Source organism: Pasteurella canis (assembly GCF_900454865.1).
GTDB lineage: Bacteria > Pseudomonadota > Gammaproteobacteria > Enterobacterales > Pasteurellaceae > Pasteurella > Pasteurella canis.
Map to the genome: position 1 here is coordinate 2009043 of NZ_UGTV01000015.1, position 57671 is coordinate 2066713.

Consider the following 57671-nt stretch of genomic DNA (forward strand, 5'->3'; position numbering starts at 1 on the left):
ATAACTTGTATCCTGAGCAAGTGTATCGGATTTTAACAACGAAACATCCATCAGCACAAGCACGGAACTATTTATTAAAAGTCGATCAAGCACAGAAAAGTTATCGTGTGAGAAAATAATACTAAATTATAATCAAACATGCTCATTTATCAGTGATGATTGTGAGCATCTTTTTTATTTATTTTTAATTAAAAAACATAAAAAATGAATGGATTCGTGCTATTTTTATACTTTTCGTTTGTTTAATATGCAACCGATTAAAAAAAAGTGATTTTTTTTAATTTAGGTGTTGACTTAAACCTGAAAAAAACGTTTAATACGCACCACTGATGAGTTGCCTCGATAGCTCAGTCGGTAGAGCAGGGGATTGAAAATCCCCGTGTCGGTGGTTCGATTCCGCCTCGAGGCACCACTATTCCTCCTTAGTTCAGTCGGTAGAACGGCGGACTGTTAATCCGTATGTCGCTGGTTCAAGTCCAGCAGGAGGAGCCAAATTCTTAAGACCCACTATTAAAATAGTGGGTTTTTTCATTTAATACTTTTCATTATTATAAAATATTTCAGTATAGTATTAGATCGTCTGAATAGTCTATTAAACTGAATATTATTCTTGTATTTTTATCTTTTCTCCAAATTAAAATAGTAAAATAAAGTGAAATGATTAGTTAAATATTAGGATCTATATAGATGCTATAGTGGCATAAAAAGATTGCTAATTTTTCATGAATATGCAGTAAACGGCTCTTTTTATTTCGATAAAATAGTTTAATTCTCTTTAAATAGTTAGTCGAATTTTAGTAAGAGTAATAAGAAGAACCGATCCTAAGACTGATGGTTAGGATCGGATGTAAGAGCAGGTTAGTGAATTGAAATATTATGGAGCGGATACAGCATTGATTGCATTTGCTATTTCACGGTCACTGTAAATTGATTTGACAACTTCGTTAAATGTTTCACCTAAGATTTTTTGTATTTCAGGATTTTTCGCGGAGAAAGCGCCAGCATAAGTGCGGTTGGCGTTAATATTTTTACTGAATTGTCCTCTGGCACCTTGTACATGAATGGTTACCTCAACTTTGCTATCAATGTTATAACGTAAATTACCTTGTTCTACATTGGCATAAAATTTACGTACATCTACTGTTACAGCGGCATTTGAGTTTTGAGAAGTGCCAATACGGAAGCCTTTACTGATTAGATCTTGTTGTTCAACTTGTTGAAAAAGTTGTGTCACACTAGGAGTTGCTGATAGCTTAATTAATTTACCATCAGTAACATAGCTAGACACTTCAGTTTGAGGGCGACTATCACGAACAGTGACAAAAACAATTGCACTTTGATTAATCGTCATTGAGGCTGTTGGTGCAGGCGGCGTAAACGTCAGAGTGGATGGTAATGTTTGACAAGCACTTAATAGAATAGCACAGCTAATTAGTGCACTAAGCGATAAAATTTTATGTGATTTCATAATGTCCTCATTCAATGAAAAGGGGCTGGTAGTTTAGACAGCTAAGTATAAAAATTAATGCATATTATTCTTGCAAAGTTAAGTGTGAATGTATAGCCTTTATGCCTTAAATTTATTTATGCAGTGAGGAAGGACAGATGTCAAAACAGCAAGATTTGATAACTCGATTATCACAAGAGTTTGCACCGCACTTTTTACATATTGAAAATGAAAGTCATATGCATAGTTCAGGACGCGGTGGCGACTCACATTTTAAAGTAGTGTTAGTGAGTGATTGCTTTGAAGGGTTAACGAAAGTTGCGCGTCATCGTAAAGTATATCAATTTTTAGCTGAAGACTTGCAAAAAGGTATTCATGCTCTCGCTTTACACTTGTATAACAAAGCAGAATGGCAAGCATTAAATGAGACTTTTCCTAAATCACCTAATTGCCTTGGTGTTGGACAATAGTTGTCATGCAATAAAAACCGCACTTTAAGATGGCTAAAAGTGCGGTTACTTTTTAGAAAATTGCGTTAGATTACTTAGTATTCTTTCGATTTTTCTTTATCAACAACAACAGGATCAACATAATAGAACTCTGGTAGTTCTTGTTTGTTCAATTTTTTCAAAATACTTTCAATAGCGACAGCCACTTGTTTTTTAGGTAGTTGATCAATAGTATTTTGCATTTTTCCTTGTTTTACATAGTCAATCGCAAGTGGAATACCATCATAGCCTGCAACGAGAACTTTTCCTGCTAAGCCTGCATTTTCAATCGCAGTAACCGCGCCAATCGCCATATTATCATTCGCTGCGAAAATACCTTTGATATTTGGATGGGCAGTTAAAATATTCGTTGTCACATTAAGGGCTTGTTCAGTTTCCCAGTTAGCTGATTGCGAAGCAACGACTTTAATATCTTTTGCTTCTGCAAATGCTTTAAGCGCACCTGCTTTGCGCTGTTCACCATTATCCACGCCAGGAATGCCTTCTAAAATAGCGACATCACCCGTATTATTTAACGCTTCTGCCAGATTTTTTGCTGCGAGATAACCACCATGGAAGTTATCGACACCAACATAATTAAATTTGAGTCCTGCTTTCTTAGTCGCCTTTTCATCTAAGCGTACATCTAAATCAATAATTGGGATCCCTGCTTTTTCTGCTTTTTGAAAAGCAGGAATAAATGCAATAGAGTCATTTGGAGTAACAATAATTCCATCTACTTTCTTAGCAATCATGTTTTCTACTAGACCTACAAGCTGTTCAGTAGAGTCCTCTTTTTCAGCGACTTGCACAATAAGATCAATATTGACCTCTTTTGCTTTTTCTTCTGCACCTTGTCGCATAGTGATAAAGTATTCATTACTTAGGGTTTTCATTAGCAACGCGATTTGTGGCTTTTCAGCTGCCAATGCGGAACTTGATAATGCGATGAGTAATGCTGTTGCAGTTATCGTTTTCTTGAAAAGTGTTGACACCATTATCTATCTCCTCTAAGAGTGAATTAGGAAGTTTCAGTATAGACAGATTAAAATTTTCAAACCGTGACTTCTTTCACATTTTTTGTACTCAGTTTAAATTATGCTATCAATTGAAACTGAATAAAGTATGGATTTATTTTATGGAACGTAAAAATTGCATATTGAAGCTAAAAAATATTGATAAAAGTTTTTTTGGTGTGCCTATTCTGAAAGATATAGATATGGATATTTATGCAGGTGAAGTTCATTGCTTAGTGGGAGAAAATGGCGCTGGAAAATCAACGCTATGTAAGATTATTGCAGGTATTTATTCTTTTGAACAAGGAGAAATGTTTTTTGAGGGAAAACCTTATTCTCCACAAAATGTAAAAGAAGCACAAGCGATAGGTATTGGATTCATACATCAAGAATTAATGTTAGTGCCACAATTGTCTGTACTGGAAAATATTTTTTTAGGAAATGAACAGGTGGAATATTGTGGAAAAATGGATTGGTCGGCTATGCGGCAAAAAACGCAACAAATTATTAATGAATTAGAGCTAGACATTGATCCTGATGCTAAGGTTGCCGAATTATCTATTGCTCAGCAGCAAATGGTAGAAATTGCAAAAGCGGTCTTTAGTGAATATAAAGTAATTATTTTTGACGAACCCACCTCCTCAATCTCAAGAAAAAATACTCAAACTCTTTTTAAAATCATCCATCAGTTAAAAGAAAAAAATGTGGCAATGATTTATATCTCTCATCGTCTTGAGGAATTTAAATTTATTGCGGATAAAGTAACTGTTTTAAGAGATGGTCAATTGACTGGCACAATGGCTTATAGTGAAACATCGCCAGATGAAATTGTGAGATTAATGGTTGGGCGTGAAATTAATTTTTCAGCGTATCAACGTAATTATGTGCCAGTGAAAGAAGTGTTGCGTATTAAGAATTTGACTAATCAACATATTAAGAAACCAGCCTCTTTTGTTTTACATGAAGGGGAAATCCTTGGTTTCGCAGGTTTGGTTGGTGCTGGGCGAACAGAGCTATTAAGAGCAATTTTTGGTGCTGATGATGCGCAGGGAAATATTTTCGTTTTTGGAAAACATGTCCAAATTCGCTCTCCTGAAGATGCTGTCCAACATAAAATTGGTTTCATTACAGAGGATCGAAAACAGCAGGGTTTAGTATTAGGACTCAGTATTAGAGAGAATATCACATTGCCAATTTTAAAACGTTTTTGGAATGGGTTTGTTTTAAATAAAGCGTTGGAAAGTAAAGTAGCAGAAGAAAATCGGCAAAAATTACGGATTGCTTCTCAAAATCAAGAGCAAATCACTAAAACACTTTCAGGAGGTAACCAACAAAAAGTGATCATTGCGCGTTGGTTAGAAAGTGGCGTTAAGATTTTGTTTTTCGACGAACCAACACGAGGTATTGATGTTGGTGCAAAATCAGAAATTTATGATTTGATGCGTGAATTCACAAATAAGGGTGGTTCTATTGTTATGGTTTCTTCAGATTTACCTGAGTTGATTACGATGTCTGATAGAGTGATTGTGATGCGACAAGGTGCAATTGTTAAAGAAGTAACTGATAAATCAGAGATTTCAGAAGAAAATTTAATGCGTTTAATGATTGGTGTAGATGAGTAGGTGGGCTATGACAAGTTTAAGAAAAGTCTTTTCAAAATTAGGAATCGGCATCATTTTGCTACTTATGATTATTGGTATGTCGTTTAGTTCAGATGTGTTTCTATCTGCTAATAATATTATGAATATTTTATTACAGGTGTCTATCATTTGCGTGATTTCCGTAGGGATGACTTATGTGATTTTAACAGGGGGGATTGATTTATCCGTCGGTTCTATTGTTGCGTTAAGTGCGGTATGTTTAGGGGTATTTACTCATTGGGGCATGAATTGGCTAGGTGAAGCTCCTTCAAGCTTTGCTGTGTTATGTATCGTGATAGGTGCGGTTTTAGCTGCTATTTTAGTGGGAATACTTTGTGGGTATGTGAATGGATTAGTGATTGTGTATGGTAAAGTCACCCCCTTTATTACTACTTTGGGGATGATGGGGATTGCACGAGGATTAGCTTTAACTATTTCAGATGGAAAAACAATTTATAATTTTCCAGATGCTTTACGTTTTTTAGGAAACGGACGAATTGTATTGACAGAAACATTTGCGATTCCTGTACCCGTCATCATTGCATTAGTTGTTGTATTAGTGAGTTTTTATATTTTGACTCAAACAGTATTTGGACGACAAATTTATGCACTAGGGGGGAATCGTGAGGCTGTACGATTGTCGGGGATTAATATAGAGAAACTTGAAATTAAAGCCTACGTGATTAATGGCGCTTTAGCGGCGATTGGCGCAGTTATTTTAGTTGGGCGTTTGAATGCTGCACAACCTATTGCGGGTAATGGTTATGAGTTAGATGCAATTGCCGCAACAGTAATTGGTGGTACGAGTTTGATGGGAGGTGTCGGTTCTGTCATCAGTACCTCTATTGGGGCATTAATTATGGGGGTGTTACAAAATGGTTTGACCTTGTTAAATGTGACCTCTTATCTACAGCGTTTAATTATTGGGCTTGTCATTATTTTAGCTGTTTTCTTAGATCAACTCCGCCGTGGTGAAGTGTCTACTCAACGTTTAAAACGTATATTCTTTAGAGAATAGTTGCATTTGGTGTATTCTTTTTCTAAATCAGCCTAGTTAATTATTTCAATTTAACTAGGCTATATTTTATTCTTTAGAATATTTAATAAGTAAAGAAGAATAAAATTATCCTTCTTAAGCTAACACTTTATGAGTAATTAGAGTGGTGCTTAAAAGAGTAAAATTTGACATCGTTCAAAAAAATCACTTTTTTTAGTCAAAAATAACGAAAAAAAGGGTGTGAAAGTGGCACCAAAGTTATTATTTGGTTAAAATGAAGCGTTTAATTTTAGCAAAATTTTAACGTTTGTATTTTGAACAGATTGATCAATTTTATTTTGATTCAGAATAGAGGCGAAAACAGAATTTGAGTTTTAATTTACGTGAAATTAAGCCTGTTCTTATCGTGTCATTAACTGGATAGCAGTAAGTAGGCTGAAATCATTACTCAAGACGAGGTTACAGTATATTGACTGTAACTATATTTTTAATCTGACTAAAAGTAGTGCAAACAATATGATTACGATTAAAAAAGGCTTGGATCTTCCTATCGCTGGGAAGCCAGAGCAGGTAATCCGTGATGGCAATGCTATCACCGAAGTTGCTTTGCTTGGTGAAGAGTATGTGGGAATGCGTCCTTCAATGAAGGTACGCGAAGGTGATTTTGTGAAGAAAGGTCAGGTACTTTTTGAAGATAAAAAGAATCCTGGCGTAGTCTTTACTGCACCTGCAAGTGGTACTGTAACTGCGATTAATCGTGGTGCTAAGCGTGTTTTACAATCTGTTGTAATTAAGATTGAAGGTGATGAACAAATCACTTTTACTAAGTATGCTGCAGAGGAGTTAAAACAACTTACTTCAGAGCAAGTTCGTCAAAATTTACAAACTTCAGGATTATGGACCGCACTTCGTACGCGTCCTTTCAGCAAAGTGCCAGCTGTTGATGCAACACCTGTCTCTATCTTTGTGAATGCGATGGACACGAATCCATTAGCTGCTGATCCTCAAGTAATTCTAAAAGAGCATGAGCAAGCATTTTTACAAGGTTTAACAGTATTAAGCCGTTTGCATGAAGGTAAAGTATACCTTTGTAAAGCGCCTGATACTCATATTCCTAGTACAGCTAATATTGATAACCTAGATGTCAAAGAGTTTGCGGGACCACATCCAGCAGGTTTAAGTGGTACGCATATTCATTTTGTTGATCCTGTTAGTGCAACTAAGTCAGTCTGGTACATTAACTATCAAGATGTTATTGCAATTGCTCATTTATTTACAACTGGTGAGCTTGATGTCAACCGTGTTATCGCATTAGCTGGTCCACAAGTGAGAAATCCTCGTTTAGTCCGTACTATTATGGGAGCAAATCTTTCACAGTTAACAGCTAATGAACTAAATGATGGCGAAAACCGCGTTATTTCTGGTTCTGTATTAAGTGGAACTAAAGCTGCTGGTCCAGTTGATTATTTAGGTCGCTATGCATTACAAGTATCAGTTTTAGAGGAAGGACGTGAGAAAGAGTTCTTGGGTTGGATTATGCCTGGCGCAAATAAATATTCAATTTCTCGTACTGTCTTAGGTCATTTCTCGAAGAAATTATTTAATTTTACTACCGCGGTGAATGGTGGTGAGCGTGCAATGGTACCAATCGGTGCTTATGAGCGTGTAATGCCATTGGATATTATTCCAACTTTATTATTACGTGATTTGAGTGCAGGTGATACGGACTCAGCACAGGCTTTAGGTTGTTTAGAGCTAGATGAAGAGGATTTAGCACTTTGTACCTTTGTGTGTCCAGGTAAAAATGAATATGGTCCGCTCTTACGTCAAGCTTTAGATAAGATCGAGAAGGAAGGTTAAAATGGGTTTAAAACATTTTTTAGAGAAAATTGAACCTGCGTTTTTGCCTGGTGGTAAATATGAAAAATGGTATGCATTGTTTGAAGCGACAGCGACTTTTTTATATACCCCTGGAACAGTAACGCATAAAGCTTCTCACATTCGTGACGCGCTAGATTCAAAGCGTATGATGGTACTAGTATGGCTTGCGTTATTCCCAGCTATGTTCTACGGTATGTATAACGTAGGTGCACAAGCAATCTTAGCAACAGATGCATTAGGTACATTAGAACAATCAATTGCAAATAACTGGCAATATGCATTGAGTAATGCGTTAGGCGCTGATTTAACAACATCAGCAGGTGTGTTAAGTAAAATGTTATTAGGTGCAACTTACTTCTTACCGATCTATTTAACAGTGTTTTTAGTAGGTGGTTTTTGGGAAGTATTGTTTGCGATGGTACGTAAGCACGAAATTAATGAAGGTTTCTTTGTTACCTCGATTCTTTTAGCTTTGATTGTGCCACCAACATTACCGCTATGGCAAGCAGCATTAGCGACTACATTTGGTGTTGTTGTTGCAAAAGAAATTTTTGGTGGCGTGGGTAAAAACTTCATGAACCCAGCATTAGCTGCACGTGCATTTCTATTTTTCGCTTATCCTGCACAAATTTCAGGTGATACAGTTTGGGTTGCAGCTGATGGCTTCTCTGGTGCAACTGCACTTTCACAATGGGCAGTTGAAGGTCAAGCTGGTTTGAAACATGTAGTAACTGGTCAACCAATTACTTGGATGGATGCATTCTTAGGCAATATTCCAGGCTCTATTGGTGAGGTTTCAACACTTGCATTATTAATTGGTGCAGCTGTGATTGTTTTTGCCCGTATTGCCTCTTGGCGTATTATTGCTGGTGTGATGATCGGCATGATCGCAGTTTCTACGTTATTTAACTTAATTGGTTCAGATACAAACCCATTATTTGCAATGCCTTGGCATTGGCATTTAGTATTAGGTGGCTTCGCACTAGGTATGTTCTTTATGGCAACAGATCCTGTTTCCGCGGCGTTCACTAATAAAGGAAAATGGTGGTATGGTATTTTAATCGGTGCGATGGCAGTATTAATTCGAGTCGTTAACCCTGCTTACCCAGAAGGGATGATGCTAGCGATTTTATTTGCTAACTTGTTTGCGCCAGTATTTGATTACCTTGTCGTTCAAGCCAATATTAAACGTCGGAGAGCTCGCAATGTTTAAGAATAAAGATAGCGTTGGCGGAACACTTCTCGTCATTGTGTTATTGAGTTTAGCTTGTTCTATTATCGTAGCTGGTTCTGCGGTATTACTTAAACCAACTCAAATTGAACAAAAAGAATTAGATAAGCAAAAGAATATTTTGAGTGTTGCTGGTTTATTAAAAGAAGGCACTAAAAATAGTGAAATCAAAACTATCTATGCGAAAAATATTGAAGCCCGCTTAGTTGATTTAAATACAGGTGATTTTGCACCAGCTCAAGCTGATTTTGATGCAGCCAAAGCAGTTAAAGATCCTGCACAAAGTGTTCAATTATCAGCAGAAGATGATGTTGCAAATATTCGTGTGCGTGCAAACTTTGCTGAAGTGTATTTGGTCAAAGATGATTCAGGTAATGTTACACAAGTCGTTTTACCATTCTATGGTACTGGTTTATGGTCTGTAATGTACGGCTTTATGTCAGTTCAACCAGATGGTAACACTGTAAACGGCATTACTTACTACGATCAAGGGGAAACCCCAGGATTGGGTGGTGAAATCGAAAACCCGAAATGGCAAGCACAATTCCCAGGTAAAAAACTTTACACAGCGGATAATCAAATTGGTTTATTTGTAGGTAAAGGAGCATCAGCAAATACTGAACACGGTATTGATGCAATTTCAGGTTCGACATTAACGAGTAACGGTGTGAATAATTCATTCAAGTTCTGGTTAGGTCAAAAAGGTTTCGGTCCTTTCTTAGCAAAACTTAAAGCAGGAGTGTTGAACAATGGCTGATACTAAAAAGTTAAAAGGCTTGTTGTTATCTCCAATTATGGACAACAACCCAATCGCATTGCAGATTTTAGGTATTTGTTCTGCTTTGGCGGTGACTACAAAGTTAGAAACTGCGGTTGTAATGACCTTAGCTGTAACCTTTGTAACAGCTTTCTCTAACTTATTTATTTCATTGATTCGTAACTATATTCCAAATAGTGTACGTATAATCGTGCAAATGGCGATTATTGCATCATTAGTAATTTTAGTTGACCAAATTTTACGTGCTTATGCATACGGTTTATCAAAACAGCTTTCCGTTTTCGTTGGTTTGATCATTACAAACTGTATCGTAATGGGTCGTGCCGAAGCCTTTGCAATGAAATCAGAACCAGTAGAAAGTTTTGTGGATGGTATTGGTAACGGTTTAGGTTATGGTGCAATCTTAGTTTCTGTTGCATTTATCCGTGAATTAATTGGTTCAGGTAAATTATTTGGTATGACTGTTTTCCAAACTATCCAAGATGGTGGTTGGTATCAAACTAATGGTCTATTCTTACTTGCACCGAGTGCTTTCTTTATTATTGGTTTTATTATTTGGGGTATCCGTACCTTAAAACCAGAGCAGGTGGAGAAATAGTCTATGGAACATTATATTAGTCTTTTCGTTAAATCTGTCTTTATCGAAAATATGGCGCTTTCTTTCTTCTTGGGAATGTGTACTTTCCTTGCCGTATCGAAAAAAGTGTCTACTTCATTCGGTCTAGGGATTGCAGTTATTGTAGTATTAGGTATTGCTGTACCAGTGAACCAATTAGTCTATACCCATATTTTAAAAGACAGCGCATTGGTACAAGGTATCGATTTAAGTTTCTTAAACTTTATTACTTTTATCGGTGTTATTGCTGCATTAGTTCAAATTCTTGAGATGGTACTTGATAAGTATTTCCCAGCACTTTATAACGCGTTAGGGATTTTCTTACCATTAATTACCGTAAACTGTGCGATTTTCGGTGGCGTATCATTTATGGTACAGCGCGATTATAATTTCGCAGAGTCTGTGGTTTATGGTTTAGGTGCAGGGACTGGCTGGATGTTAGCAATTGTTGCACTTGCAGGGATTACTGAAAAAATGAAATATTCTGATGTGCCAGCAGGGTTACGTGGTTTAGGGATTACCTTTATCACTGTAGGTTTAATGGCGCTTGGTTTTATGTCATTCTCAGGTATTCAGTTGTAAGAAAGGGGATACAGAATGGAAATTACTCTTGGTATTGCAATGTTCACCGTTATTGTTTTAGCTTTAGCAGTGATTATTTTATTTGCTAAATCAAAATTAGTGAACTCAGGTGACATTACAATTGAAATTAACGACGATCCTAGCAAAGCAATTCATTTGCCTGCAGGTGGAAAATTATTAGGTGCGTTAGCAAGTAAAGGTATTTTTGTATCTTCAGCTTGTGGTGGTGGTGGCTCTTGTGGTCAATGCCTAGTTAAAGTGACAGAAGGCGGTGGTGACATTCTTCCAACTGAACTTTCACATATTTCAAAACGTGAAGCAAAAGAAGGTTATCGCCTTTCTTGCCAAGTGAATGTGAAAAACAGTATGAAGGTGGAGTTACCAGAAGAAGTATTTGGTGTGAAAAAATGGGAATGTACAGTTATCTCTAACGATAACAAAGCTACCTTCATCAAAGAACTAAAATTAGCAATTCCTGAAGGTGAAGAGGTACCATTCCGTGCAGGTGGCTATATCCAAATCGAAGCTGATCCACATGTAGTTAACTATAAAGATTTTGATATTCCAGAAGAATATCACGAAGATTGGGATAAGTATAACTTATGGCGCTATGTGTCTAAAGTAGATGAGCATATTATCCGTGCATACTCAATGGCTTCATACCCAGAAGAGAAAGGTATTATTATGCTTAATGTGCGTATTGCAACACCTCCACCAAGCAATCCTGATGCCCCTCCTGGTCAAATGTCATCTTACATCTGGTCATTAAAAGCGGGTGATAAAGTAACAATTTCTGGTCCATTTGGTGAATTCTTTGCTAAAGAAACAGATGCAGAAATGGTATTTATCGGTGGTGGTGCTGGTATGGCACCGATGCGTTCACATATTTTTGACCAATTAAAACGTTTGAAATCAAAACGTAAAATGTCGTTCTGGTATGGTGCACGTTCTAGACGTGAGATGTTCTATGTAGAAGATTTCGATACGTTACAAGCAGAAAATGATAATTTCGTATGGCATGTAGCGCTTTCTGATCCATTACCAGATGATAATTGGGACGGTTATACAGGCTTTATTCATAATGTACTTTATGAAAATTACTTAAAAGATCATGAAGCACCTGAAGATTGTGAATATTACATGTGTGGACCTCCAATCATGAATGCATCAGTCATTAAGATGTTAAAAGATCTTGGGGTTGAAGATGAGAATATCTTATTAGATGACTTTGGTGGTTAATCTATATTTACCTTAACTCATTAAAGTGCGGTCAGTTTTACAAAATTTTGTAAAGTTTGACCGCACTTCTATTTAAGAAAATTTGCAATTTTGGTTTTTATTATAACGAAAGTCCAAACTTACAACGTTTTTAAACGAAAGGAATTAATGTGAAATTACAAAAAATGATGACGAGTGCCTTAGTCGCATTTAGTACTTTGCTATTAGTAGCTTGTGAGAAATCGCCAGAGATGGTGACTTTAACTGGCAAAACTATGGGAACAACTTATAGTGTGAAGTATGTTGATAATGGGCAGTTTCAAATTAAGTCAGAAGCTATGCACGCGGGTATAGAAAGTGTATTAAGAGACGTTAATAATAAAATGTCTACTTATATTGCAAGTTCTGAATTAAGTATGTTCAATCAATATACACAAATAGATACACCAATCGAAATTTCTGCCGATCTAGCCACAGTATTGGCAGAATCAATTCGTTTAAATAAAGTGACAGATGGTGCATTAGATGTCACTATTGGTCCGATTGTTAATTTGTGGGGGTTTGGCCCAGAAAAACGAACTACTCCAGAATCAATGGAAGAGCAACTTGAGAAACGACGTGCTTGGGTAGGCATTGAAAAGTTAGTCTTGACTCAGGAAGGTGAAAAATTCTTTTTACAAAAAGCTGTACCACAGTTATACATTGATCTTTCTTCTATTGCAAAAGGCTTTGGTGTAGATAAAGTTGCTGCTTATGTCTCATCGCAGGGCGCTGATAATTATTTAGTTGAGATTGGTGGTGAGATTCGTGCTAAAGGAAAGAATTTAGAGGGGAAAGATTGGCAAATTGCGATTGAAAAACCAAGTTTTGATGGCTCAAGAGCTGTCTCTCAAATTATTGGTTTGAAAAATCTTGCGATGGCAACTTCAGGTAATTATCGTAACTATTTTGAAGAAAATGGGCGGCGTTTTTCTCATGAAATTGATCCTAAAACTGGTTATCCAATAGATCATCGTTTGGCTTCTATTACGGTCCTTGCGGATTCTACAATGACGGCAGATGGTTTATCGACGGGATTATATGTTTTAGGTGAAGAGAAAGCTTTGGAAGTCGCAGAAAAGTATAATTTACTTGTGTATTTGATTACGAAAACAGAAAAAGGGTTTGAGGCTAGAATGTCCTCAGCATTTGAAAAACTACTAAATAGTCAACATTAAAGGTGAGATAATGCAACTTTTCTTAATTACATTTGGTCTTTTTTTATTAATTATTGCTGGTATGGCGATAGGTTACATTGTGAAACGTAAGACCATTGCGGGTAGCTGTGGAGGAATTTCATCTCTAGGCTTGAAAAAAGTGTGTGATTGTGAAGAGCCATGTGATAATTTAAAAGCCAAATTAGATGCTGGCGATGAGCAGGCACAAAAAGAATATGATGAGAAATTTGCTAAAAATCAACCGCACTTTTATGAAGTGAAATGATTTATCGAATGATAAATGTTGAGTGACATTGAATTGGTATAACTCGACATTTCAAATTCATACAAAAGTGCAAACTATACTGAAAGGAATGCACTTTTGTTATGTGTCATATAAAATCCAAAAATAATCATTGTTTACTCATCAGCCTGTTATTGATCGTATTGATCGCATCTGGAAAGTCTTTTATCAGCGAGAAGATAAAAAATGAAATCAAAAACTTATGACGAAACTTTTGCAAAACTGACCGCACTTGAACTTACTGAAAACAGGAAAAAGAAAGTGATCTGTGGTATGTCAGGGGGGGTAGATTCTTCTGTATCAGCTTTTATTCTTCAGCAGCAAGGTTATCAAGTCGAAGGCCTGTTTATGAAGAATTGGGAAGAGGATGATGATACAGATTATTGTACTGCAGCAGCAGATTTAGCAGATGCCCAAGCAGTCTGTGATAAATTAGGTATAAAATTACACAAAATTAATTTTGCTGCAGAATATTGGGATAATGTCTTTGAGCATTTTTTACAAGAATATAAAGCAGGGCGTACACCAAACCCCGATATTTTGTGTAACAAAGAAATTAAATTTAAAGCCTTCTTAGAGTATGCAGCAGAGGATTTAGGGGCAGATTATATCGCCACTGGCCATTATGTGCGTCGAGGCGAAAATGCGGGAAAATATCAATTATTACGTGGTTTAGATAATAATAAAGATCAAAGTTATTTTTTATACACGTTAAGTGAAGAGCAAATCGCACAGAGCTTATTTCCAGTGGGTGAAATTGAAAAGCCAATTGTACGTGCAATAGCCGAGGATTTAGGTTTAGTCACAGCAAAGAAAAAAGATTCTACGGGTATCTGTTTTATTGGTGAACGTAAATTTAAAGATTTTCTTGCACGTTATCTTCCTGCACAACCAGGTGATATCAAAACAATTGATGGGGTAGTTGTAGGACGCCATGATGGGTTGATGTACCATACTCTTGGTCAACGTAAAGGATTAGGTATTGGTGGTATAAAAGGGATGAGCGAAGATCCGTTTTATGTCGTCGAGAAAGACTTAATTAATAATGTGTTAGTAGTTGCTCAAGGACACGACAATTCGGCCTTATTGTCTATTGGGCTAACTGCTAGCCAACTACATTGGGTTGATCGTCAACCTATTCGACAGAATTTACGTTGTACAGTAAAAACCCGTTATCGCCAAGAAGATATTCCTTGTGAGATTCAGCCAATTGATGATAATACGATTCGAGTGATCTTTGATGAAGCACAAATTGCAGTTACGCCTGGGCAATCTGCAGTTTTCTATCAAGGCGAGGTCTGTCTTGGTGGGGGGGTAATTGAATCCCAACTTAAGTAGCTTTTTTTCGCTATGAGAATAAAAGTGCAGTTATAATTTTAGTGATTCCAACTGCACTTTTCGTTTTAGTTTTTTCTCATCTTTAATCCACTTATTGCTCTGCAATGAGAAATATTATGTTCGTCACACGTTGAAAGCGTTCGTAAAAATTGTTCAATCTTTTTGAGTTGTTGAATTTTTTCTTGTACTTGATTTAAATGGTGGCGAATCATTTCATCTACATTTTGACAATCCGCTTTTGGGTTAGTTTGTAATTGGTGTAGCTGTTTGATTTCTTCAATACTAAAACCCAGTGTTCTGCAGATTTTAATAAACTCTAGAAGTTGTACCGTATTATTGTCGTACAAGCGATAGTTATTTTCGCCACGTTGTGGTTTAGGCAGTAAACCAATTTTTTCATAATAACGAATAGTTTCACTATGTAGTGCTGTTTTTTTACTTAATTCATTTATCTTAAAGAAAGCTGTCATAGATAGCTTGACCTTGTAGTAACTACAGACTTTACTATTGTAATTAAAGTAACGAGTAATGAAAAGGAGAGTAGAATGCCATCTTTAAGAAAGCATCATGAACATACGTCTAACCATACTCATATACATACAGCTAATCGCAGAATTCTTTTGCTGAGTTTTATTCTGATTACTAGCTTCATGATTGTTGAGTTTTTAAGTGGTTATTATTTTAATAGTTTAGCATTGATGGCTGATGCAGGACATATGGCGAACGATAGTTTTGCTTTACTAATCGCTTTAATTGCTTTGTACTTGAATTCACAAAATCAACGACGAGCAGCAATGTTGAATGGATTTTCTTTGGTGTTGGTGGCTATTTACATTATTTGGGAGGCAATTGAACGTTGGCAATATCCACAGCAGATTGCTTCGTTGCCGATGTTAATTGTGGCAGTATTAGGTTTGTTAGTGAATGGTGTTGTTGTTCACTTGATGTTAAAAGGTGATCACATCAATCTCAATCTTCGAGCAGCTTATTTGCATGTGTTAGCAGATGTATTAGGTTCAATTGTTGCGATTATTGCGGGTTTAAGCGCATATCTGTTTGATTGGGTATGGGTTGATATTATAGCGAGTTTTATTTTGAGTCTATTTGTTTTAAAAAGTGGTTATGCAATTATAAAAGCTGCGATATTGGGTGAAAACTAGATAAGAGAGCGGTCAAAATTTTGACCGCTTTTCTATATTTGAGGTACTTTATTTATTCAACCATGCCATATATTCAGCCACACCTTGTGCAACTGTTTTAAATGGCTTGTCATAGCCAACAGCACGTAATTTATCTAAGTTAGCTTGTGTATACTCTTGATAACGGCTTTTTAGATGCTCTGGGAATGGGATAGTTTCGATATCTGCTTCACTTTTACCGTGGAATTTGACAACTGCCTTGGCTACTTCTTGGAAAGATTCTGCATTTCCTGTACCCAAATTATAGATACCTGAAATATTGTTTTGCCAACACCAAATATTTACTGCTGCGACATCGCCTACGTATACGAAATCACGACGGAAGTGCTCGCTACCTGCGAATAATTTTGGATTTTCACCTTTTAAAATTTGGTTATTTAAATGGAAAGCGACACTTGCCATAGAACCTTTATGATTTTCACGCGGACCATATACATTGAAATAGCGGAAGCCACAAACAGGAGAGTTTGCTTCTGGTAAAATAGCACGTACATATTGATCGAATAAGAATTTAGAATAACCATAAACATTCAATGGCGCTTCAAATTCGCGCTCTTCACGAAATTCTGTTTTATCTCCATAAGTTGCTGCGGACGAGGCATAAAAGAAAGGGATTTCACGATCTAGGCAATAATGTAAGAGTTCTTTTGAATATTCATAATTATTGTGCATGATGTATTTACCATCCCACTCAGTGGTCGCAGAGCAAGCACCTTCGTGGAAAATAACATCAATATCACCTAAATCATCTCCAGCTATAATAGAAGCAATAAAGTCTTCTTTATCGCAATAATCAGCGATATCTAAATCCACTAAGTTTGCGAATTTTGTCCCATCTTTTAAATTATCTACGACTAAAATATCTGTGCGCCCAAGTTCGTTTAGGGCTTTTACTATGTTACTACCAATAAATCCAGCACCGCCAGTTACGATAATCATAATATTGTCCTCTGTTGGTTAATACTGATATGTATTGTAATGGATTTTATGAGAGATGTGTTTAAGTATTTTATACACAGTATCGGTTTTTCGCCTTTACTTGAAAAGTATCCTTATAATTTTAATCCCTGCTGGACCTATTTTCTATGGAAAATATCTATATAAATAACTAGTTAAGTTAAAAGAAAGCGTAATTGTGAAGACATATGATGAGAATGATTAAGATACAGCTTGTGAATTTCTGGGATTAAGCTTTTTTATTTTTGTGTAAGAATAAAGTAAATATAAATAATGTGTTAGGGACAGAACGCTCAATTGAATATAGAAATAAAAAGTTGTTCTATAAATATATTTTACAAAAACATATGTGATTGCTCTAAGCTTGCTTAATGATATGGAAAAAGTAAAACTATATTAGTTTAAAATGTTATATTTTTCACATAAAAATGTTTTTTTGTTAACTTCGTCACATTTTCTTCTTGATTTTGATGTATAATATATATTAGTCTATTTTATATACAAATTGTCAATGGGGAAGATATATGGGCGCAAAAGAAATTGCACAGTTTATTGATCATACAGCATTAACTGCAGAAAAAACGGAACAAGACATTCTTAAATTATGTGATGAGGCAATTGAGAATAAATTTTGGTCTGTTTGTATTAATTCTGCTTATATTCCTTTAGCAAAAGAAAAACTTGCAGGTACTGATGTTAAAATTTGTACTGTTGTGGGCTTTCCTTTAGGAGCGAATTTAAGTTCAGTTAAAGCATTTGAAGCCAGTCAGGCTATTCAGGTTGGTGCAGATGAAATTGATATGGTTATTAACGTTGGCTTAATTAAATCCAATAAATGGGACGCTGTTCGTGCAGATGTCGCAGAAGTATTAACAGCTTGTGCTAATAAACCTCTAAAAGTGATTTTAGAAACTTGCTTATTAACAAAAGAAGAAATTGTTAAAGCATGTGAAATTTGTAAACAGTTAAATGTAGCGTTTGTGAAAACGTCAACTGGTTTCAGCAGCGGTGGTGCAACTGTGGAAGATGTTGCCTTGATGAAACAGACCGTAGGCGATATTGGAGTTAAAGCGTCTGGCGGTGTGCGTGATACCGCAACAGCAGTAGCAATGATTAATGCTGGTGCGACACGTATCGGTGCAAGTGCAGGGATTGCGATTATTAATGGTTTACAGGATGTAAATAGCACCTATTAATAAATGATTGAGCTTGCTATGGAAAAGATGAATTCTCGCATCCAAAAATTGGAGTTTTTACTGAAGCAAATGGATAAAATTCACTTGCGAGAAGCGGCTGAAATATTAAAAGTCTCTGAAATGACTATTCGGCGAGATCTTAGTTCCAGTGCAAGCTCAATTATTTTATTAGGTGGTTATATTGTCAAAGATCCTAAAAAGCAAAATAACAAGCAGTATCAAATTTTTGAACATCAAGGGAAAAATACGACTGAAAAAGTAAAGCTCGCTAAAGTTGCTGCGAGTTTAATTGAAGAGGGTGATGTTGTTTTCTTTGATTGTGGTTCTACAATTCCTTTTATTGCAGCTGAGATTGAACATCATTTAAAATTTACTGCTGTATGTTGTTCTATCAATGCGTTTATTGCATTGCAGGAAAAGCCTAACTGTGATGTGATTTTATGTGGTGGGCGTTATTCTCGTCATAATGCATTTTTGATGCCAATCCAATCTAGAACAGAATTAGAAATCATTCGTACAAATAAGGCTTTTATTTCTGCCGCGGGTGTTGATTTAAAACAGGGCGTTACTTGTTTCAATTTTGATGAAGCAAAAGTTAAGCAAGTTGCTATGTCAAAGACACAGCAGTCCATTTTAGTTATCGATCATGCAAAGTTCCATCAAATTCAACAAGCTTATATTGCAAATTTAGATGCGTTCGATATCCTAGTTTGTGATAAGTCCGTACCAACAGAATTCGCTGATCAGATTATTACTTGTATAGCTTAGTAGATAGAATTAAATTAAAAAAACTTAGCTAAAAGTAACCGCACTTTCATTCCCCAATAAGTTGTTAAACCTGTTGTTGCAAATTCCATGTCATCTTTATCTAAAATAATAATAGTAGGAGTCACGCTGACTTGCCATTGTTGACTTAATGTACCTTGTGGGTCATTGATAGTAGTGAAGTGGTAATCATGTTTAGTTAAATAACGTTGTACTGTTTCATTATCACCAGAATTTAATGCAACAGAGACAACAGGATAACCTTCCTCTGCTAAAGAATGTATGATAGGTGAAGTATATTGGCAATATCCACACCAGCTCCCCCAAAAATATAAAATAGTTGGTTGTGTTTGACTAAGTTGAGCAAGGAAAAAAGACTGATTCTGTAAACCAGTTAGTTTAGTGGTAGTTGCATTAATAGGAGCAGTAGGTTTACGTATAAAATCGAATACAGTACTTACTACAATTAATGTTAGTACAACTGAAACGAAGGATTTTAAAAGATGATAAATTTTGCGTATCATTGTGTAATGAAATTACTCAATTTCTTTTAGATTGATCTGTTCTGCCCCCTTGGCGAGCATTCGTAATTGTAAAATAACATGTTGTTTAAGTTGTTCACGCTCTGTTTTTCCCATATCTAATGCATTTGCGCCAGCTGTAAAGACGATAGTTACCATCCCTTCAGCTTGAACTTGAGATATATATTGTGAAGAATGATTACGATATACAATATATTCAGTGAGCTCATCAACAAAGTGTTTAATTTCGCGTGCTGTTGCAGTTCTAAATGCTTGCGACGTACCAGAGCTTTCGCGTAATAATAAACGAAACATATTAGGATTGTTCGTAATAAATTCAAAGAAGGTATCGACTGAAATAGCAATAACACTGCCGCCTTTCTCCAAGCGCTTACGAGCTTGACGCATTAGCTGGCGTAATACTAATCCAGCTTCATCAACCATAGTTAATCCAAGCTCATCCATATCTTTAAAGTGGCGGTAAAATGATGTAGGTGCAATACCCGCTTCTCGTGATACCTCACGTAAACTTAAATTTGAAAAGCTTTGTTCTGCAGTCAGTTGATTAAAGGCCGCGCTAATGAGTGCGCGTCTCGTTTTTTCTTTCTGTAATGCTCTTACACCTGCCATTTTCCCTCCTTATTTTTAAGATAGAATAGTATTAACTGTATGGCTGATTGTTTGAGCAATTCTTTCATAACGGCTTCGTAGTGGTGAACCTGGACGATAAACTAAATTGACACTACGAGATGGTTCGGGTGCAGTACAAGCAATGTATTTTACACCTGTACGCTTACCTTCATTAATGACAGCAAGTTGAGGCATAAAAGTAATACCAGCATTAGCGGCAACCATATTACGCAACGTTTCTAGACTTGTGGCTTGAAAATGTGCATTTTCTTTTGCACCAGCGCTAAAACAATACCCCATGGTTTGCTCACGTAAACAATGTCCGTCATCTAACATTAACATTTCACAACCATTTAGTTTACTCATTTCAATTGTCTTTTCATTTGACCAAGGATGAGAATCACTTACAGCAAGTAGCATTTTTTCTTTGAAAATTGGGACTTCAATAAAAGCTTCTGCTTCACGTACTGAGGCGATAATTGCGCAGTCTAAGTGACCAGTTTCTAGCTGTTCTAAAAGTTGGCTAGTTTGTGCTTCGTAGAGAAAAAGTTCTAAATCAGGAAAGCCCTCTTTAAGTACTGGAATAATATAAGGTAATAAATAAGGACCTATAGTAGGAATAACACCAATGTGGATTGGACCAGTCATTTCTTTACCTTGATTACTCGCCATTTCCTTGAGTAACTTCACTTCTCTTAATACTGCTCTTGCTTGATCAACTAATAATAAGCCAGATTGAGTGAAAAGGACTTTACGGCTTGTTCTCTCTAACAATATTATACCTAATTCGTCTTCTAATTTACGAATTTGACCACTTAATGTAGGTTGGCTTACATGGCATGAATCTGCCGCACGGCGAAAATGTTTATGCTCTGCAAGTGCCACGAAATATTCTAAATCGCGGATATTCATTTTTACCTCATCATTGAAATAAGCAATTAAAAAGATCGGACCAATTGTTTTAAACTATATCATAAATTTGACTATAATTCATAAAGGAGTAAGATTCATATGGTTATTTATTACTTAATATAGAGGAGAACATTTATGACAACAATGGAAGGAAACAAAGTTCCACAAGTTACATTTCATACTCGTCAAGGCGATCAATGGGTTGATGTAACCAGCGCAGATTTGTTTGACAATAAAACAGTTGTACTTTTCTCATTGCCAGGCGCATTTACACCAACTTGCTCATCAACGCATTTACCACGTTATAATGAACTTGCTTGTGAATTTAAAGCATTAGGTGTTGATAGCATTATTTGTATGTCTGTTAATGATACTTTCGTGATGAATGCTTGGAAAGCTGATCAAGAGTCTGAAAATGTTATTGTAATTCCAGATGGAAATGGTGAATTTACTGAAGGCATGGGAATGTTAGTTGGCAAAGAAGACTTAGGTTTTGGTAAACGTTCTTGGCGTTATTCGATGCTAGTGCGTAATGGTGTTGTTGAAAAAATGTTTATTGAACCACAAGAGCCAGGCGATCCATTTAAAGTTTCTGATGCAGATACGATGATGAAATATCTCAAACCTGATTGGCAGCCTAAGCCATCAGTTTCTGTGATTACTAAACCAGGTTGTCCATTCTGCGCAAAAGCAAAAGCCTTGTTAAAAGAAAAAGGCTATACTTTTGAGGAGATTGTGCTAGGTCGTGATGCAAGTACAATTTCAGTACGTGCAATCACAGGAAAAACAAGTGTGCCTCAAGTATTTATTGGTGGTCAATATATTGGTGGCAGTGAAGATCTAGAAAAATATTTTGCTTAATTAAGTATTAAATAATATAAAAGTGCGGTTAGATTTCCGCACTTTTTATTTATCAATAATGTGGCGGTGGTGTTTCTTCGGCTTGACTTGCAATATTAGATGGTTGTATATCTTTTAACTTATTGACTAAATAACGTAATTGTATTTGCATTTTGTCTAGCGCAAATTGTTGTTCTATCAGCGACTGGTTTAATTCATCTAATAAGTTTTCTTGGAATGTAGTTTTCATTTCTAATTCCGCAATACGCTGCTCTAATTTTTCTTGAATTTGCATAAATAAACTCCAAATAAAGGTTGTGAATTTGTTAATTCCGTTTTAACCTATCCCAATTCATTTTTTCATTATAAAGGATTAGACATTATGTTTAAAATTCAAAAATTTTCTGTGCTTAGTTTAATGGTCGGGGCCATCATTTCAAGTTCAGTGCTTGCCAATGTAGATGAGAAAAAATTTAATGATGATGCTTCTTATGCAGTTGGTGTGCTATTAGGTTCAAACATTAAAGATATTATCGATACCCAAAAAGAGATTATTGAATATGACAATGCTCGTTTATTAGCAGGTGTAGAGGATGTTTTAGATGGAAAAACTCATCTTGGCTCAAATACAGAAGTCGTAAATACATTACAATTAGTCCAAGATAAAATACAACAAGCACAAGAAAAAGAGTTGGCTAAAGTTGCTAAACAGGCAAAAGAAGAAGGTGATAAATATCGTGCCGAATTTGAGAAAAAGGCTGGCGTGAAGAAAACAAAATCGGGGCTTTTATATCGTATAGAAAAATCGGGACAAGGTACTAAGATTGGTGCAACAGATTTAGTAACAGTTAATTACACTGGAAAATTACCAAATAGCCAAGTTTTTGATAGCTCTAATGGCAAACCAATTTCATTTAAATTAAATCAAGTCGTGCCAGGTTGGACAGAAGGCTTACAGCTTATTAAGAAAGGTGGTAAAATTGAACTAGTGTTACCACCAGAGCTTGCATATGGTTCTCAAGGTGCAGGTATGATTCCACCTGATACGACTTTATATTTTGATGTCGAAGTAGTAGATGTGAAATCTGAAGAGAAAAAATAATTAAAAAAAAACCGCACTTTTATGTTCAGTGAAAAGTGCGGTTATTTATTTTAACTTATTGAGAATAAAGTAAATGTTAACGGATAAACGACCTTTTACAGACGAAGATAAAGCAATTTTGAATTCTTACAAAGCAGTAGTAGATGGCGTCAGTGCCCTTATCGGTCGTCATTGTGAAATCGTGCTTCATTCTTTAGAAGATTTAGAACATTCAACTATTTGTATTGCTAATGGACATAATACGAATCGCCAAATTGGTTCCCCCATCACAGATCTCGCCTTAAAGTCGCTACATAATATGCAAACTGAAAGTGTATCTAAGCCTTATTTTACTCGAGCAAAAAGTAAAGGTTTGATGAAGTCGGTGACTATCGCTATCCGTAATAAAAGTCAGCGTATTATTGGATTATTATGCATTAATATTAATTTAGATGTGCCTGTATCTGAGTTTATGCAAGCATTTATACCAACGGAAGAGCAGCAAGAAACCTCGAGTGTGAATTTTGCAAGCTCAGTAGAGGAGTTAGTTGCACAAACTGTCGAGAAAACGATTGAAGAAGTAACCGCAGATCGTATGGTGTCAAATAATAATAAAAATCGTCAAATTGTTATTTCACTCTATGAAAAAGGGATATTTGATATTAAAGATGCAATTAACTTAGTTGCAGATCGGTTAGATATTTCTCGTCATACAGTTTATTTGTATATTCGCCAAGTGAAGCAAGATTCGGATGAGCAAAAATAATGCGTTATGTACTTTGTATAAAACAGCCTATTTATGGTGCCCAAGGTGGCTACTTAGCTTATCAAATTGCGCAAGCTTTAGTCGAGCAAGGTCATCAAATTAGCCAGATTTTCTTTTTTCAACAAGGTACGACAACAGGTAATGCTTTTGTTTATCCTGCTAACGATGAATTTAATTTACAAAAAGCATGGCAAAATTTCTCACAGCAATATGATGTTCCACTTCATTTATGTATTGCAGCAGCACAACGTCGTGGTATAGTCGATACACAAAGTGCAAAAACAGTAGGACAGACTAATTTAGCTTCACATTTTGTTTTAGCAGGGCTAGGCGAATTTAGCCAAGCTTTATTAGAGTCGGATAGGGTTCTAACATTATGATCAAAATTGCTTTTGTTTTTCGTTCAGCACCGCATGGGTCTTCAGCAAGTCGTGAAGGACTCGACGCATTATTGGCTGCGACGGCTTTCTGTAATGAAGAAGACATTGCTGTTTTTTTTATTGATGATGGTGTATTGAATTTATTGATACAACAACAGCCAGAATTGATTTTACAAAAAGATTTTGTCAGCGGACTAAAGCTATTAGATTTATATGATATTAAACAACGTTATGTTTGTGCTGATTCATTAACACAATTTGGCTTGAGTGAAAAACAGCACATTATTTTTTGTGAAAAAATTGACCGCACTTTATTAGTTGAAAAACTCCAACAAGCAGAAAAAATATTGACTTTTTAAGAGGTTATATGCTCTATACATTTTCACAAGCTAACTATGATATCAATGAGCTTGCTCGGCATTTAGAACATATCACTGAGAAAGACGCAATTGTATTATGGCAAGATGGTGTTTTATTAGCACTTAAGTTTCCGATGTTATTATCAAATACAAATACGGTGTGTTTCATATTAGAAACTGATCTTAAGGCTCGCAATTTGCAAAAAGCGATTCGTTTAAATCACAAAATAAAAATTATCTCTTTGTCTCAGTTAGTTCAATTAACTGAGCAATATTACCCTCAACTTGCGCTTTAAGTAAATATTACTTTCTTCTATTGTCAGAACTATTGCTTCTTGCTCATTTCTTTAATTTCCCAAGAGTTTCTGCTTATTTCTTGACATTACTGCTCTTGAAGATTAAAATTCAGCGTCTATTCTTGTATGGAATAGATTTTGAATATAAACATTCTTTTATGAATAATTGTTAATACTGGAGCTTTTTTAATGGCAACTATCAACCAGCTAGTACGCAAACCGCGTGTGAAAAAGGTTGTAAAAAGTAACGTTCCTGCATTAGAGGCTTGCCCGCAGAAACGTGGTGTATGCACACGTGTATACACAACTACACCTAAAAAACCGAACTCAGCATTACGTAAAGTATGCCGTATTCGTTTGACTAACGGTTACGAAGTAACTTCTTATATCGGCGGTGAAGGTCATAACCTTCAGGAGCACAGTGTTGTGCTTATCCGTGGCGGTCGTGTTAAAGACTTACCAGGTGTGCGTTATCACACTGTACGCGGTGCATTAGACTGTGCTGGCGTTAAAGATCGTAAACAAGGTCGTTCTAAGTACGGCGTTAAGCGTCCTAAATCTTAATGGTTCTCCGTTAAGTAAGGCCAAACGTCTAAATTAGTAAAACTATTTAAACCATAAACTCCAGTCAATAAGTGATAGATATCACATAAAGATGAGTTTTGGATATCCTGAATTTTTAATACGGAGAAATTACAATGCCACGTCGTCGTGTTGTAGGTCAACGCAAGATCCTTCCAGATCCAAAGTTCGGATCAGAATTGCTTGCAAAATTTATTAATGTTTTAATGGTAGATGGTAAAAAATCTATCGCAGAAAAAATCGTTTATAGTGCATTAGATACGTTAGCACAACGTACTGGTAAAGAAGCGTTAGAGGCTTTTGAAGCTGCACTTGAAAACGTACGCCCAACTGTTGAAGTTAAGTCTCGTCGTGTGGGTGGTTCTACTTATCAAGTTCCAGTTGAAGTGCGTCCAGTACGTCGTAACGCATTAGGTATGCGTTGGATTGTTGATGCTGCACGTAAACGCGGTGATAAATCAATGGCTTTGCGTTTAGCTAATGAATTATCTGATGCATCGGAAAATAAAGGTGCAGCAGTGAAAAAACGTGAAGACGTTCACCGTATGGCTGAAGCTAATAAAGCGTTTGCTCATTACCGTTGGTAATAGGTTTAAGCAACTACGTTTTTCAGGCTTCATCTCATTTAATTATGTGGTGAAGCCTTATACATATTTAAAATTTAATATTTAATATTGAATTCCAGCAAGGAAATAATAATGGCACGTACAACCCCTATTGAAAGATACCGTAATATTGGTATCAGTGCTCACATTGACGCAGGTAAAACAACAACTTCCGAGCGTATCCTTTTCTATACAGGTGTGAGTCACAAACTTGGTGAGGTGCACGATGGTGCAGCTACTATGGACTGGATGGAGCAAGAGCAAGAGCGTGGTATCACGATCACTTCTGCTGCAACAACAGCATTCTGGTCTGGTATGTCTAAACAATATCCACAGCACCGTATTAACGTAATTGATACTCCAGGACACGTTGACTTTACTATCGAAGTAGAACGTTCAATGCGTGTTCTAGATGGTGCTGTAATGGTGTATTGTGCGGTAGGAGGTGTTCAACCTCAATCTGAAACCGTATGGCGTCAAGCAAATAAATACCAAGTTCCTCGTGTTGCTTTCGTAAACAAAATGGACCGTACAGGTGCTAACTTCTTACGTGTTGTTGAACAGATCAAAACTCGTTTGGGTGGTAATTCAGTGCCTTTGCAGCTTCCAATTGGTTCAGAAGATAATTTCAAAGGTGTTGTTGACCTTATTAAGATGAAGGCGATTAACTGGAATGAAGCTGATCAAGGTATGACATTTACCTATGAAGATATTCCAGCTGATATGTTAGATGCTTGTGAAGAATGGCGTCAAAACCTCGTTGAATCAGCAGCTGAAGCATCAGAAGAGTTGATGGAAAAATATCTAGGTGGCGAAGAGTTAACTGAAGAAGAAATTAAAACTGGTTTACGCCAACGCGTATTATCAGGTGAAATTATTCCAGTTTGCTGTGGTTCAGCTTTTAAAAATAAAGGTGTTCAAGCAATGCTTGATGCAGTAATTGACTACTTACCTGCACCAACAGATATTCCTGCAATTAAAGGTATCAACCCAGATGAAACTGAAGGTGAGCGTCACGCAAGTGATGAAGAGCCATTTGCGGCACTTGCATTTAAAATAGCGACTGACCCATTCGTTGGTAACTTAACTTTCTTCCGTGTTTACTCAGGTGTAATTAACTCTGGTGACACAGTATTGAACTCTGTAAAAGATAAACGTGAACGTTTTGGTCGTATCGTGCAGATGCATGCGAACAAACGTGATGAGATCAAAGAAGTTCGTGCTGGTGATATTGCAGCAGCAATTGGTTTGAAAGATGTGGGCACTGGTGATACATTATGTGCACAAGATGCACCAATTATTCTTGAGCGCATGGAATTCCCAGAGCCAGTAATTTCTGTTGCAGTTGAACCGAAAACTAAAGCGGACCAAGAAAAAATGGGTATCGCATTAGGTCGTCTTGCACAAGAAGACCCTTCATTCCGTGTTCATACTGATGAAGAGTCAGGTGAAACTATTATCTCTGGTATGGGTGAGTTACACTTAGATATTATCGTTGACCGTATGCGCCGTGAGTTTAAAGTTGAAGCGAATATCGGTAAACCACAAGTGTCTTATCGTGAAACAATCCGTACTCGTGTTAATGACGTTGAGGGTAAACACGCAAAACAATCTGGTGGTCGCGGTCAATACGGTCATGTTGTTATTGACTTATACCCATTAGAGCCAGAAGGTCCAGGCTATGAATTCGTGAATGAAATCAAAGGTGGTGTGATTCCAGGTGAATATATTCCGGCAGTTGATAAGGGTATTCAGGAGCAACTTAAATCTGGTCCATTAGCAGGATATCCAGTAGTAGATTTAGGTGTACGTTTACACTTCGGTTCATACCATGATGTTGACTCATCTGAGCTTGCATTTAAATTAGCTGCATCTTTAGCATTTAAAGCAGCCTTTAATAAAGCAAACCCAGTGCTACTTGAGCCAATCATGAAAGTTGAAGTTGAAACACCACCTGACTATGTTGGTGATGTAATTGGTGACTTAAGCCGTCGTCGTGCGATGGTTAACGGTCAAGAAGCAAATGAATTTGTTGTGAAGATCAATGCAGAAGTACCACTTTCAGAGATGTTTGGTTATGCAACTGACCTTCGTTCACAAACTCAAGGTCGTGCTTCATACTCAATGGAACCATTGAAGTATGCAGAAGCGCCGAAAAACGTTGCTGATGCAATCATTGAAGCTCGCAAAAAATAATTTTGTTTAACAAACCACGAGCCATAATGGCTCGTGGTATCTACTGAGGAAACTTAATCGTGTCTAAAGAAAAATTTGAACGTACAAAACCGCACGTAAACGTGGGTACAATCGGCCACGTTGACCATGGTAAAACAACTTTAACAGCAGCAATCACTACAGTATTATCAAAACACTTTGGTGGAGCAGCTCGTGCATTTGACCAAATTGATAATGCGCCAGAAGAAAAAGCGCGTGGTATTACTATCAACACATCACACGTAGAATACGATACAGCAACACGTCACTACGCACACGTTGACTGTCCAGGACACGCAGACTATGTAAAAAACATGATTACAGGTGCTGCACAAATGGATGGTGCTATTTTAGTAGTAGCAGCGACTGATGGTCCTATGCCACAAACTCGTGAGCACATTCTTTTAGGTCGTCAAGTAGGTGTACCTTACATCATCGTATTCTTAAACAAATGTGACATGGTAGACGATGAAGAGTTATTAGAATTAGTTGAAATGGAAGTACGTGAACTTCTATCTCAATATGATTTCCCAGGTGATGATACACCAATCGTACGTGGTTCAGCGTTACAAGCATTAAACGGTGTACCAGAGTGGGAAGAGAAAATTCTTGAATTAGCGGGTCACTTAGACACTTACATTCCAGAGCCAGAGCGTGCAATCGACCAACCATTCTTATTACCAATTGAAGACGTATTCTCAATTTCAGGTCGTGGTACAGTAGTAACAGGTCGTGTAGAGCGTGGAATTATCCGTACTGGTGAAGAGGTTGAAATTGTTGGTATTAAAGAAACCACAAAAACAACAGTAACGGGTGTTGAGATGTTCCGTAAACTATTAGACGAAGGTCGTGCGGGTGAGAACGTTGGTGCTTTATTACGTGGTACTAAACGTGAAGAAATCGAACGTGGTCAAGTATTAGCGAAGCCAGGCTCAATCACACCACACACAGACTTTGAATCAGAAGTTTACGTGTTATCAAAAGAAGAAGGTGGTCGTCATACTCCATTCTTCAAAGGTTACCGTCCACAGTTCTATTTCCGTACAACTGATGTAACGGGAACAATTGAATTACCAGAAGGTGTTGAGATGGTAATGCCAGGTGATAACATCAAGATGACTGTAAGTTTAATTCACCCGATTGCGATGGACCAAGGTTTACGCTTTGCGATTCGTGAGGGTGGTCGTACAGTGGGTGCTGGTGTTGTAGCTAAGATTATTAAATAATTAGGCTTAAAGAGCAAAACAGAAAGAAGGCGTATTTTATTACGCCTTTTTTTATGGTTGAACATTGTACTAAGGAAGTCTAAATATGATTATTTAGAGAGTAATACTTGTTACCTAGATTGATTTAAAAAGTGATTTTTCTGCTGTAATTTTAATATGCAAGTTTAAAATAAAGTGCTACAATCACGCGTTCAGAAGTGAATCCCTATTTTTTATATTAAGTAATGGATTAATAAATTATGGCGTTAGAAATTGAGAAAAAGAAAAATACGCTCGAAGATGATGGCTTAAAGTCAAAAGGCTTAAATGGCTTTTTATGGTTTTTAGTCTTAGTTCTCATCGTGGGAGCAGCATTAGGTAATATTTATCTTGAAGAACAACTTTCTACTCCAATTCGTGTTGTTGGTGTAGTTGTTTTATTGCTTGTCGCATTAGGAATTGCAGCATTTACAAATCAAGGTGTAAATGCACGTCATTTTTTCAGTGAGTCAAAAATTGAATTAAGAAAAATTGTATGGCCTTCACGTCAAGAAGCAACACAGACGACTTTTATCGTCGCAGGTGTCACAATCCTTGTTTCATTAATTTTATGGGGATTAGATTCAGTTATCGTTGCATTAATTACGTTCTTAACAGATTTGAGGTTCTAATATGACAGATTCAGCACCAAAAAAACGTTGGTATGTGTTACAGGCCTTTTCAGGTTTTGAGGGGCGTGTAGCAGCAACTTTACGTGAGTACATTAAATTACATCAAATGGAAGAGCAATTTGGTGAGGTTCTCGTTCCAACAGAAGAGGTTGTTGAAAATGTAGCAGGAAAAAGACGTAAAAGTGAACGTAAATTTTTCCCAGGCTATGTGTTAGTACAAATGGAAATGAACGATGAAACTTGGCACCTTGTTCGTAGTGTTCCACGTGTAATGGGATTTATTGGTGGTACAGCGGATAAACCTGCGCCAATTTCACAGCGTGAAGCAGATAGAATTTTAAATCGCTTACAAGAAAGCTCTGAAAAACCTCGTCACAGAAAAGAGTTCCAACCTGGTGAAGAAGTCCGCGTTACAGAAGGTCCATTTGCAGACTTTAATGGCACTGTAGAAGAAGTAGACTATGAAAAAGGTCGATTAAAAGTGTCTGTATCTATTTTTGGGCGTGCGACACCAGTTGAGCTTGAATTCAGTCAAGTTGAGAAAACAAATTAATTTTTAACCTTGCTTATTGATCAATTCTGATAGATAAGTGCGGTGTGATTTTAAGTAATTTTTACTTGAAGTTTGGACTGTGTTTAATTAGAATACAGCCTTTCATAAACAGGGGAGCTAGTAATAGCGTGATTACCCATTCTAGAGGAAGCTAAAAATGGCAAAAAAAGTACAAGCCTATGTTAAGTTGCAAGTTGCAGCTGGTATGGCTAACCCTTCACCACCAGTTGGTCCTGCATTAGGTCAACAAGGTGTGAACATTATGGAATTCTGTAAAGCATTCAATGCTCGTACTGAGAGCTTAGAAAAAGGTTTACCGATTCCAGTTGTTATCACTGTGTATGCAGACCGTTCATTCACTTTCATCACAAAGACACCTCCAGCAGCAGTATTATTGAAAAAAGCAGCGGGTATCAAATCTGGCTCTGGTAAGCCAAACAAAGATAAAGTGGGTAAAGTATCCTTAGATCAAATCCGTCAAATTGCTGAAACTAAAGCAGCTGATATGACAGGTGCATCTATCGAAACTAAGATGAAATCAATCGCTGGTACAGCTCGCTCAATGGGCTTAGTGGTGGAGGAATAATACGATGGCTAAATTGACTAAAAAAATGAAAGCAATCAAAGCTGGCGTAGATTCTACTAAAGCTTATGAAATCAATGAAGCAATTGCAGTATTAAAACAATTCGCAACAGCTAAATTCGTTGAGAGTGTTGATGTTGCTGTTAACTTAGGTATCGACCCTCGTAAATCTGATCAAAACGTGCGTGGTGCAACTGTATTACCACATGGTACTGGTCGTTCTGTACGTGTTGCTGTGTTTACTCAAGGTGCTAACGCAGAAGCAGCTAAAGAAGCTGGTGCGGATTTAGTTGGTATGGACGATTTAGCAGAGTTAGTGAAAAAAGGCGAAATGAACTTCGACGTAGTTATTGCTTCTCCAGATGCAATGCGTGTTGTTGGTCAATTAGGTCAAATTTTAGGTCCACGTGGTTTAATGCCTAACCCTAAAGTTGGTACTGTCACACCGAATGTTGCAGAGGCTGTAAAAAATGCAAAATCTGGTCAGGTTCGTTACCGTAATGATAAGAACGGTATTATCCACACGACAATCGGTAAAGTTAACTTTAGCGAAGAACAACTAAAAGAAAACTTACAAGCGTTATTAGCTGCTTTAGCTAAAGCGAAGCCGACTACATCTAAAGGTGTATTCATCAAGAAAGTAAGTATTTCGACAACAATGGGTGCTGGTGTAGCTGTTGATCAGTCTTCACTATAACTTATAAAAGCTAATTCAAAAAAGACCGCATTTTTATATCTATAAAGTGCGGTCTTTTTCATAAATAATGAGTTATTGCTTGAATACAGTTAGTTGACAAAGTCTTGCAATATTTTGTGCTGTAGAAATTAGGTTTTCTTTACCTTTTTTTAAAGTTATATCTAAATTTTCAACTTGATGTAGTATCGGAAAAACGGCATCAATTCCAATATCATATACCACTTCATAGTCTTCTTTTAAGCTCCCAACAATTGCAATAACAGGTTTATTAAAGTATTTTGCGACTTTAGCGACCCCAGCTGGTGTTTTACCTTGCACTGTTTGACTATCCATTCTCCCTTCTCCAGTAATAATTAAATCAGCATTTTCCACTTGTTTAATGAGATTAACTGCATTGATAATAATTTCTACACCAGATTGTAGTCGAACATTAGGTAGTAATAATAAACCTGCGCCCATACCACCCGCAGCGCCACTTCCCGACTGTTCTCGAATGTTGAGATGATATTGTTGTTCTACGATAGTAGAAAAGTGGTGTAAAGCATGATCCAGCTGTTGCACCATTTCTGCTGTAGCGCCTTTTTGTGGTCCAAAAATAGCAGAGGCACCATTTGGACCACACAAAGGATTAGTCACATCACAAGCAACTTGAATTTCAATTTCTTTCAAACGGGGATCGAGATGAGTAAGATCAATCTTAGAGAGTGTTTGCAATGACTCCCCTCCTAATTGGATCTCTCTTTGATCTTTATCTAAGAACCTACCGCCTAGTGCTTGTAGCATACCAACTCCACCATCATTAGTGGCGCTACCACCAATCCCTAGTATGATTTTTTTTATGCCGCATTCAAGTGCTGCTTTTATGAGTTGTCCTGTCCCAAAACTGGTTGTTTTTAATGGATTTCTCTGTTCAAGTGGTACTAAGTGTAGCCCTGAGGAAGCTGCCATTTCTATGAAAGCTGTATCTTTATTTCCTGATAGTCCCCATGTTGCCGAAACAGTATTGCCAAGTGGCGCTATGACGGCTGTTGAAATCAAATTCCCTTGTGTTGCATCGATAAGAGATCGCACAGTACCTTCACCCCCATCAGCCATAGGCACTTTAATGTATTGGGCGTGAGGAAAGACTTTCTTAAAACCTGTTTCAATAGCACTAGCGACTTCAAGTGAAGTTAAACTTTCTTTAAAAGAATCAGGTGCAATCACAATTTTCATATTAAGATCCTATTAAACTAGCATTAAGTATAGCTGATAATTTTGTGAGTTTGTTTGTTAATCTTCATTACGATACCAAAACTAATAGACTCTACATAATCGTTTATTTTTTATAAATTATATTTACAAAACAAGAAACTCCGATTATAATCTTGCACCTAAGTTTTGCCATATAAAATTGTGGTGAAAGATTGATGGTGCTTGACCAATTTCAAGCCCCATCCAAGACCGTAGGGGAAATCAAGTATTTCTTAATTATCCTACGTAGATGGTGAACAGAATAAGAATTTTTCTTGCTTCTGTGCACCGAAGTCGTCCTTATATTGTTTTTTGATATGAGGTAATTTAAGTCCGAGAAATCGGAGTGTATTCAGGAGCTAAAAGCCAATGGCATTAAATCTTCAAGACAAACAAGCAATTGTTGCTGAAGTAAACGAAGCAGCCAAAGGTGCCCTATCAGCTGTTATCGCGGATTCTCGTGGTGTGACAGTAGATAAAATGACTGAGTTACGTAAAGCAGCTCGTGAAAATGGCGTTTCAATGCGTGTTGTGCGTAATACCTTATTACGTCGCGCAGTTGAAGGTACAGATTTTGAGTGCTTAAAAGATACGTTTGTAGGTCCAACACTTATCGCATTTTCTACTGAACATCCAGGTGCAGCAGCACGTTTGTTCAAGGATTTTGCAAAAGCAAACGATAAGTTTGAAATTAAAGGTGCAGCCTTTGAAGGTAAGATCCAAGATGTTGAATTCTTAGCAACATTACCGACTTACGACGAAGCAATTGCACGTTTAATGGGTACAATGAAAGAAGCTGCGGCAGGCAAACTTGTTCGTACTCTTGCAGCATTACGCGACAAATTACAAGAAGCAGCTTAATTCAGCGGTTTCTTTACTCGTTTAACTTTTTTACTTTAGGAATTGATTGTTATGTCATTAACTAACGAACAAATTATTGAAGCGATTGCTTCTAAATCTGTAACTGAAATCGTAGAATTAATCACTGCGATGGAAGAAAAATTTGGTGTTTCTGCAGCAGCAGCGGCAGTAGCAGTAGCAGCAGGTCCAGCAGAAGCTGCTGAAGAGAAAACTGAATTTGACGTAGTGCTTGCAGGTGCAGGTGCTAACAAAGTAGCAGTTATCAAAGCTGTACGTGGTGCAACTGGTTTAGGCTTAAAAGAAGCTAAAGACTTAGTAGAGTCTGCTCCAGCAGTGTTGAAAGAAGGCATCTCTAAAGCTGAAGCTGATGCACTTAAGAAAGAATTAGAAGAAGCTGGCGCACAAGTAGAAATCAAATAATTTTGATTGACTTGTTAGCCCTTCAAGGCTCGATGGCTGGTGGTTTTTCCATCAGCCATTTTGTGCTATCAAAACAGGAATAAATTTCTCCGTTTGGTTTTTTCTGTTTTTCTCAAATTAATTAAGTTGACATAATTTGGGGTATCCGCTCATCAGAAGTAAGGTTCAGAGTGCGGTCATCTAGAAACGGTATCTTAATAACATACATCGCATACATAGTGTTTGTTTAGACAACATTATGTGTTTGGTTCACTGAAACACAGCAGAGGAACCCTATGGTTTACTCATATACCGAGAAAAAACGTATTCGTAAAGACTTTGGCAAACGCCCACAAGTTTTAAATGTACCTTATTTATTAACAATTCAACTAGACTCTTTTGATAAATTTATTCAAAGAGACCCAGAAGGTTTGCAAGGCTTAGAAGCTGCATTCCGTTCTGTCTTCCCAATCGTCAGCAATAATGGCAATACTGAACTACAATATGTGAGCTATCAATTGGGGGAGCCAGTATTTGATGTAAGAGAATGTCAAATTCGTGGCACCACTTATGCTGCACCATTGCGTGTTAAATTACGTTTAGTCAGCTATGACAAAGATGCTGCGCCAGGCACAATCAAAGATATTAAAGAACAAGAAGTCTATATGGGTGAAATTCCATTAATGACTGATAACGGTACTTTTGTTATTAATGGTACTGAACGTGTTATTGTGTCGCAATTGCATCGTAGTCCGGGTGTATTCTTTGATTCTGACAAAGGTAAAACACATTCTTCAGGTAAAGTTTTATATAATGCACGTATTATTCCTTATCGTGGTTCTTGGTTAGATTTTGAATTTGATCCAAAAGATAACTTATATGCACGTATTGACCGCCGTCGTAAATTACCCGCAACGATTATTTTACGCGCATTAAACTACACTACAGAACAAATCCTCGATCTTTTCTTTGATAAAGTTGTATTTGAAATTAAAGACAACAAGTTGCTTATGACATTAGTGCCAGAAAGATTACGTGGTGAAACAGCAACATTTGATATTGAAGCAAATGGCAAGGTTTATATTGAGCGAGGTCGTCGCATTACAGCACGTCATATTCGTGCATTAGAAAAAGATAATGTCACTCAAGTTGAAGTTCCAACAGAATATATTGTTGGTAAAATCGCCGCTAAAGATTATGTTGATTTAGATAGTGGTGAAGTAATTTGCCCTGCTAATATGGAAGTTTCGTTAGAAATGTTAGCGAAATTATCTCAAGCGGGTTATAAAACAATTGAAACCTTATTTACCAATGATTTAGATCATGGACCTTATATTTCTGAAACATTGCGTGTTGATCCTTCTAGCGACCGTTTAAGTGCATTGGTTGAAATTTATCGCATGATGCGCCCAGGTGAGCCACCAACAAAAGAAGCTGCAGAAAGTTTATTTGATAATCTATTCTTCTCTTCAGATCGTTATGATTTATCTGCAGTAGGACGTATGAAATTTAACCGTTCTTTAGGTATTGATGAAGAGATTGGCAGTGGTATTTTAAGCAACGATGATATCATCGGTGTAATGAAGAAACTAATTGAGATTCGTAATGGTCGTGGTGAAGTTGATGATATCGATCATTTAGGTAATCGTCGTATTCGCTCAGTTGGTGAAATGGCAGAGAATCAATTCCGTATCGGTTTAGTAAGAGTTGAAAGAGCGGTAAAAGAACGCCTATCTCTGGGAGATCTAGATGCTGTTACGCCACAAGATTTGATCAATGCAAAACCCATTTCTGCTGCAGTGAAAGAGTTTTTTGGTTCTTCACAACTTTCACAATTCATGGATCAAAACAACCCGTTGTCAGAAGTCACGCATAAACGTCGTATTTCTGCATTAGGTCCAGGTGGTTTGACTCGTGAGCGCGCGGGCTTTGAAGTGCGAGATGTTCACGCAACTCACTATGGTCGTGTGTGTCCAATTGAAACGCCTGAAGGTCCAAACATTGGTTTGATCAACTCACTTTCAGTTTACGCCCGTACTAACGATTATGGTTTCTTAGAAACGCCATACCGTAAAGTAGTAAATGGTCAAGTCACAGAAGAAATTGAATATTTATCTGCGATTGAAGAAGGTAAATATGTGATTGCACAGGCGAACTCTAATTTAGATGAGGATTTACGTTTTACTGATGCATTTGTTACATGCCGTGGAGAACATGGTGAATCTGGCTTATATCGTCCAGATGAAATCCATTATATGGACGTTTCAACTCAACAAGTGGTTTCTGTTGCAGCAGCATTAATTCCATTCTTGGAGCATGATGATGCGAACCGTGCCTTGATGGGGGCAAACATGCAACGTCAGGCAGTTCCAACATTACGTGCGGATAAACCATTAGTCGGCACAGGTATTGAGAAAGCTGTTGCAGTGGACTCTGGTGTAACAGTAATTGCAAAACGTGGTGGTACAATTCAATATGTTGATGCTTCTCGTATCGTAGTAAAAGTCAATGAAGATGAAACGATCCCAGGTGAGGCAGGTATTGATATTTATAACCTTGTAAAATATACCCGTTCAAACCAAAATACTTGTATCAACCAAGTGCCTTGTGTGTCATTAGGTGAACCTATTGGGCGTGGTGAAGTGTTAGCTGATGGTCCTTCAACAGATTTAGGTGAGTTAGCACTTGGTCAAAATATGCGTGTTGCGTTCATGCCTTGGAATGGTTATAACTTTGAAGACTCAATGTTAGTTTCTGAACGCGTTGTACAAGAAGATCGTTTCACCACAATTCATATCCAAGAACTTTCTTGTGTGGCACGTGATACCAAATTAGGTTCAGAAGAAATCACAGCGGATATTCCAAACGTAGGTGAAGCAGCATTAAGTAAACTTGATGAATCTGGTATTGTTTACATTGGTGCGGAAGTAAAAGGTGGCGATATTCTTGTAGGTAAAGTGACTCCAAAAGGCGAGACACAATTAACTCCTGAAGAAAAATTACTACGTGCAATCTTTGGTGAAAAGGCATCTGATGTAAAAGATTCTTCATTACGTGTACCAAATAGCGTATCGGGTACCGTTATTGACGTTCAAGTCTTCACTCGCGATGGTGTAGAAAAAGACAAACGTGCGCTTGAAATTGAAGAAATGCAATTAAAACAAGCGAAAAAAGACCTTGTGGAAGAATTAGAAATCCTTGAAGCAGGTTTGTTTACACGTGTTCGTAGCCTTCTCATCGCGGGTGGTTTCGATGCTAAAAACTTAGATAAATTAGACCGCACTAAATGGTTAGAGCAGTCATTAAATGATGAGTCGCAACAAAATCAGTTAGAACAGCTTGCTGAACAATATGAAGAATTACGCAAAGAGTTTGAACGTAAGTTAGAAATCCAACGTGGTAAAATCATTCAAGGTGATGATTTAGCACCTGGCGTATTGAAAGTAGTGAAAGTGTATCTTGCGGTGAAACGTCAGATTCAACCAGGTGATAAAATGGCGGGGCGTCATGGTAACAAAGGGGTTATCTCAAAAATTAACCCTGTAGAAGACATGCCGTATGATGAAAACGGCCAGCCTGTTGATATTGTGTTGAATCCACTGGGTGTTCCATCACGGATGAACATCGGCCAGATCTTAGAAACTCACTTAGGTTTAGCGGCGAAAGGTATTGGTGACAAGATCAATGCAATGATCAAACAACAACAAGAAGTGGCAAAATTGCGTGAATATATGCAAAAAGCATACGACTTGGGTCACGGCTCTCAAAAAGTCGATTTAAGTACTTTTACTGATGAAGAAGTCATGCGTTTAGCACAAAACTTACGTAAAGGTTTACCGCTTGCTACTCCAGTATTTGATGGTGCACATGAAAGCGAAATCAAAGGCTTATTAGAGTTAGGTGGTTTACCAACCTCAGGTCAAATTACTTTATTTGATGGCCGTACTGGTGAGAAATTTGAGCGTCCAGTAACAGTAGGTTACATGTATATGCTCAAGTTGAACCACTTAGTTGACGACAAAATGCATGCTCGTTCAACAGGTTCTTATAGCTTGGTAACACAACAACCATTGGGTGGTAAAGCACAATTCGGTGGTCAGCGTTTCGGTGAAATGGAGGTGTGGGCACTTGAAGCATATGGTGCAGCTTATACCTTACAAGAGATGTTGACAGTGAAATCCGATGATGTGAATGGTCGTACGAAGATGTACAAAAACATCGTGGGTGGCACGCATCAAATGGATCCAGGCACACCAGAATCTTTCAACGTCATTATGAAAGAAATTCGCTCGCTTGGTATCAACATTGATTTAGATGAAGATTAATCTGAAATCATAACCCAAGCTTGGTGTAAAGCAATGTACGCTCAAGTGCGGTGAAAATTTTCAACATTTCAACCGCACTTGAATAAGTTTAACTCCGACAGGAGCAAATCTGTGAAAGACTTAGTTAAGTTTTTAAAAGCACAATCAAAAACGAGTGAAGATTTTGATGTGATCAAAATTGGTTTAGCATCACCTGACATGATCCGTTCTTGGTCATTCGGTGAGGTTAAAAAGCCTGAAACCATTAACTACCGCACATTCAAACCAGAACGTGATGGCCTTTTCTGTGCCCGTATCTTTGGTCCAGTAAAAGATTATGAATGTTTATGTGGTAAATATAAACGTTTAAAACATCGTGGAGTGATTTGTGAAAAATGTGGTGTTGAAGTAACACAAACTAAAGTGCGTCGTGAGCGTATGGGGCATATTGAGCTTGCTTCACCTGTTGCACATATTTGGTTTTTAAAATCACTGCCATCCCGTATTGGTTTATTACTTGATATGCCATTACGTGATATTGAACGTGTTTTATATTTCGAATCATATATTGTGATTGAGCCAGGAATGACTGATTTAGAGAAAGGGCAGTTATTGACTGAAGAGCAATATTTAGATGCAGAAGATCGCTGGGGTGATGAGTTTGAAGCAAAAATGGGTGCAGAGGCAATTCAAGCTTTATTGCGCGATATGGACCTGCCTCAGGAGTGTGAAAACTTACGTGAAGAATTACAAGAAACTAACTCAGAAACGAAACGTAAGAAAATCACGAAACGTTTAAAACTTTTAGAAGCATTTATTCAATCTGGCAACAAACCAGAGTGGATGGTGATGACTGTATTACCCGTATTACCACCAGATTTACGCCCATTAGTACCACTTGATGGTGGTCGTTTTGCAACGTCAGATCTGAACGACTTATACCGTCGTGTAATTAACCGTAACAACCGTTTAAAACGTCTTTTAGACTTAATCGCACCAGACATTATCGTGCGTAACGAGAAACGTATGTTACAAGAATCTGTCGATGCGTTATTAGATAATGGTCGTCGTGGTCGTGCAATTACGGGTTCTAATCGTCGCCCATTAAAATCACTTGCGGATATGATCAAGGGCAAACAAGGTCGTTTCCGTCAAAACTTATTAGGTAAACGTGTTGACTACTCAGGTCGTTCTGTAATCACAGTAGGTCCATACTTACACCTACATCAATGTGGTTTACCGAAGAAAATGGCGTTGGAATTGTTCCGTCCATTTATCTATGCAAAATTAGAGAGTCGTGGTTTTGCTTCAACGATTAAAGCTGCGAAGAAAATGGTTGAACGCGAAGATGCGATCGTATGGGATATTTTAGCGGATGTTATTCGTGAACACCCAATTTTGTTAAACCGTGCACCAACATTGCACCGTTTAGGTATTCAAGCATTTGAACCATTATTGATCGAAGGTAAAGCGATCCAGTTACACCCACTAGTTTGTGCGGCGTTCAACGCAGACTTCGATGGCGACCAAATGGCGGTTCACGTACCACTGACATTAGAAGCACAGTTAGAAGCACGTGCGTTAATGATGTCAACCAATAACATTTTATCACCAGCAAACGGTGAACCTATTATTGTTCCATCACAAGACGTTGTATTAGGTCTTTACTATATGACGCGTGACAAAGTGAACGGTAAAGGCGAAGGAATGTTGTTGCAAGACCCTCGTGAAGCGGAGAAAGCGTATCGTACAGGTCAAGCTGAATTACATTCTCGCGTAAAAGTACGTATCACAGAATATGTGAAAAACGCAGCAGGCGAGTTTGAGTCTCAAACTCACTTAGTAGATACTACGATTGGTCGTGCGATTCTTTGGATGATTGCACCAAAAGGTATGCCATTTAGCTTGTTTAACCAAACATTAGGTAAAAAGGCAATTTCCAAGTTAATCAACGAGAGCTACCGTCGCTTAGGTATGAAGCCAAGTGTGCTTTTCGCTGACCAAATTATGTATACAGGTTTTGCGTATGCAGCTCGTTCTGGTTCATCTGTCGGTATTGATGACATGGTGATACCTGCGAAGAAATACGAAATTATCTCTGCAGCAGAAGAAGAGGTAGCAGAAATTCAAGAGCAGTTCCAATCAGGTTTAGTTACTGCTGGTGAGCGTTATAACAAAGTGATCGATATTTGGGCTGCTGCAAACGAACGTGTTGCTAAAGCGATGATGGAAAACTTGTCTACAGAAGAAGTAATTAACCGTGAAGGCAATCCAGAGAAGCAGGCATCCTTTAATAGCATCTTCATGATGGCGGACTCTGGTGCTCGTGGTTCTGCGGCACAGATTCGTCAGTTAGCAGGTATGCGTGGTCTAATGGCTCGTCCAGATGGTTCGATCATCGAAACGCCAATTACGGCAAACTTCCGTGAAGGTCTAAACGTATTACAGTACTTTATTTCAACCCATGGTGCACGTAAAGGTCTTGCGGATACTGCATTAAAAACAGCAAACTCAGGTTACTTAACTCGTCGTTTAGTTGATGTTGCACAAGACTTAGTAATTGTTGAAGATGATTGTGGTACACACGAAGGTATCATCATGACACCATTAATTGAAGGTGGTGATGTTAAAGAAGCATTACGTGATCGCGTATTAGGTCGTGTGGTTGCAGAAGACGTATTAAAACCTGGTACTGAAGATGTATTAATTCCACGTAATACTTTATTAGATGAGAAATTATGTGACGTGATCGATGAAAACTCGGTCGACAGTATTAAAGTACGTTCAGTTGTAACTTGTAATACAGATTTCGGCGTATGTGCGAAATGTTATGGTCGTGATTTGGCCCGTGGTCACTTGATTAACCAAGGTGAGGCTGTAGGGGTTATTGCAGCACAGTCAATCGGTGAGCCAGGTACACAGTTAACAATGCGTACGTTCCATATCGGTGGTGCAGCATCTGCAGCAGCAAAAGAATCTAGTGTTCAAGTAAAAAATGCAGGTACGTTACGTTTAGCAAATGTGAAATTCGTTACTAACAATGAAGGTAAGCTAGTATTAACTTCACGTAATACTGAGTTGACGATTATTGATGCATTTGGTCGTACGAAAGAGCATTATAAAGTCCCTTATGGTGCGATTTTAAGCAAAGCGGATGGTCAGGAAGTTAGTGCAGGTGAAACTGTTGCGAACTGGGATCCACATACTATGCCAGTTGTTTCTGAGGTAAGTGGTTTCGTTAAATTTGTAGATATTATCGATGGTTTAACAGTCACACGTCAAACAGATGAATTAACAGGATTGTCATCAATCGTTGTGCAGGATGTAGGTGAACGTGCTACTGCAGGTAAAGATTTACGCCCAGCAATTAAGCTTGTTGATGCAAAAGGTAATGATATTTTGATCCCAGGCACAGATGTAGTTGCACAGTATTTCTTGCCAGGTAAAGCTATCGTAACTTTAGATGATAGTGCTGAAGTACATATCGGTGATCCATTAGCACGTATTCCACAAGAATCTGTAGGAACGAAAGATATTACTGGTGGTCTTCCTCGCGTTGCAGATTTATTTGAAGCACGTAAACCGAAAGAACCTGCAATTTTGGCAGAAATTTCAGGTATTGTGTCATTCGGTAAAGAAACGAAAGGTAAACGTCGTTTATTAATTACACCAGTAGAAGGCGAAACTTACGAAGAAATGATTCCTAAATGGCGTCAGCTCAACGTATTTGAAGGCGAGATGGTTGAGCGTGGTGACTTGATTTCTGATGGTGCAGAAACGCCACATGATATCTTACGTTTACGTGGTGTTCATGCAGTAACTGATTATATCGTTAATGAAGTACAAGAAGTTTACCGCTTGCAAGGGGTAAAAATTAACGATAAACACATCGAAGTTATTGTGCGTCAGATGTTACGTAAAGCAATCATCACTAAAGCTTATGACTCTGAATTCTTAGAGGGTGAGCAAGTTGAGGTTGCACGTATTAAGATCGTGAATCGTAAGCGTGAAGCAGAAGGTAAACCATTAGTTGAATTTGAACGTGAATTGCTTGGTATTACCAAAGCATCTCTTGCAACTGAGTCATTTATCTCAGCAGCATCATTCCAAGAAACAACTCGAGTATTAACGGAAGCTGCAGTTGCGGGTAAACGTGATGAATTACGTGGCTTGAAAGAGAATGTCATTGTTGGTCGTTTAATCCCAGCGGGTACAGGTTTTGCTTACCATCAAAATCGTCAGAAAAAAGTTGTGATGTCTGATGATATACCTGTTAAGCTATCAGCAGCAGATGAAGAAGAAATTGCAGCCGAGTTTGTGATGACTTCAGAAGATGCAAGTGCAAGTTTAGCTGAAATGTTAAATATGGTCGAAACTGACGAAGCATAAACAATCAGCGTTATTAACTAAAAAACCCCGAGCGGATGTTCGGGGTTTTTTGTTCGCTAAATCATAAAATTCCTTTTATAATGGTTATACTTTATTCAATTAAAATCGCTAAAGTGCGGTCAGTTTTTCAAAATTTTATGAGTTTATATGAAATTAATTCAACCAGATGACACTGGTTTTTGGCTATTAACACAAGGTTCGTCTTTGCACTTTATCAATGGCCAATTACCAAAAGGAAGAGCAATTGACTTGGGGTTACAAGGATTAAAAGCAAGAGTAATAGGTGAGTTAGAGCAGCATCCCGTTTATTTGGTTGAGGAAAGATTATCTGATTCAAGAGAGTATTTTTCTTTACGTGACCTACTTTTTTTACCAGAAGATGTGTTTAATTTATTAAGTCGTGGAGTTGAGCTTAATTACTTTTTAAATACACACAAATTTTGTGGCAAATGTGGTTCTCTAACACAAATTTCGCCTAGTGAATGGGCAGTAGAGTGTCAAAATAATCATTGTAAATATTGTATTTATCCTGTAATTCATCCTTGTATTATTGTAGCTATACGCCGCGGCAGTGAGATTTTATTGGCCAATCATTTACGCCATAAAGGTGGTATTTATACTACACTTGCTGGATTTGTCGAAGTGGGTGAAACTTTTGAGCAAGCCGTACATCGAGAAGTGTTTGAAGAAACAGGGATTACAATTAATAATCTACGTTATTTTGGTAGTCAGCCTTGGGCATTTCCAAATTCAGCAATGATTGGCTTTTTAGCTGATTACGAAAGTGGAGAAATTTGTTTGCAAGAAGCAGAGATTTGTGATGCAAAATGGTTTCGTTATGATTCTAATTTACCAGAGCTTCCTCCAAGAGGAACAATTGCATTGAAATTAATTGAGCATACATTAGCATTGTGTGCAGAAGAAGAAAGGAAAATAAAATGACAGCATTGAAAAATGATCGTTATTTGCGTGCATTATTACGAGAGCCTGTGGATATGACACCAGTTTGGATGATGCGGCAAGCTGGACGTTATTTGCCTGAGTATAAAGAAACACGTGCAATAGCTGGTGATTTTATGTCTTTATGCCGTAATGCAGATCTGGCTTGTGAGGTGACTTTACAACCGTTGCGTCGTTATCAACTTGATGCGGCTATTTTATTTTCTGATATTTTAACTATTCCTGATGCGATGGGATTGGGGTTAAGTTTTGGTGTCGGGGAGGGACCTAAATTTGCTTATCCAATTGACAGTAAAAGCGCGGTGCTAAATTTGCCAATTCCTGATCCTGAAGGTGAATTGCAATATGTCATGAACGCTGTACGTACTATTCGCCGTGAATTAAAAGGGGAAGTACCTTTGATTGGTTTTTCGGGTAGTCCTTGGACACTTGCTACTTATATGGTTGAAGGTGGTAGTAGTAAAGCCTTTACTAAAATTAAGAAAATGATGTATACCGACCCACAATTATTACATCAATTACTTAATAAGCTAGCGGATGCCGTTATGTTATATCTCAATGCACAAATCAAAGCTGGTGCACAGTCTGTGATGATTTTCGATACTTGGGGTGGGGTGTTAGGTCATCGTGAATACTTAGACTGCTCATTACAGTATATGCACAAGATTGTTGATGGCTTAATACGGGAAAATGAAGGACGTAAAGTGCCTGTAACATTATTTACTAAAGGTGGTGGTTTGTGGCTAGAAGCAATGGCAGAAACGGGATGTGATGCAGTTGGTTTAGATTGGACAGTGAGTCTTGTACAAGCTAGAGAGCGAATTGGACACAAAGTAGCATTACAAGGTAATATGGATCCATCAGTATTATATGCTTCTCCAGCACGTATTGAACAAGAGGTGCGGTCGATTTTAGCTGATTTTGGACAAGGTAGTGGTCATGTATTTAATTTAGGTCATGGTATTCATCAAGACGTCCCAGAGAATAGCCCTAAAGTTTTTGTTGATGCAATTCATCAATATTCGAAGCAATATCATAAATAATAAAGAGCAGTAAACTCATGAGAAATCCAATTCACAAACGTTTAGAAAACCTCGAAGTTTGGCAACATGTCACTTTTATGGCTTGCCTATGTGAGCGTATGTTACCTAATTTTCAATTGTTTTGCCAAATGACTCAACAAGATGATAAGGCTAAAACTTATCAGAATATTCTTAATTTAGTATGGGAATATTTAACTGTTAAAGGAGCAAAAATTAACTTTGAAAATCAATTGGAAAAGTTAGAACAAATTATTCCCGATGTAAATGATTACACCTTTTATGGAGTGTTGCCTGCAATTGATGCTTGTGAAGGGTTATCAGAGTTATTACACGCTATTATTGCTGGCGCAACGTTAGAGCAAGCAATTAAATTAAGTCAGCTTTCTTTGCAGACAGTTTCTACGTTATTAGAAACAAAAAATGATCGCGAATTGACTGAAAATGAGTTAAAAGAAAGTGAGGATATACAACAGGAATTAGATGTACAATGGCAGATATATCGTAGTTTAAAAGAATATGATGAGCGTGATATATCTCTGATATTAAGCTTAAAAAGTGAGCTGAGAGAGAGTGGAATCTCCAATATTGGTATAAAAAACGAGCAATAATGTGATGTTTATTACAATTTTTAAAAATCTTGCTTTGTTTTATTACCAACTTAGATTAAGCTTGATATTGCTGTAGTCACAGTGATGATAGTTATTGGAAACACACCGTGTTTTTCCTTAAAATTTGAATAAAGTAGAAGGTATTTATTTATGAATAAAACGGACTTAATCGATGCAATTGCAAGTGCAGCTGATTTAAATAAGAAACAAGCTAAAGCAGCATTAGAAGCTACTTTAGAAGCAATTTCTGGTAGTTTAAAAGCAGGTGAACCAGTGCAATTAATCGGCTTTGGTACATTCAAAGTAAACGCACGTAAAGCACGTACAGGTCGTAATCCACAAACTGGTGCAGAGATTAAAATTGCTGCATCTAAAGTGCCAGCATTCGTTGCAGGTAAAGCATTGAAAGACGCTGTAAAATAATTAAGTCATCCTTTTTACACCTTGAAAACTCTGTGATAATTCACAGAGTTTTTTTATTGTTCTTATTGCTCCAAATGATTAAATTAATTTGCATTTTATCAGCAAGGCTATAATATACGACACTTTGTGATTAAGTTTTTAACTGAATACATATAGTCATTTAATTTATTTAAATTTAATAAGTTAGATTTAATTTTTTTAAGAGGAAAACGTAATGTGTGGTATTGTCGGTGCTGTATCGCAGCGTGATATAACGAGTATTTTAGTAAATGGATTACATCGTTTGGAGTATAGAGGCTATGACTCCGCTGGAATTGCCGTTGTTAATGAACGACAGCAGCTGCAACGTTTACGCTGTTTAGGCAAAGTAAATGCGTTAGAACAGGCGATTATGATGCATCCATTACGTGGTGGAACAGGGATCGCACATACTCGTTGGGCTACACATGGCAGACCTTCTGAAGATAATGCCCATCCTCATGTGTCTGAAAACTTTGCTGTTGTGCATAATGGGATCATTGAAAACTATCAGACTCTTCGTATTATGTTGCAAGATAAAGGTTATTTTTTTCAATCGCAAACTGATACTGAAGTGATTGCACATCTAGTTGCATGGGAAATGCGTACTGCAATGTCGTTATTACAAGCTGTACAAGCGGTAGTAAAGCAACTTAAGGGCACTTATGCTATTGTGGTTATGGATTGTGAAAATCCACGTCACCTCATTGCGACATGTTCAGATAGCCCGTTAGTCATTGGTTTAGGGCATAATGAAAATTTTTTTGCTTCAGATCAAATTGCATTAGTCGACGTAGCAAAGCGTTTTATCTTTTTGCAAGAAGGCGATATGGCAGAAATTACATCAGATTCTGTACAAATTTATGATTTGGAAGGAAAAAGTGTTGAGCGTGAGCAACAGCATATTATTTTTACTAGTGAAGCTGTTGAAAAAGGCGAGTTTCGTCATTTCATGCAAAAGGAAATTTTTGAACAACCTACCGCACTAATTAACACAATGGTTGGTCGAATAAGTCACGATCATATTTTATTAGACAGTATTGGGCATAATATAACCGCTTTGTTAGAAAAAGTTGAACATATTCAAATTGTTGCTTGTGGTACGTCTTATCATGCTGGAATGGTAGCTCGCTATTGGTGTGAAGAATTAGCTGGCGTGAGCTGTGATGTTGAAATTGCTTCTGAGTTTCGTTATCGCCAATCCATCACTCGCCATAACAGCTTATTTATTACATTATCACAATCAGGTGAAACAGCAGATACGCTTGCAGCATTACGTTTAGCTAAAACGAAGGACTATTTAGGCGCTATAACGATTTGTAATGTTGCAGGATCTACATTAGTAAGAGAATCTGATTTTGCTTTTATGACACATGCTGGTGTTGAAATTGGCGTAGCATCAACAAAAGCTTTTACTACTCAATTAGTGAACTTGCTAACATTAGTGAGTGCAGTTGGTAAAGCCAAGGGATCACTTTTAACTCAACAAGAACAGGATATTGTGCAAGCGTTAAAGTTATTACCAACAGAAATTGAGAATGTATTAGCACTTGCACCTGAAATTGAAAACTTAGCACAAGATTTCGTTGAAAAACAACATGTCTTATTTTTAGGACGTGGCGAGTACTATCCTATTATGTTAGAGGCGGCTTTAAAACTAAAAGAAATTTCTTATATTCATGCTGAGGCGTATGCTGCGGGTGAATTAAAACATGGACCATTAGCTTTAGTTGATAAAAATATGCCAGTGATTATTATTGCACCGAGTAATGAACTATTGGAAAAAGTGAAATCAAATATTGAAGAAGTTCGTGCTCGTGGAGGACAACTTTATATTTTTACAGATGACCAAGCAGGTTTTTCAGCAGGCGAAGGAATGAAAATTATGAGTATGCCAAAAGTGAATGCGTTAATAGCCCCTATTTTTTATATTGTTCCTCTGCAACTGTTAGCTTATTATGTCGCATTGATAAAAGGGGCAGATGTAGACCAACCAAGAAATTTAGCTAAAGCAGTAACAGTTGAGTAGTGCTCACTATAGTATATAAATTGGGTTGTATCTTACTACGTTTTTAGCTCTCAGTAGTGTGGGGAGTGGATAGGCCATAGTATTTCGCTACAGATTACAACTTATCTGCGTGATGAATCATAACGAAGCGTTCCCACAGTTGTTCGTTGCTTTCAATGTGCTCTGGATCTGTAGTAATGCAGTTATTGATTGGGCAAACTTTTTGGCAAGTGGGGATATCATAGTGCCCAACACATTCTGTACATAAGGTAGGATCTATAATATAAATTTCTTCACCCATTGAAATAGCCTGATTTGGACATTCTGGCTCACACATGTCGCAATTTGTACATTTGTCTGTGATTAAAAGTGCCATTATCTTTGTCCTTTGCTATTGCTATGTTAAAGTGAAGGCGTCAGATTATAATGAATACAATCTAAAAGTGAAGTAGGAATTTTATGAACGAGAAAAAAACACTACAGCTTTCTATCTTTGTCGTTTGTTTTTTTATATTTTTATTATCAGGTTGGTATTATTTTTCTAAACAAAAACAAGCTGTTGGAATTATTGTTGATCGCAATTATGACTATGTCATGAAAAATGATCCTATAGGGCAAAATGCGAATGCGCCTACAGATTACTATACTTTTGTACTTTCTTGGTCTCCTGCTTTCTGTGACAAACAGCGTCAACGTTATGGTGAGAACTTACCTAATTCTTTACAATATCAATGTGGTCTGACACAACAATTTGGTTGGGTAATTCATGGACTTTGGCCGCAAAATGAACGTGCTAGACGAGTTTCTGATCAACCTCGTTTTTGTCAAGGTGATTTGCCTATTGTACCACAAGAGATCATTGAGCAATATTTACCTGAATCACCAAGTGCAAACTTATTACAAGGTGAATGGGAAAAGCATGGTGCTTGTGCCTTTACGCATGCAAAAGATTATTTTGAAAAACAACGTGAATTGTACCGCACTTTAAAGTTGCCGAATTATGCACTCAGCCGTAATGAATTATTTCAATGGTTACGTAAAAATAACCAGCAATTAAAAAATGCATATTTAGGCGCAAGTCGCAATGAATTATTTATTTGTTATGATTTGAATTGGAAAGTAATTGATTGTCCAAGAAGCCGGACAGGATATTAATTTTTATTTATTAAATAATGAAAAATGTTTGATCTAACGCAGTTACACTCTAGTTATAAAGGGGTATACTATTAGTAGTTTTTTCAAAATTTTAATTTAACTAATAAAGAGGATAAGATATGTCAGTAATCAAAATGACAGACTTAGATTTAGCAGGTAAACGTGTGTTTATTCGTGCTGATCTAAATGTGCCAGTAAAAGATGGTAAAGTGACTTCTGATGCACGTATTCGAGCAACTATTCCAACTTTAAAACTTGCTTTAGAAAAAGGTGCTAAAGTGATGGTCACTTCGCATTTGGGTCGTCCGACAGAAGGTGAGTTTGACGAAGCAAATTCTTTGAAACCTGTTGTTGATTACTTGAATGCACATTTAGACGTGCCAGTTCGTTTAGTACGTGATTATTTAGATGGTGTTGATGTCAAAGAAGGTGAAATTGTTGTATTAGAAAACGTTCGCATTAATAAAGGTGAGAAGAAAAATGATCCTGAATTAGGTAAAAAATATGCAGCCCTTTGTGATGTGTTTGTGATGGATGCATTTGGTACAGCGCACCGAGCTCAAGCATCAACTTATGGTGTCGCAGAGTATGCGCCAGTCGCTTGCGCAGGTCCATTACTTGCAGCAGAATTAGATGCATTAGGTAAAGCATTAAAAGAGCCTGCTCGCCCAATGGTAGCAATCGTTGGTGGCTCAAAAGTATCGACTAAATTAGAAGTATTAAATTCGTTATCAAAAATTGCAGACCAAATCATTGTAGGCGGTGGTATTGCGAATACTTTCATTGCGGCAGCAGGTCATAATGTAGGTAAATCACTTTATGAAGAAGATTTAATTCCTGTGGCAAAAAATTTAGCAGCAAGTACAGATATTCCTGTTCCAGTTGATGTACGTGTTGGTACTGAATTTTCTGAAACAGCCTCCGCAGTAGAAAAAGCTGTTACAGAAGTACAAGATAACGAGTCTATTTTTGATATTGGTGATAAATCAGCAGAACAGCTCGCTGAAATTATTAAAAATGCAAAAACTATTCTTTGGAATGGTCCAGTAGGTGTATTTGAGTTCCCTAATTTCCGTAAAGGAACCGAAATTATTTCTCACGCCATTGCAAATAGTGAAGGATTCTCTATTGCAGGTGGTGGCGATACTTTAGCAGCAATTGATTTATTTGGTATCAAAGATAAAATCTCTTATATTTCGACTGGTGGTGGTGCATTCTTAGAGTTTGTAGAAGGTAAAGTGTTACCTGCGGTTGAGATTTTAGAAAAACGTGCAAAAAGTTAATTCAGGCTATAATTGAAGATATTATGATGATGTGAAAAAACACATCATCATAAAATAATGATTATAAAATGGTGAGCTAAACACTTTATAACAACATAAAAAGGAAGCAGAAAAATGGCTAAACTATTAGATCTTGTAAAACCAGGTGTGGTGACTGGTGATGATGTACAAAAAATCTTTGCTTATGCAAAAGAAAATAATTTTGCAATCCCGGCAGTAAACTGCGTTGGTTCTGATTCAGTAAATGCAGTATTAGAAACAGCTGCTCGTGTTAAAGCGCCTGTTATTATTCAGTTTTCAAATGGTGGTGCTCAGTTCTATGCAGGTAAAGGTTTAAAACCGACAAGTGGGGCGCGTACAGATGTATTAGGCGCTATTGCTGGTGCAAAACATGTCCATCAATTAGCTGAAGAATATGGTATTCCTGTTATCCTTCATACTGACCATGCAGCAAAAAAATTATTACCTTGGATTGATGGTTTGCTTGATGCAGGTGAGAAGCATTTTGCTGAAACAGGTAAACCGTTATTCTCATCTCATATGATCGATCTTTCTGAAGAGCCAATGGAAGAAAATATGGCTATTTGCCGTGAGTATCTAGCTCGTATGGATAAGATGGGGATGACACTTGAGATTGAAATTGGTATTACTGGTGGTGAAGAAGATGGTGTAGATAATTCAGATGTTGATGAATCTAAACTTTATACACAACCTGAAGATGTGTTGTTTGTTTATGATCAATTAAATCCAGTTAGCCCACGTTTCACAATCGCAGCAGCATTTGGTAATGTACACGGTGTTTATAAACCAGGTAATGTGAAATTGAAACCATCTATTTTAGGTGCTTCACAAGAGTTTGTTTCTAAAGAACGTAATTTACCTGCTAAATCATTAGATTTTGTGTTCCATGGTGGTTCAGGCTCAAGCCGCGAAGAAATTCGTGAAGCGATTAGCTATGGTGCAATCAAAATGAATATTGACACTGATACACAATGGGCATCTTGGGAAGGTATCTTAAAATTCTATAATGCTAATAAAGATTATTTACAAGGTCAGTTGGGTAATCCAGAAGGACCAGATTCACCAAATAAAAAATACTATGACCCACGTGTTTGGTTACGTAAAATGGAAGAGTCAATGTCCAAGCGTTTAGAGCAATCTTTTGAAGATTTAAATTGTGTTGATGTATTATAAGATCTAATAAAAAATATAACCGCACTTTTAATGTGCGGTTTTTTTTAACTATTTATTCAATAAGTTAATATGGAGTAGTAATGATATTAACAAAAAAGAAAACTATATTGTTATTTGTTAATTTTGGTGTAAGCCTATTTTTTCTATTTATCTTAAGTGTTAAAGGCGGACATAATATTGCCCCTACCTTTTTCATTATTATAGGGCTTATTTATTTCATTACTTTTTTCCTTAGAAAAAAGATATGGGTTATTTCCGCATCAGATAAAGCACTGATGTTAAGCTATATAGTTTATTTTAGTTTATTTTTACTTTCTTTTATTGTACATGATGGTAGATTGAAGGAACTTGATAACCCTGTTCGTGTACTGCTTTTTTTACCTTTATTACTTTTATTTAGTCATTACCCAGTTAATTTTAAGACAATTATACTCAGTATTCCTGCTGGTGCTGCTATCGCAGGTCTTGTTGCATTTTATGATAGTTTTATTCTAAAGAGTGCTGCTGCATATTCACCTAGATTGTTACAAATTCAAGGGGGTGATATTGCAATGAGTTTAAGTATGTTTTCTTTAGTAACGAGTTTATATTTTTGGGCGCATAAAAAATATTTTGTCATGCTTTTATCCCTTTTTGCCATGTTAGCGGCTATTTTGGGCAGCTTTTTATCCACAGCAAGAGGTGGCTGGATTGGCTTACCTATTGTAATACCATTAATCCTATATTGTTTTAGGCAGAGTTTATCAACAAAATTTATAGTAAGTTTTATTGCTACAGTACTCATCGCAATAGTGAGTGTTGCGATGCTGCCTCAGTTAAAAGTAATGCAGAGAGTATATGAGGCTGAAGAGGAAATTACGGCCTATTTTGTCGAAAATAATAGTAGTACATCCGTTGGGGCACGTTTTGACATGTGGAAAAGTGCCTTATTGATGGCAAAAGAAAAACCAATATTAGGTTGGGGGAGTGAAGGAACGAATACAGAAAGAAAAAAGCAAGTGGAGTTGGGGGTTATTAGCTCATTTGCTGGACAGTTCGAGCATGCTCATAATCAATATTTGGATGATTTATCAAAACGAGGAAGCTTAGGACTATTATCTCTGTTGTGTATATTTCTTGTGCCGCTCTATCATTTTATGCAACACTTAAAGACAGCTTTCTTAGAACAGAAAACGATAGCTTTGCTTGGTATAGTTCATATCATCTCAACAATGTTTTATTGTATTAGCCAAAGCTTTTTCACTCATAATTCTGGCAATGTATTTTATTTTTTCCTGATTCTGATCTTTTATGGTGCATTAAAAGCATTTGAAGTAAAAAAAATAGAAAAATAAGGTGTTTTTGAACACCTTATTTTTTATAATTCTTGTTTATTTTGTTTAATAAATTAATACGGCAGCCCAAACAACTAATACATTCATCATTGCAATGAACACCGCAGCAGAACCAAAATCTTTTGCTCTACCTGACAATTCATGATGTTCTAGCCCAACTCGATCAACTACTGATTCGATAGCACTATTGACTAATTCAAACGCGAGTACTAATAGTAATGAACCGAGCATGATTGCGATTTCAATGCCATTTTCGGCTAACCAAAATGCAAGTGGCACAAGAAATAAAGCCGCAAAAAGCTCATGGCGAAAAGCTGTTTCAAATTTGACCGCACTTTTTAATCCCTTAAGTGAGTAGCCCGTAGCTTTGATTAAATGAGTAAGACCTGTTGTTTTATACATTTTCATTATCCTCAGGTTGACGCATTAGAGGCGTTTAGCTTCAATGACATCTTCTAATTTTGCTAATCGAGTCAGAATTTTACTTAAAATTTGTACATTATTCAGCTCAATTTCCATATCAATTGTTGCTACTTGTTTTTTAGTATCTGTCCGACTAGATACACCAAGTACGCTAATTTTATCGTTTGCTAATACTGTTGTAATATCACGTAAAAGTCCATTACGATCGCTGGCTACAACTCGAATACTAATTTTAAAGCCACTTGCATAATTTTCTCCCCAAACAGATTCTACTACACGTTCGGGATGAGCATTTTGTAGTTCAAGGAATTGCTCACAATCACTACGGTGGATTGAAATACCTCTTCCCATCGTAATATAGCCCATGATGTGATCGCCAGGAATAGGTTGACAACAGCGTGCAATATGATGCATCAAGTTACCTACACCCTCAACAATCACGTAACCTTTTGGTTTCTCTTTTTGTTGATTATTTGCCGCACTTTTACTTGTGACATGGCGTAATATTTCTTCATCAACTTCTTGTGCAGTTGTTTTAATCAGTTTATTTTGCAAGAAATTCATTAAGTGGTTAAGGCGAATATCTCCACCACCTAAACCTGCATATAAATCCTCTAAATTTTTTAGGTTATAGCGTGGTAATGCATGTTGCTCTATTTGTTTTAGAGTAATGTTTAAACGCGCGATTTCGTTATCCAACATATCTTTACCTGCTGGAATATTTTTATCTCGATCTTGCTTTTTAAACCAAGCATGAATTTTGGCTCTTGCTTTTGCAGTATGTGTGAAACCAAGATTTGGATTCAGCCAATCTCGACTAGGGTTAGGATTTTTTTGTGTAATGATATCAATTTGATCTCCCATTTGAAGCTGGTAGGTGAACGGTACAATTCTTCCTCCTACTTTAGCGCCAATACAACGGTGACCAATTTCGCTATGAATACTATAAGCAAAATCTAACGGTGTTGAGCCTGTTGGGAGGTCAACAACTTCTCCTTTAGGAGTAAAGACATAAACACGATCATCAAACACCTGACTACGCATTTCTGCCATAATTTCACCTGAATCGGTAATATCATCTTGCCATGCAAGTAATTTGCGTAACCAAGCAATTTTTTCTTCATAACCAGAGCGTCCACCTACAGCACCTTCTTTATATTTCCAATGTGCAGCGACACCAAGTTCTGCATCATCATGCATTTGCTGTGTGCGGATTTGGACTTCAATAGGCTTTCCACCTTGTCCTAATACAACAGTATGGATAGATTGATAGCCATTTGGTTTTGGATTTGCAACATAATCATCGAATTCTTTAGGGATGTGTTTGAAATGAGTATGGACAATACCGAGAGCAGAATAGCAGTCTTGTAATTTTTGTACAATAATACGTACAGCACGAACATCATATAAATCACTGAACTCTAAGTGTTTTTTTTGCATTTTTCGCCAAATACTATAGATGTGTTTTGGTCGTCCATAGACTTCTACATTGTCAATATTGTGTTTTAAATAACTACTTAATTCAGCAACAAAATCTGCAATATATTGTTCGCGATCTAATCGACGTTCTTGTAATAGTTTTGCAATACTACGATATTGCTCAGGATGTAGATAACGGAAACAGTAGTCCTCAAGCTCCCACTTAAGTTGTCCAATACCTAATCTATTTGCTAGTGGTGCATAAATATTAGCACATTCTTTTGCCGCCAGTACTTTATCTTCTTCAGAACAATTTTGTTCAGCATCACGTAGAAAAGTAATACGTTCAGCCAGTTTTATAATGACACAACGGAAGTCATCTACCATTGCTAATAGCATACGGCGTACATTATCAACTTGTGAGTTATTTGCAGATTGGCTCGCATTGAGTTGGCGAATATTATCCATCTCAATTACGCCTTTTGCTAATTTACCAATATTAGTACCAAATTCTTCACTAATTTGAGTAAGTTCAACGAGCCTATGCTGAATGATAGGGTACAACATAGCTGTTAGTAAGCTATCTGCATCCATATTTAAACTATATAGAATTTCGACCATCTCAACACCAGAATTTAGGGAACAAATGGACTGTTCATTAACTTGGGCTGAAATTTGTTGTGAATAATGCCATGCGCGAATAAGGCTTTCTTTGACTGGTTGTGCTAATTCTAATTGGCCACACCATGTTTCAATCCTAAAATCTTTTGGATTGACTAAATGAGAACTTCGTACTGCAACCATAATCTACCCTTATTCTTTTTCAAATAAACTGACGGATTCTAAGTGTCCTGTATTAGGAAACATATCAATCATTGCGACTTTTTTAAGTCGATAGCCAAATTGTTGTAAAATTTCAGTATCTCGTATTAACGTCGCTGGGTTACAAGATACATATAAGATTTTTTCTGCATTTAGTTCGCATAATGCCTTGAGTGCGAAGGCCGCACCACTGCGAGGTGGATCGAGTAAGATTTTATTAAATTGTTGTGTAGCCCAGCTCTGATCTGCAAAAGATTTATCTAAATCTGCTTGGTAAAATTGGACATTCTTACGTTGGTTTTGTTCCGCATTTTTTTGGGCTTTATGCACCATTTCCTCTACACCTTCGATACCAACAACATGTTGAGCTCGATAGCTTAAGGGAATTGTAAAGTTACCCATGCCACAGAATAAATCTAACACATGATCTGTTTCTTTCAGTTCCAACCAGTCTAATGCCATATTGACCATTTTACTATTTAACAATGGATTTACTTGAATAAAATCACGCACATCAAAATGTAATTGGAGTTTATCAAGCTGATAATAAGGTAACTGACCATAGACGTGTTGTAGTTGATGGTCATCTTGTAAAAATAGCATTAACTGTTGTTTTTCAGCAAATTCCAACAATAAAGAGCGGTCTGTTTTACTCAAATTTCCGCTGTGACGTAATAACATAGCAATACCATTATCCGCTTTTACAAGTTCGATATGCCCTAAGTTGTTTGGAGTAGACCACATTGCAAACAGATTATGTAATTTAGGTATTAGTTGACTTAATACGTTTTCTAATACATCACATTGCTGAACGTGAATAATTTGCTGTGAGTTTTTTTGCCGAAATCCAATGTCGAGTTGGTTTTTGCTTTGATTGTATTTCATGCTTAGCTTAACTCTGCGTCGATAATGCCATTGTTCTCCTGTTAGCATAGGCATCAACATAGCTTGTGGCTGCAGTTTCGTCAAACGTTGGAATAATGCTTTTTGTTTAGTCTCTCGTTGCAGCTCTAGTGGAATATGTTGGCTTTGACAACCACCACATTTGCCATAATATGGGCATTTAGGTTGTTGTCTTTTAGGATTAGTCTGTAAGATTTTAGATGCACTGCCTTGTCCATATTGACGTTTTTCCTCAATGATACGGACTTCCACTTTTTCTCCAGGTAATGCATTTTCAATAAACCACGTTTTGCCTTGTACTTTTGCAACACCGACACCTTGATAATCTAAATCAAGAATGTATGTAATAAATGTTTTCTTGTTTTTGGGTGGCTGTTTATGAGTGTAAAGTAAAACCATAGTCTATTTCTGATATAACATATATTGAGTAAATAACTCTCGGCTTTTCAATGGTTTATTCCCTAAATAAGGTTTCAGTGCAATCCGAGTAAAACGCTTCGCTGCTTGTAGAGTCGCAGCGTTATTAAATTGACGAGCTTCAAATGCAAGTAGCTCACGTCCATAAAAAGTTAAATTATCTTTAATTAATGAAGCAATGAATCCTTTTTCCTCACGGTAACGATAGGTCATATTTTCATCCACCACTTCACCAGAGCCTGCACAATGGCAAAAATCTACTCCATAGCCTAAAGTTTGCAGGAGTTGAAACTCAAAATAACGTAAGCTAGGTTCGACTTGTTGTGGCGCTCTTGCTAATTCAGTTAAACAATGGAGATAATCTTGAAAAAGTTGAGGATAGGCAGTCTCAGGCTCAAGTACACGACTAATTAATTCATTAATATAAAATCCACTATATAATGCGACATGTTGTAATGGTAACGCAATTGCTGCGGGTTCAACTTTAGTTAATGTTTTTAATTCAGCACGACCTGTCCAACGTAATAATAATGGCGTGAAAGGCTGTAATACGCCTTTTAGCGAAGAGCGTTTTGAACGAGCGCCTTTCGCAAGTACAGTTACACGTCCAGTTTCTTCAGTGAATAAATCAACTAATAAGCTGGTTTCGCTATAAGCTCTGCGATGTAATACAAAGCCACGTTGCCAGTTTTCGATAATATGCCTCATTTCTGCTAAATTAAGTCTCGCGT

Annotated in this window: 57 protein-coding genes and 2 tRNA genes (1 of these 59 only partly in view); 45 read left to right on the top strand and 14 right to left on the bottom strand. The window is 37.1% G+C overall.

Going from position 1 to position 57671, the window contains the following annotated elements; genetic code table 11:
• From mltC to DYE19_RS10085, 3 genes are all read left to right on the top strand, one after another.
• On the top strand, positions 1-119 hold the 3' portion of the coding sequence (mltC, locus tag DYE19_RS10075) for a membrane-bound lytic murein transglycosylase MltC (protein ID WP_115323449.1). 958 nt of this gene lie to the left of the window's left edge; only the last 119 of its 1077 coding nucleotides appear in the window; its start codon lies off the left edge, out of view; its stop codon occupies positions 117-119.
• A gap of 217 nt (positions 120-336) precedes the next feature.
• Positions 337-412, top strand: a tRNA-Phe gene (locus DYE19_RS10080).
• Positions 413-416: 4 nt separating this feature from the next.
• A tRNA-Asn gene (locus DYE19_RS10085) sits at positions 417-492 on the top strand.
• A gap of 382 nt (positions 493-874) precedes the next feature.
• Here DYE19_RS10085 and DYE19_RS10090 read toward each other — a convergent pair.
• Entirely contained in the window at positions 875-1468 is a 594-nt protein-coding gene (locus DYE19_RS10090) for a YajG family lipoprotein (RefSeq protein WP_115323450.1), read from the bottom strand.
• 137 nt (positions 1469-1605) lie between these two features.
• Here DYE19_RS10090 and DYE19_RS10095 point away from each other — a divergent pair, with 137 nt between their 5' ends.
• The gene (locus DYE19_RS10095) at positions 1606-1917 is read left to right on the top strand and encodes a BolA family protein (RefSeq protein WP_049214737.1); all 312 of its coding nucleotides are present in this window, start codon (positions 1606-1608) and stop codon (positions 1915-1917) included.
• A gap of 74 nt (positions 1918-1991) precedes the next feature.
• On the opposite strand, the gene DYE19_RS10100 is transcribed toward DYE19_RS10095, so the two are convergent.
• Positions 1992-2933 (bottom strand): sugar ABC transporter substrate-binding protein, encoded by a 942-nt coding sequence (locus tag DYE19_RS10100; protein WP_005763566.1) that lies wholly within the window; start codon positions 2931-2933, stop codon positions 1992-1994.
• Between the two features lie 140 nt (positions 2934-3073).
• Between DYE19_RS10100 and DYE19_RS10105 the strand changes: the two genes are divergently transcribed.
• The 11 genes from DYE19_RS10105 to mnmA all read left to right on the top strand — a co-directional run bounded on the left by DYE19_RS10105 (position 3074) and on the right by mnmA (position 14732).
• Positions 3074-4573 (top strand): sugar ABC transporter ATP-binding protein, encoded by a 1500-nt coding sequence (locus DYE19_RS10105; RefSeq protein ID WP_115323451.1) that lies wholly within the window; start codon positions 3074-3076, stop codon positions 4571-4573.
• A 7-nt stretch (positions 4574-4580) separates the two neighbouring features.
• Positions 4581-5609, top strand: coding sequence for an ABC transporter permease (locus DYE19_RS10110; protein WP_115323452.1), 1029 nt, complete (start codon positions 4581-4583; stop codon positions 5607-5609).
• Between the two features lie 495 nt (positions 5610-6104).
• The gene (locus DYE19_RS10115; protein ID WP_115323453.1) at positions 6105-7448 is read left to right on the top strand and encodes a Na(+)-translocating NADH-quinone reductase subunit A; all 1344 of its coding nucleotides are present in this window, start codon (positions 6105-6107) and stop codon (positions 7446-7448) included.
• Position 7449: 1 nt separating this feature from the next.
• Positions 7450-8682, top strand: coding sequence for an NADH:ubiquinone reductase (Na(+)-transporting) subunit B (locus DYE19_RS10120; protein ID WP_049214741.1), 1233 nt, complete (start codon positions 7450-7452; stop codon positions 8680-8682).
• The gene (locus DYE19_RS10125) at positions 8675-9457 is read left to right on the top strand and encodes a Na(+)-translocating NADH-quinone reductase subunit C (protein WP_115323454.1); all 783 of its coding nucleotides are present in this window, start codon (positions 8675-8677) and stop codon (positions 9455-9457) included. Before DYE19_RS10120 ends, DYE19_RS10125 begins: the two co-directional genes overlap by 8 nt.
• Positions 9450-10076: an NADH:ubiquinone reductase (Na(+)-transporting) subunit D gene (locus tag DYE19_RS10130; protein WP_049214743.1), complete on the top strand. Its 627-nt coding sequence runs from the start codon at positions 9450-9452 to the stop codon at positions 10074-10076. The genes DYE19_RS10125 and DYE19_RS10130 overlap by 8 nt, the downstream gene beginning before the upstream one ends.
• A 3-nt stretch (positions 10077-10079) precedes the next feature.
• A complete protein-coding gene (nqrE, locus tag DYE19_RS10135) occupies positions 10080-10676 on the top strand; it encodes an NADH:ubiquinone reductase (Na(+)-transporting) subunit E (RefSeq protein WP_049214744.1) in 597 nt (198 codons plus the stop codon).
• 15 nt (positions 10677-10691) lie between these two features.
• Positions 10692-11915: an NADH:ubiquinone reductase (Na(+)-transporting) subunit F gene (gene nqrF / locus DYE19_RS10140; RefSeq protein ID WP_115323455.1), complete on the top strand. Its 1224-nt coding sequence runs from the start codon at positions 10692-10694 to the stop codon at positions 11913-11915.
• 164 nt (positions 11916-12079) lie between these two features.
• Positions 12080-13111, top strand: coding sequence for an FAD:protein FMN transferase (locus DYE19_RS10145; RefSeq protein WP_167409479.1), 1032 nt, complete (start codon positions 12080-12082; stop codon positions 13109-13111).
• A 10-nt stretch (positions 13112-13121) separates the two neighbouring features.
• Complete coding sequence (nqrM, locus tag DYE19_RS10150; protein ID WP_115323456.1) at positions 13122-13376, top strand: (Na+)-NQR maturation NqrM; 255 nt, start codon at positions 13122-13124, stop codon at positions 13374-13376.
• Between the two features lie 204 nt (positions 13377-13580).
• Positions 13581-14732, top strand: a complete 1152-nt coding sequence (gene mnmA, locus DYE19_RS10155) for a tRNA 2-thiouridine(34) synthase MnmA (protein WP_115323457.1) — start codon at positions 13581-13583, stop codon at positions 14730-14732.
• A 65-nt stretch (positions 14733-14797) separates the two neighbouring features.
• Here mnmA and DYE19_RS10160 read toward each other — a convergent pair whose 3' ends face one another.
• A complete protein-coding gene (locus tag DYE19_RS10160) occupies positions 14798-15202 on the bottom strand; it encodes a MerR family transcriptional regulator (protein ID WP_115323458.1) in 405 nt (134 codons plus the stop codon).
• Between the two features lie 75 nt (positions 15203-15277).
• On the opposite strand from DYE19_RS10160, the gene DYE19_RS10165 reads away from it, so the two are divergent.
• Positions 15278-15892 (top strand): cation diffusion facilitator family transporter, encoded by a 615-nt coding sequence (locus tag DYE19_RS10165; protein ID WP_049214758.1) that lies wholly within the window; start codon positions 15278-15280, stop codon positions 15890-15892.
• A 48-nt stretch (positions 15893-15940) separates the two neighbouring features.
• Here the strand turns inward: DYE19_RS10165 and rfaD are convergent, their stop codons facing one another.
• Positions 15941-16870, bottom strand: coding sequence for an ADP-glyceromanno-heptose 6-epimerase (rfaD, locus tag DYE19_RS10170; RefSeq protein ID WP_115323459.1), 930 nt, complete (start codon positions 16868-16870; stop codon positions 15941-15943).
• Positions 16871-17412: 542 nt separating this feature from the next.
• Between rfaD and deoC the strand changes: the two genes are divergently transcribed.
• On the top strand, positions 17413-18084 hold the full coding sequence (gene deoC, locus DYE19_RS10175) for a deoxyribose-phosphate aldolase (protein ID WP_115323460.1): 672 nt from the start codon (positions 17413-17415) through the stop codon (positions 18082-18084).
• Positions 18085-18102: 18 nt separating this feature from the next.
• On the top strand, positions 18103-18852 hold the full coding sequence (gene deoR / locus DYE19_RS10180) for a DNA-binding transcriptional repressor DeoR (protein WP_115323610.1): 750 nt from the start codon (positions 18103-18105) through the stop codon (positions 18850-18852).
• A 14-nt stretch (positions 18853-18866) separates the two neighbouring features.
• Here the strand turns inward: deoR and DYE19_RS10185 are convergent, their stop codons facing one another.
• The 3 genes from DYE19_RS10185 to oxyR are packed head-to-tail and all read right to left on the bottom strand — an operon-like array spanning position 18867 to position 20912.
• Positions 18867-19373 carry a protein disulfide oxidoreductase gene (locus tag DYE19_RS10185; RefSeq protein WP_115323461.1) on the bottom strand — a complete coding sequence of 169 codons (507 nt, stop codon included), beginning with the start codon at positions 19371-19373 and terminating at the stop codon, positions 18867-18869.
• 12 nt (positions 19374-19385) lie between these two features.
• Entirely contained in the window at positions 19386-20000 is a 615-nt protein-coding gene (fabR, locus tag DYE19_RS10190; protein ID WP_115323462.1) for an HTH-type transcriptional repressor FabR, read from the bottom strand.
• A 15-nt stretch (positions 20001-20015) separates the two neighbouring features.
• Positions 20016-20912 (bottom strand): DNA-binding transcriptional regulator OxyR, encoded by an 897-nt coding sequence (gene oxyR / locus DYE19_RS10195; RefSeq protein WP_049214763.1) that lies wholly within the window; start codon positions 20910-20912, stop codon positions 20016-20018.
• 135 nt (positions 20913-21047) lie between these two features.
• Here oxyR and DYE19_RS10200 point away from each other — a divergent pair, with 135 nt between their 5' ends.
• The gene (locus DYE19_RS10200) at positions 21048-21773 is read left to right on the top strand and encodes a glutathione peroxidase (RefSeq protein WP_049214764.1); all 726 of its coding nucleotides are present in this window, start codon (positions 21048-21050) and stop codon (positions 21771-21773) included.
• Positions 21774-21825: 52 nt separating this feature from the next.
• On the opposite strand, the gene DYE19_RS10205 is transcribed toward DYE19_RS10200, so the two are convergent.
• A complete protein-coding gene (locus DYE19_RS10205; RefSeq protein ID WP_049214765.1) occupies positions 21826-22047 on the bottom strand; it encodes a SlyX family protein in 222 nt (73 codons plus the stop codon).
• Positions 22048-22134: 87 nt separating this feature from the next.
• On the opposite strand from DYE19_RS10205, the gene DYE19_RS10210 reads away from it, so the two are divergent.
• The 13 genes from DYE19_RS10210 (at position 22135) to rplA (ending at position 31744) form a co-directional block, all read left to right on the top strand.
• Positions 22135-22854: an FKBP-type peptidyl-prolyl cis-trans isomerase gene (locus DYE19_RS10210; RefSeq protein ID WP_115323463.1), complete on the top strand. Its 720-nt coding sequence runs from the start codon at positions 22135-22137 to the stop codon at positions 22852-22854.
• A 73-nt stretch (positions 22855-22927) separates the two neighbouring features.
• Positions 22928-23599: a helix-turn-helix transcriptional regulator gene (locus DYE19_RS10215; protein WP_115323464.1), complete on the top strand. Its 672-nt coding sequence runs from the start codon at positions 22928-22930 to the stop codon at positions 23597-23599.
• A complete protein-coding gene (tusD, locus tag DYE19_RS10220) occupies positions 23599-23979 on the top strand; it encodes a sulfurtransferase complex subunit TusD (protein WP_049214768.1) in 381 nt (126 codons plus the stop codon). The genes DYE19_RS10215 and tusD overlap by 1 nt, the downstream gene beginning before the upstream one ends.
• Positions 23979-24338, top strand: coding sequence for a sulfurtransferase complex subunit TusC (tusC, locus tag DYE19_RS10225; RefSeq protein WP_174694540.1), 360 nt, complete (start codon positions 23979-23981; stop codon positions 24336-24338). The genes tusD and tusC overlap by 1 nt, the downstream gene beginning before the upstream one ends.
• Positions 24339-24346: 8 nt before the next feature.
• Positions 24347-24634 carry a DsrH/TusB family sulfur relay protein gene (locus tag DYE19_RS10230; protein ID WP_115323465.1) on the top strand — a complete coding sequence of 96 codons (288 nt, stop codon included), beginning with the start codon at positions 24347-24349 and terminating at the stop codon, positions 24632-24634.
• 189 nt (positions 24635-24823) lie between these two features.
• A complete protein-coding gene (gene rpsL / locus DYE19_RS10235) occupies positions 24824-25198 on the top strand; it encodes a 30S ribosomal protein S12 (RefSeq protein ID WP_005717858.1) in 375 nt (124 codons plus the stop codon).
• Positions 25199-25332: 134 nt separating this feature from the next.
• On the top strand, positions 25333-25803 hold the full coding sequence (gene rpsG, locus DYE19_RS10240) for a 30S ribosomal protein S7 (protein ID WP_049214771.1): 471 nt from the start codon (positions 25333-25335) through the stop codon (positions 25801-25803).
• A 111-nt stretch (positions 25804-25914) separates the two neighbouring features.
• Entirely contained in the window at positions 25915-28017 is a 2103-nt protein-coding gene (gene fusA, locus DYE19_RS10245; RefSeq protein ID WP_049214772.1) for an elongation factor G, read from the top strand.
• Positions 28018-28076: 59 nt separating this feature from the next.
• Positions 28077-29261 carry an elongation factor Tu gene (gene tuf / locus DYE19_RS10250; RefSeq protein WP_049214773.1) on the top strand — a complete coding sequence of 395 codons (1185 nt, stop codon included), beginning with the start codon at positions 28077-28079 and terminating at the stop codon, positions 29259-29261.
• Between the two features lie 239 nt (positions 29262-29500).
• Positions 29501-29911: a preprotein translocase subunit SecE gene (gene secE / locus DYE19_RS10255; RefSeq protein WP_049214730.1), complete on the top strand. Its 411-nt coding sequence runs from the start codon at positions 29501-29503 to the stop codon at positions 29909-29911.
• A gap of 1 nt (position 29912) precedes the next feature.
• Positions 29913-30464, top strand: coding sequence for a transcription termination/antitermination protein NusG (gene nusG / locus DYE19_RS10260; RefSeq protein WP_049214729.1), 552 nt, complete (start codon positions 29913-29915; stop codon positions 30462-30464).
• 157 nt (positions 30465-30621) lie between these two features.
• Positions 30622-31050: a 50S ribosomal protein L11 gene (rplK, locus tag DYE19_RS10265; RefSeq protein WP_049214728.1), complete on the top strand. Its 429-nt coding sequence runs from the start codon at positions 30622-30624 to the stop codon at positions 31048-31050.
• Between the two features lie 4 nt (positions 31051-31054).
• Positions 31055-31744, top strand: coding sequence for a 50S ribosomal protein L1 (rplA, locus tag DYE19_RS10270; RefSeq protein ID WP_049214727.1), 690 nt, complete (start codon positions 31055-31057; stop codon positions 31742-31744).
• A 72-nt stretch (positions 31745-31816) separates the two neighbouring features.
• Here rplA and DYE19_RS10275 read toward each other — a convergent pair whose 3' ends face one another.
• A complete protein-coding gene (locus DYE19_RS10275) occupies positions 31817-32959 on the bottom strand; it encodes a glycerate kinase (protein WP_115323466.1) in 1143 nt (380 codons plus the stop codon).
• A 387-nt stretch (positions 32960-33346) separates the two neighbouring features.
• On the opposite strand from DYE19_RS10275, the gene rplJ reads away from it, so the two are divergent.
• From rplJ to glmS, 9 genes are all read left to right on the top strand, one after another.
• Entirely contained in the window at positions 33347-33838 is a 492-nt protein-coding gene (gene rplJ, locus DYE19_RS10280; protein WP_049214725.1) for a 50S ribosomal protein L10, read from the top strand.
• Positions 33839-33889: 51 nt separating this feature from the next.
• Entirely contained in the window at positions 33890-34258 is a 369-nt protein-coding gene (gene rplL / locus DYE19_RS10285; protein ID WP_049214724.1) for a 50S ribosomal protein L7/L12, read from the top strand.
• 275 nt (positions 34259-34533) lie between these two features.
• Positions 34534-38562: a DNA-directed RNA polymerase subunit beta gene (gene rpoB / locus DYE19_RS10290; protein WP_115323467.1), complete on the top strand. Its 4029-nt coding sequence runs from the start codon at positions 34534-34536 to the stop codon at positions 38560-38562.
• A 111-nt stretch (positions 38563-38673) separates the two neighbouring features.
• Entirely contained in the window at positions 38674-42930 is a 4257-nt protein-coding gene (gene rpoC, locus DYE19_RS10295) for a DNA-directed RNA polymerase subunit beta' (protein ID WP_115323468.1), read from the top strand.
• A 147-nt stretch (positions 42931-43077) separates the two neighbouring features.
• Complete coding sequence (gene nudC / locus DYE19_RS10300) at positions 43078-43872, top strand: NAD(+) diphosphatase (protein WP_115323469.1); 795 nt, start codon at positions 43078-43080, stop codon at positions 43870-43872.
• The gene (hemE, locus tag DYE19_RS10305; protein ID WP_115323470.1) at positions 43869-44933 is read left to right on the top strand and encodes a uroporphyrinogen decarboxylase; all 1065 of its coding nucleotides are present in this window, start codon (positions 43869-43871) and stop codon (positions 44931-44933) included. Before nudC ends, hemE begins: the two co-directional genes overlap by 4 nt.
• Before the next feature lie 17 nt (positions 44934-44950).
• Positions 44951-45541 carry a YjaG family protein gene (locus DYE19_RS10310; RefSeq protein WP_115323471.1) on the top strand — a complete coding sequence of 197 codons (591 nt, stop codon included), beginning with the start codon at positions 44951-44953 and terminating at the stop codon, positions 45539-45541.
• A gap of 150 nt (positions 45542-45691) precedes the next feature.
• On the top strand, positions 45692-45964 hold the full coding sequence (locus DYE19_RS10315; protein ID WP_049214718.1) for an HU family DNA-binding protein: 273 nt from the start codon (positions 45692-45694) through the stop codon (positions 45962-45964).
• A gap of 214 nt (positions 45965-46178) precedes the next feature.
• A complete protein-coding gene (gene glmS, locus DYE19_RS10320; protein ID WP_115323472.1) occupies positions 46179-48011 on the top strand; it encodes a glutamine--fructose-6-phosphate transaminase (isomerizing) in 1833 nt (610 codons plus the stop codon).
• Positions 48012-48105: 94 nt separating this feature from the next.
• Here the strand turns inward: glmS and DYE19_RS10325 are convergent, their stop codons facing one another.
• Entirely contained in the window at positions 48106-48366 is a 261-nt protein-coding gene (locus DYE19_RS10325) for a YfhL family 4Fe-4S dicluster ferredoxin (protein WP_115323473.1), read from the bottom strand.
• Positions 48367-48449: 83 nt separating this feature from the next.
• On the opposite strand from DYE19_RS10325, the gene DYE19_RS10330 reads away from it, so the two are divergent.
• The 4 genes from DYE19_RS10330 to DYE19_RS10345 all read left to right on the top strand — a co-directional run bounded on the left by DYE19_RS10330 (position 48450) and on the right by DYE19_RS10345 (position 52956).
• Entirely contained in the window at positions 48450-49145 is a 696-nt protein-coding gene (locus DYE19_RS10330; RefSeq protein WP_049214715.1) for a ribonuclease T2 family protein, read from the top strand.
• 119 nt (positions 49146-49264) lie between these two features.
• The gene (pgk, locus tag DYE19_RS10335) at positions 49265-50428 is read left to right on the top strand and encodes a phosphoglycerate kinase (RefSeq protein WP_115323474.1); all 1164 of its coding nucleotides are present in this window, start codon (positions 49265-49267) and stop codon (positions 50426-50428) included.
• Between the two features lie 114 nt (positions 50429-50542).
• Positions 50543-51622, top strand: a complete 1080-nt coding sequence (fbaA, locus tag DYE19_RS10340; RefSeq protein ID WP_049214713.1) for a class II fructose-bisphosphate aldolase — start codon at positions 50543-50545, stop codon at positions 51620-51622.
• An 80-nt stretch (positions 51623-51702) separates the two neighbouring features.
• A complete protein-coding gene (locus DYE19_RS10345) occupies positions 51703-52956 on the top strand; it encodes an O-antigen ligase family protein (protein ID WP_115323475.1) in 1254 nt (417 codons plus the stop codon).
• Between the two features lie 45 nt (positions 52957-53001).
• On the opposite strand, the gene DYE19_RS10350 is transcribed toward DYE19_RS10345, so the two are convergent.
• From DYE19_RS10350 to recO, 4 genes are read right to left on the bottom strand one after another with little or no spacing between them, the layout of a single operon-like run.
• Positions 53002-53358, bottom strand: coding sequence for a diacylglycerol kinase (locus DYE19_RS10350; protein WP_115323476.1), 357 nt, complete (start codon positions 53356-53358; stop codon positions 53002-53004).
• A 24-nt stretch (positions 53359-53382) separates the two neighbouring features.
• A complete protein-coding gene (gene relA / locus DYE19_RS11305) occupies positions 53383-55602 on the bottom strand; it encodes a GTP diphosphokinase (RefSeq protein WP_174694529.1) in 2220 nt (739 codons plus the stop codon).
• Between the two features lie 9 nt (positions 55603-55611).
• A complete protein-coding gene (gene rlmD / locus DYE19_RS11310) occupies positions 55612-56922 on the bottom strand; it encodes a 23S rRNA (uracil(1939)-C(5))-methyltransferase RlmD (protein WP_174694530.1) in 1311 nt (436 codons plus the stop codon).
• Positions 56923-56925: 3 nt separating this feature from the next.
• Positions 56926-57648 carry a DNA repair protein RecO gene (gene recO, locus DYE19_RS10360; protein WP_115323477.1) on the bottom strand — a complete coding sequence of 241 codons (723 nt, stop codon included), beginning with the start codon at positions 57646-57648 and terminating at the stop codon, positions 56926-56928.
• Between the last annotated feature and the right edge of the window lie 23 nt (positions 57649-57671).

What these genes read in the sequence shown, in the direction of transcription:
- deoR (WP_115323610.1), top strand. Translation starts at nt 18,103, where the DNA reads ATGGAAAAGATGAATTCTCGCATCCAAAAATTGGAGTTTTTACTGAAG.
- DYE19_RS10145 (WP_167409479.1), top strand. Translation starts at nt 12,080, where the DNA reads ATGATGACGAGTGCCTTAGTCGCATTTAGTACTTTGCTATTAGTAGCT.
- DYE19_RS10310 (WP_115323471.1), top strand. Translation starts at nt 44,951, where the DNA reads ATGAGAAATCCAATTCACAAACGTTTAGAAAACCTCGAAGTTTGGCAA.
- DYE19_RS10125 (WP_115323454.1), top strand. Translation starts at nt 8,675, where the DNA reads ATGTTTAAGAATAAAGATAGCGTTGGCGGAACACTTCTCGTCATTGTG.
- DYE19_RS10090 (WP_115323450.1), bottom strand. Translation starts at nt 1,468, where the DNA reads ATGAAATCACATAAAATTTTATCGCTTAGTGCACTAATTAGCTGTGCT.
- fbaA (WP_049214713.1), top strand. Translation starts at nt 50,543, where the DNA reads ATGGCTAAACTATTAGATCTTGTAAAACCAGGTGTGGTGACTGGTGAT.
- hemE (WP_115323470.1), top strand. Translation starts at nt 43,869, where the DNA reads ATGACAGCATTGAAAAATGATCGTTATTTGCGTGCATTATTACGAGAG.
- DYE19_RS10315 (WP_049214718.1), top strand. Translation starts at nt 45,692, where the DNA reads ATGAATAAAACGGACTTAATCGATGCAATTGCAAGTGCAGCTGATTTA.
- DYE19_RS10200 (WP_049214764.1), top strand. Translation starts at nt 21,048, where the DNA reads ATGACAACAATGGAAGGAAACAAAGTTCCACAAGTTACATTTCATACT.
- deoC (WP_115323460.1), top strand. Translation starts at nt 17,413, where the DNA reads ATGGGCGCAAAAGAAATTGCACAGTTTATTGATCATACAGCATTAACT.
- pgk (WP_115323474.1), top strand. Translation starts at nt 49,265, where the DNA reads ATGTCAGTAATCAAAATGACAGACTTAGATTTAGCAGGTAAACGTGTG.
- DYE19_RS10105 (WP_115323451.1), top strand. Translation starts at nt 3,074, where the DNA reads ATGGAACGTAAAAATTGCATATTGAAGCTAAAAAATATTGATAAAAGT.
- rplL (WP_049214724.1), top strand. Translation starts at nt 33,890, where the DNA reads ATGTCATTAACTAACGAACAAATTATTGAAGCGATTGCTTCTAAATCT.
- DYE19_RS10345 (WP_115323475.1), top strand. Translation starts at nt 51,703, where the DNA reads ATGATATTAACAAAAAAGAAAACTATATTGTTATTTGTTAATTTTGGT.
- DYE19_RS10110 (WP_115323452.1), top strand. Translation starts at nt 4,581, where the DNA reads ATGACAAGTTTAAGAAAAGTCTTTTCAAAATTAGGAATCGGCATCATT.
- DYE19_RS10205 (WP_049214765.1), bottom strand. Translation starts at nt 22,047, where the DNA reads ATGCAAATTCAAGAAAAATTAGAGCAGCGTATTGCGGAATTAGAAATG.
- DYE19_RS10215 (WP_115323464.1), top strand. Translation starts at nt 22,928, where the DNA reads ATGTTAACGGATAAACGACCTTTTACAGACGAAGATAAAGCAATTTTG.
- DYE19_RS10325 (WP_115323473.1), bottom strand. Translation starts at nt 48,366, where the DNA reads ATGGCACTTTTAATCACAGACAAATGTACAAATTGCGACATGTGTGAG.
- DYE19_RS10330 (WP_049214715.1), top strand. Translation starts at nt 48,450, where the DNA reads ATGAACGAGAAAAAAACACTACAGCTTTCTATCTTTGTCGTTTGTTTT.
- DYE19_RS10165 (WP_049214758.1), top strand. Translation starts at nt 15,278, where the DNA reads ATGCCATCTTTAAGAAAGCATCATGAACATACGTCTAACCATACTCAT.
- DYE19_RS10275 (WP_115323466.1), bottom strand. Translation starts at nt 32,959, where the DNA reads ATGAAAATTGTGATTGCACCTGATTCTTTTAAAGAAAGTTTAACTTCA.
- DYE19_RS10120 (WP_049214741.1), top strand. Translation starts at nt 7,450, where the DNA reads ATGGGTTTAAAACATTTTTTAGAGAAAATTGAACCTGCGTTTTTGCCT.
- rpsL (WP_005717858.1), top strand. Translation starts at nt 24,824, where the DNA reads ATGGCAACTATCAACCAGCTAGTACGCAAACCGCGTGTGAAAAAGGTT.
- secE (WP_049214730.1), top strand. Translation starts at nt 29,501, where the DNA reads ATGGCGTTAGAAATTGAGAAAAAGAAAAATACGCTCGAAGATGATGGC.
- rlmD (WP_174694530.1), bottom strand. Translation starts at nt 56,922, where the DNA reads ATGGTTTTACTTTACACTCATAAACAGCCACCCAAAAACAAGAAAACA.
- DYE19_RS10230 (WP_115323465.1), top strand. Translation starts at nt 24,347, where the DNA reads ATGCTCTATACATTTTCACAAGCTAACTATGATATCAATGAGCTTGCT.
- glmS (WP_115323472.1), top strand. Translation starts at nt 46,179, where the DNA reads ATGTGTGGTATTGTCGGTGCTGTATCGCAGCGTGATATAACGAGTATT.
- rplA (WP_049214727.1), top strand. Translation starts at nt 31,055, where the DNA reads ATGGCTAAATTGACTAAAAAAATGAAAGCAATCAAAGCTGGCGTAGAT.
- fusA (WP_049214772.1), top strand. Translation starts at nt 25,915, where the DNA reads ATGGCACGTACAACCCCTATTGAAAGATACCGTAATATTGGTATCAGT.
- nqrM (WP_115323456.1), top strand. Translation starts at nt 13,122, where the DNA reads ATGCAACTTTTCTTAATTACATTTGGTCTTTTTTTATTAATTATTGCT.
- nqrF (WP_115323455.1), top strand. Translation starts at nt 10,692, where the DNA reads ATGGAAATTACTCTTGGTATTGCAATGTTCACCGTTATTGTTTTAGCT.
- rplJ (WP_049214725.1), top strand. Translation starts at nt 33,347, where the DNA reads ATGGCATTAAATCTTCAAGACAAACAAGCAATTGTTGCTGAAGTAAAC.
- rplK (WP_049214728.1), top strand. Translation starts at nt 30,622, where the DNA reads ATGGCAAAAAAAGTACAAGCCTATGTTAAGTTGCAAGTTGCAGCTGGT.
- DYE19_RS10095 (WP_049214737.1), top strand. Translation starts at nt 1,606, where the DNA reads ATGTCAAAACAGCAAGATTTGATAACTCGATTATCACAAGAGTTTGCA.
- nudC (WP_115323469.1), top strand. Translation starts at nt 43,078, where the DNA reads ATGAAATTAATTCAACCAGATGACACTGGTTTTTGGCTATTAACACAA.
- oxyR (WP_049214763.1), bottom strand. Translation starts at nt 20,912, where the DNA reads ATGAATATCCGCGATTTAGAATATTTCGTGGCACTTGCAGAGCATAAA.
- rpsG (WP_049214771.1), top strand. Translation starts at nt 25,333, where the DNA reads ATGCCACGTCGTCGTGTTGTAGGTCAACGCAAGATCCTTCCAGATCCA.
- nqrE (WP_049214744.1), top strand. Translation starts at nt 10,080, where the DNA reads ATGGAACATTATATTAGTCTTTTCGTTAAATCTGTCTTTATCGAAAAT.
- mnmA (WP_115323457.1), top strand. Translation starts at nt 13,581, where the DNA reads ATGAAATCAAAAACTTATGACGAAACTTTTGCAAAACTGACCGCACTT.
- DYE19_RS10185 (WP_115323461.1), bottom strand. Translation starts at nt 19,373, where the DNA reads ATGATACGCAAAATTTATCATCTTTTAAAATCCTTCGTTTCAGTTGTA.
- DYE19_RS10130 (WP_049214743.1), top strand. Translation starts at nt 9,450, where the DNA reads ATGGCTGATACTAAAAAGTTAAAAGGCTTGTTGTTATCTCCAATTATG.
- DYE19_RS10210 (WP_115323463.1), top strand. Translation starts at nt 22,135, where the DNA reads ATGTTTAAAATTCAAAAATTTTCTGTGCTTAGTTTAATGGTCGGGGCC.
- rpoB (WP_115323467.1), top strand. Translation starts at nt 34,534, where the DNA reads ATGGTTTACTCATATACCGAGAAAAAACGTATTCGTAAAGACTTTGGC.
- nusG (WP_049214729.1), top strand. Translation starts at nt 29,913, where the DNA reads ATGACAGATTCAGCACCAAAAAAACGTTGGTATGTGTTACAGGCCTTT.
- tusD (WP_049214768.1), top strand. Translation starts at nt 23,599, where the DNA reads ATGCGTTATGTACTTTGTATAAAACAGCCTATTTATGGTGCCCAAGGT.
- DYE19_RS10115 (WP_115323453.1), top strand. Translation starts at nt 6,105, where the DNA reads ATGATTACGATTAAAAAAGGCTTGGATCTTCCTATCGCTGGGAAGCCA.
- relA (WP_174694529.1), bottom strand. Translation starts at nt 55,602, where the DNA reads ATGGTTGCAGTACGAAGTTCTCATTTAGTCAATCCAAAAGATTTTAGG.
- fabR (WP_115323462.1), bottom strand. Translation starts at nt 20,000, where the DNA reads ATGGCAGGTGTAAGAGCATTACAGAAAGAAAAAACGAGACGCGCACTC.
- recO (WP_115323477.1), bottom strand. Translation starts at nt 57,648, where the DNA reads ATGAGGCATATTATCGAAAACTGGCAACGTGGCTTTGTATTACATCGC.
- DYE19_RS10100 (WP_005763566.1), bottom strand. Translation starts at nt 2,933, where the DNA reads ATGGTGTCAACACTTTTCAAGAAAACGATAACTGCAACAGCATTACTC.
- DYE19_RS10350 (WP_115323476.1), bottom strand. Translation starts at nt 53,358, where the DNA reads ATGTATAAAACAACAGGTCTTACTCATTTAATCAAAGCTACGGGCTAC.
- rfaD (WP_115323459.1), bottom strand. Translation starts at nt 16,870, where the DNA reads ATGATTATCGTAACTGGCGGTGCTGGATTTATTGGTAGTAACATAGTA.
- DYE19_RS10160 (WP_115323458.1), bottom strand. Translation starts at nt 15,202, where the DNA reads ATGACAGCTTTCTTTAAGATAAATGAATTAAGTAAAAAAACAGCACTA.